At 43.1% G+C, this 47,766-nt stretch carries 44 protein-coding genes, 1 tRNA gene and 1 other RNA gene; 26 read left to right on the top strand and 20 right to left on the bottom strand.

Going from position 1 to position 47,766, the window contains the following annotated elements; all coding sequences use genetic code 11:
* Positions 1 to 189: 189 nt before the first annotated feature.
* Both CDG79_RS06095 and CDG79_RS06090 read right to left on the bottom strand, forming a co-directional pair.
* Complete coding sequence (locus tag CDG79_RS06095; protein WP_094341337.1) at positions 190 to 1,287, bottom strand: DUF6745 domain-containing protein; 1,098 nt, start codon at positions 1,285 to 1,287, stop codon at positions 190 to 192.
* The gene (locus CDG79_RS06090) at positions 1,274 to 1,567 is read right to left on the bottom strand and encodes a hypothetical protein (RefSeq protein WP_094341336.1); all 294 of its coding nucleotides are present in this window, start codon (positions 1,565 to 1,567) and stop codon (positions 1,274 to 1,276) included. Before CDG79_RS06090 ends, CDG79_RS06095 begins: the two co-directional genes overlap by 14 nt.
* 424 nt (positions 1,568 to 1,991) lie before the next feature.
* On the opposite strand from CDG79_RS06090, the gene topA reads away from it, so the two are divergent.
* The 5 genes from topA to CDG79_RS06070 all read left to right on the top strand — a co-directional run bounded on the left by topA (position 1,992) and on the right by CDG79_RS06070 (position 9,726).
* On the top strand, positions 1,992 to 4,640 hold the full coding sequence (gene topA, locus CDG79_RS06085; RefSeq protein WP_094341335.1) for a type I DNA topoisomerase: 2,649 nt from the start codon (positions 1,992 to 1,994) through the stop codon (positions 4,638 to 4,640).
* Positions 4,641 to 4,898: 258 nt separating this feature from the next.
* Positions 4,899 to 5,039 (top strand): hypothetical protein, encoded by a 141-nt coding sequence (locus CDG79_RS42125; RefSeq protein WP_012410890.1) that lies wholly within the window; start codon positions 4,899 to 4,901, stop codon positions 5,037 to 5,039.
* Between the two features lie 22 nt (positions 5,040 to 5,061).
* Entirely contained in the window at positions 5,062 to 5,511 is a 450-nt protein-coding gene (aroQ, locus tag CDG79_RS06080; RefSeq protein WP_094341334.1) for a type II 3-dehydroquinate dehydratase, read from the top strand.
* Between the two features lie 112 nt (positions 5,512 to 5,623).
* Positions 5,624 to 6,565, top strand: coding sequence for an ADP-ribosylglycohydrolase family protein (locus CDG79_RS06075; RefSeq protein WP_094341333.1), 942 nt, complete (start codon positions 5,624 to 5,626; stop codon positions 6,563 to 6,565).
* 437 nt (positions 6,566 to 7,002) lie between these two features.
* Positions 7,003 to 9,726, top strand: coding sequence for an HD family phosphohydrolase (locus tag CDG79_RS06070; protein WP_189524900.1), 2,724 nt, complete (start codon positions 7,003 to 7,005; stop codon positions 9,724 to 9,726).
* A gap of 31 nt (positions 9,727 to 9,757) precedes the next feature.
* Here the strand turns inward: CDG79_RS06070 and CDG79_RS06065 are convergent, their stop codons facing one another.
* The 7 genes from CDG79_RS06065 to pheS form a co-directional block, all read right to left on the bottom strand.
* Complete coding sequence (locus tag CDG79_RS06065) at positions 9,758 to 10,513, bottom strand: SDR family NAD(P)-dependent oxidoreductase (protein WP_094341332.1); 756 nt, start codon at positions 10,511 to 10,513, stop codon at positions 9,758 to 9,760.
* A gap of 63 nt (positions 10,514 to 10,576) precedes the next feature.
* Positions 10,577 to 10,729, bottom strand: coding sequence for a hypothetical protein (locus tag CDG79_RS42120; protein WP_189524898.1), 153 nt, complete (start codon positions 10,727 to 10,729; stop codon positions 10,577 to 10,579).
* Between the two features lie 17 nt (positions 10,730 to 10,746).
* Entirely contained in the window at positions 10,747 to 11,331 is a 585-nt protein-coding gene (locus CDG79_RS06055; protein ID WP_333782990.1) for an alpha/beta hydrolase, read from the bottom strand.
* The gene (locus CDG79_RS45400; RefSeq protein ID WP_442946174.1) at positions 11,328 to 11,537 is read right to left on the bottom strand and encodes a hypothetical protein; all 210 of its coding nucleotides are present in this window, start codon (positions 11,535 to 11,537) and stop codon (positions 11,328 to 11,330) included. The genes CDG79_RS06055 and CDG79_RS45400 overlap by 4 nt, the downstream gene beginning before the upstream one ends.
* A 56-nt stretch (positions 11,538 to 11,593) precedes the next feature.
* Positions 11,594 to 11,878 (bottom strand): type II toxin-antitoxin system RelE/ParE family toxin, encoded by a 285-nt coding sequence (locus CDG79_RS06050; protein ID WP_094341330.1) that lies wholly within the window; start codon positions 11,876 to 11,878, stop codon positions 11,594 to 11,596.
* A gap of 58 nt (positions 11,879 to 11,936) precedes the next feature.
* Positions 11,937 to 12,089 carry a hypothetical protein gene (locus tag CDG79_RS06045; RefSeq protein WP_223278026.1) on the bottom strand — a complete coding sequence of 51 codons (153 nt, stop codon included), beginning with the start codon at positions 12,087 to 12,089 and terminating at the stop codon, positions 11,937 to 11,939.
* Positions 12,090 to 12,134: 45 nt separating this feature from the next.
* Complete coding sequence (gene pheS / locus CDG79_RS06040) at positions 12,135 to 13,127, bottom strand: phenylalanine--tRNA ligase subunit alpha (RefSeq protein WP_094328739.1); 993 nt, start codon at positions 13,125 to 13,127, stop codon at positions 12,135 to 12,137.
* A gap of 221 nt (positions 13,128 to 13,348) precedes the next feature.
* Here pheS and surE point away from each other — a divergent pair, with 221 nt between their 5' ends.
* From surE to CDG79_RS05990, 10 genes are all read left to right on the top strand, one after another.
* A complete protein-coding gene (gene surE / locus CDG79_RS06035) occupies positions 13,349 to 14,155 on the top strand; it encodes a 5'/3'-nucleotidase SurE (RefSeq protein ID WP_094341329.1) in 807 nt (268 codons plus the stop codon).
* A 276-nt stretch (positions 14,156 to 14,431) separates the two neighbouring features.
* Positions 14,432 to 15,328, top strand: coding sequence for an MBL fold metallo-hydrolase (locus CDG79_RS06030; RefSeq protein ID WP_094328755.1), 897 nt, complete (start codon positions 14,432 to 14,434; stop codon positions 15,326 to 15,328).
* A gap of 609 nt (positions 15,329 to 15,937) precedes the next feature.
* The gene (locus tag CDG79_RS06025; protein ID WP_094341328.1) at positions 15,938 to 17,017 is read left to right on the top strand and encodes a bifunctional riboflavin kinase/FAD synthetase; all 1,080 of its coding nucleotides are present in this window, start codon (positions 15,938 to 15,940) and stop codon (positions 17,015 to 17,017) included.
* Positions 17,018 to 17,143: 126 nt separating this feature from the next.
* Positions 17,144 to 18,052 carry an AAA family ATPase gene (locus tag CDG79_RS06020; protein WP_094341327.1) on the top strand — a complete coding sequence of 303 codons (909 nt, stop codon included), beginning with the start codon at positions 17,144 to 17,146 and terminating at the stop codon, positions 18,050 to 18,052.
* A gap of 568 nt (positions 18,053 to 18,620) precedes the next feature.
* Entirely contained in the window at positions 18,621 to 19,187 is a 567-nt protein-coding gene (locus tag CDG79_RS06015; RefSeq protein ID WP_189524897.1) for a cytochrome C, read from the top strand.
* 320 nt (positions 19,188 to 19,507) lie between these two features.
* Positions 19,508 to 22,300 carry a preprotein translocase subunit SecA gene (secA, locus tag CDG79_RS06010; RefSeq protein ID WP_094341326.1) on the top strand — a complete coding sequence of 931 codons (2,793 nt, stop codon included), beginning with the start codon at positions 19,508 to 19,510 and terminating at the stop codon, positions 22,298 to 22,300.
* Positions 22,301 to 22,405: 105 nt separating this feature from the next.
* Positions 22,406 to 22,864 carry an aspartyl protease family protein gene (locus CDG79_RS06005; RefSeq protein WP_094341325.1) on the top strand — a complete coding sequence of 153 codons (459 nt, stop codon included), beginning with the start codon at positions 22,406 to 22,408 and terminating at the stop codon, positions 22,862 to 22,864.
* Positions 22,865 to 23,205: 341 nt separating this feature from the next.
* Complete coding sequence (locus tag CDG79_RS06000; RefSeq protein WP_094341324.1) at positions 23,206 to 23,583, top strand: hypothetical protein; 378 nt, start codon at positions 23,206 to 23,208, stop codon at positions 23,581 to 23,583.
* Positions 23,584 to 23,717: 134 nt separating this feature from the next.
* Positions 23,718 to 24,050, top strand: a complete 333-nt coding sequence (locus CDG79_RS05995; protein ID WP_094341323.1) for a low molecular weight protein tyrosine phosphatase family protein — start codon at positions 23,718 to 23,720, stop codon at positions 24,048 to 24,050.
* Entirely contained in the window at positions 24,047 to 24,730 is a 684-nt protein-coding gene (locus CDG79_RS05990; protein WP_094341322.1) for a class I SAM-dependent methyltransferase, read from the top strand. Before CDG79_RS05995 ends, CDG79_RS05990 begins: the two co-directional genes overlap by 4 nt.
* A 37-nt stretch (positions 24,731 to 24,767) precedes the next feature.
* Here CDG79_RS05990 and CDG79_RS05985 read toward each other — a convergent pair whose 3' ends face one another.
* From CDG79_RS05985 to CDG79_RS05965, 5 genes are all read right to left on the bottom strand, one after another.
* The gene (locus tag CDG79_RS05985) at positions 24,768 to 25,211 is read right to left on the bottom strand and encodes a hypothetical protein (RefSeq protein WP_094341321.1); all 444 of its coding nucleotides are present in this window, start codon (positions 25,209 to 25,211) and stop codon (positions 24,768 to 24,770) included.
* A 192-nt stretch (positions 25,212 to 25,403) separates the two neighbouring features.
* Positions 25,404 to 27,938, bottom strand: a complete 2,535-nt coding sequence (locus tag CDG79_RS05980; protein WP_094341340.1) for a penicillin acylase family protein — start codon at positions 27,936 to 27,938, stop codon at positions 25,404 to 25,406.
* A 99-nt stretch (positions 27,939 to 28,037) separates the two neighbouring features.
* Positions 28,038 to 28,784 carry an ABC transporter permease gene (locus CDG79_RS05975; protein ID WP_223278025.1) on the bottom strand — a complete coding sequence of 249 codons (747 nt, stop codon included), beginning with the start codon at positions 28,782 to 28,784 and terminating at the stop codon, positions 28,038 to 28,040.
* 130 nt (positions 28,785 to 28,914) lie between these two features.
* Positions 28,915 to 29,733: an ABC transporter permease gene (locus CDG79_RS05970; protein WP_094341319.1), complete on the bottom strand. Its 819-nt coding sequence runs from the start codon at positions 29,731 to 29,733 to the stop codon at positions 28,915 to 28,917.
* Positions 29,730 to 30,722, bottom strand: coding sequence for an ABC transporter ATP-binding protein (locus CDG79_RS05965; protein ID WP_094341318.1), 993 nt, complete (start codon positions 30,720 to 30,722; stop codon positions 29,730 to 29,732). The genes CDG79_RS05970 and CDG79_RS05965 overlap by 4 nt, the downstream gene beginning before the upstream one ends.
* A gap of 167 nt (positions 30,723 to 30,889) precedes the next feature.
* Between CDG79_RS05965 and CDG79_RS05960 the strand changes: the two genes are divergently transcribed.
* Both CDG79_RS05960 and CDG79_RS05955 read left to right on the top strand, forming a co-directional pair.
* A complete protein-coding gene (locus CDG79_RS05960) occupies positions 30,890 to 31,630 on the top strand; it encodes an RNA methyltransferase (protein WP_094341317.1) in 741 nt (246 codons plus the stop codon).
* 174 nt (positions 31,631 to 31,804) lie between these two features.
* Positions 31,805 to 33,367: a serine hydrolase gene (locus CDG79_RS05955; RefSeq protein WP_189524896.1), complete on the top strand. Its 1,563-nt coding sequence runs from the start codon at positions 31,805 to 31,807 to the stop codon at positions 33,365 to 33,367.
* Positions 33,368 to 33,480: 113 nt separating this feature from the next.
* On the opposite strand, the gene dprA is transcribed toward CDG79_RS05955, so the two are convergent.
* On the bottom strand, positions 33,481 to 34,599 hold the full coding sequence (gene dprA / locus CDG79_RS05950) for a DNA-processing protein DprA (RefSeq protein WP_094341339.1): 1,119 nt from the start codon (positions 34,597 to 34,599) through the stop codon (positions 33,481 to 33,483).
* Between the two features lie 171 nt (positions 34,600 to 34,770).
* Between dprA and CDG79_RS05945 the strand changes: the two genes are divergently transcribed.
* Positions 34,771 to 35,880 (top strand): alpha/beta hydrolase, encoded by a 1,110-nt coding sequence (locus CDG79_RS05945; RefSeq protein ID WP_223278024.1) that lies wholly within the window; start codon positions 34,771 to 34,773, stop codon positions 35,878 to 35,880.
* 235 nt (positions 35,881 to 36,115) lie between these two features.
* Here CDG79_RS05945 and CDG79_RS05940 read toward each other — a convergent pair whose 3' ends face one another.
* The 4 genes from CDG79_RS05940 to CDG79_RS05925 form a co-directional block, all read right to left on the bottom strand.
* Positions 36,116 to 36,673, bottom strand: a complete 558-nt coding sequence (locus tag CDG79_RS05940) for a metallophosphoesterase family protein (RefSeq protein WP_094341314.1) — start codon at positions 36,671 to 36,673, stop codon at positions 36,116 to 36,118.
* Between the two features lie 286 nt (positions 36,674 to 36,959).
* Positions 36,960 to 37,649 carry an ElyC/SanA/YdcF family protein gene (locus CDG79_RS05935; protein WP_094341313.1) on the bottom strand — a complete coding sequence of 230 codons (690 nt, stop codon included), beginning with the start codon at positions 37,647 to 37,649 and terminating at the stop codon, positions 36,960 to 36,962.
* Positions 37,649 to 38,302 (bottom strand): DUF2301 domain-containing membrane protein, encoded by a 654-nt coding sequence (locus CDG79_RS05930; protein ID WP_094341312.1) that lies wholly within the window; start codon positions 38,300 to 38,302, stop codon positions 37,649 to 37,651. Before CDG79_RS05930 ends, CDG79_RS05935 begins: the two co-directional genes overlap by 1 nt.
* Before the next feature lie 1,015 nt (positions 38,303 to 39,317).
* On the bottom strand, positions 39,318 to 39,887 hold the full coding sequence (locus CDG79_RS05925; protein ID WP_094341311.1) for a Rieske 2Fe-2S domain-containing protein: 570 nt from the start codon (positions 39,885 to 39,887) through the stop codon (positions 39,318 to 39,320).
* Positions 39,888 to 40,140: 253 nt separating this feature from the next.
* On the opposite strand from CDG79_RS05925, the gene CDG79_RS05920 reads away from it, so the two are divergent.
* The 3 genes from CDG79_RS05920 (at position 40,141) to ssrA (ending at position 42,104) form a co-directional block, all read left to right on the top strand.
* On the top strand, positions 40,141 to 40,458 hold the full coding sequence (locus CDG79_RS05920) for a hypothetical protein (RefSeq protein ID WP_094341310.1): 318 nt from the start codon (positions 40,141 to 40,143) through the stop codon (positions 40,456 to 40,458).
* Between the two features lie 297 nt (positions 40,459 to 40,755).
* Positions 40,756 to 41,421 carry a prolyl oligopeptidase family serine peptidase gene (locus tag CDG79_RS05915; protein ID WP_094341309.1) on the top strand — a complete coding sequence of 222 codons (666 nt, stop codon included), beginning with the start codon at positions 40,756 to 40,758 and terminating at the stop codon, positions 41,419 to 41,421.
* Positions 41,422 to 42,020: 599 nt separating this feature from the next.
* Positions 42,021 to 42,104: a transfer-messenger RNA gene (gene ssrA, locus CDG79_RS41975) on the top strand.
* A gap of 98 nt (positions 42,105 to 42,202) precedes the next feature.
* Here ssrA and CDG79_RS44720 read toward each other — a convergent pair.
* On the bottom strand, positions 42,203 to 42,328 hold the full coding sequence (locus CDG79_RS44720) for a hypothetical protein (protein WP_258169459.1): 126 nt from the start codon (positions 42,326 to 42,328) through the stop codon (positions 42,203 to 42,205).
* A gap of 108 nt (positions 42,329 to 42,436) precedes the next feature.
* On the opposite strand from CDG79_RS44720, the gene CDG79_RS05910 reads away from it, so the two are divergent.
* From CDG79_RS05910 to CDG79_RS05885, 5 genes are all read left to right on the top strand, one after another.
* Positions 42,437 to 42,637: a hypothetical protein gene (locus CDG79_RS05910; protein WP_094341308.1), complete on the top strand. Its 201-nt coding sequence runs from the start codon at positions 42,437 to 42,439 to the stop codon at positions 42,635 to 42,637.
* A gap of 853 nt (positions 42,638 to 43,490) precedes the next feature.
* Positions 43,491 to 44,213 carry a hypothetical protein gene (locus CDG79_RS05905; RefSeq protein WP_094341307.1) on the top strand — a complete coding sequence of 241 codons (723 nt, stop codon included), beginning with the start codon at positions 43,491 to 43,493 and terminating at the stop codon, positions 44,211 to 44,213.
* A gap of 32 nt (positions 44,214 to 44,245) precedes the next feature.
* Positions 44,246 to 44,314 (top strand) — tRNA-Phe (locus tag CDG79_RS05900).
* Between the two features lie 546 nt (positions 44,315 to 44,860).
* A complete protein-coding gene (locus CDG79_RS05890) occupies positions 44,861 to 46,294 on the top strand; it encodes a vWA domain-containing protein (RefSeq protein ID WP_094341305.1) in 1,434 nt (477 codons plus the stop codon).
* A gap of 197 nt (positions 46,295 to 46,491) precedes the next feature.
* Positions 46,492 to 47,481 (top strand): hypothetical protein, encoded by a 990-nt coding sequence (locus CDG79_RS05885; protein ID WP_094341304.1) that lies wholly within the window; start codon positions 46,492 to 46,494, stop codon positions 47,479 to 47,481.
* Positions 47,482 to 47,766: the final 285 nt, after the last annotated feature.

Here is a 47,766-nt window from a genome sequence, read left to right as displayed (position 1 = left end):
CTACGGTGTACACACATCTCTGTACGAAACCCAAAATCGTTGAAGATCCCCCTAAATCCCCCTTAAAAAGGGGGACTTTGATTCCAGTTCCCCCCTTTTTAAGGGGGGTTAGGGGGGATCAACAAGTACCTAAAATCACAGCTAAATACTTTTCAAACAACCTCTAAATAGGGAAAGTCGCTGAAGCACCTATGTTTGCACGCCAAATGCCTCTGGATCTACACCCCAATTTACCCAGCAGATTGCCTCACGCGCTGATTTCATATTCGGTGGAACTCGCAAGGCATGAATAAAGCTTGTGCTAGGGCAAGTCATTTTTAATAAATAAATTGGTTCTTCATCAACATCAGCATCAATTTTTAATAGCGTGTATTCTTGCCAAGTATCTAATTCAATAGCTTGTAATTCTTGGCAAATTCTGGCGTAACCGATACCCTCAATTAATACTCGCCGTAGTTCGGCATTTTCCTCTGATAAAAGCCATTGAGATTGCCATTGCTGTGGGTGGATTTTACCGTATTTTTCAGGCAAGGTTATACCGTGGTATGAGTACAAACTATATCCATCGGTAAATTCAATCGCGGGTTCACCCTCAGCGTGGAGGCGGTTTTCATTGTCGAAGCGCAGGTGAAGGGGGCGATCGCAGACAATACAAATATTTTTACCTGCGAAAATCCAGCCGCACTCTTTGACTACTGACTCAAAGGAATTCCATTTCACTGGATCGTATACACAATCCAAAACCGAAATACAAAAATCATTTAAACTTGCACCGCAAGCTAATATTTCATAGTGAATGCAGTCATCCTTGGCATTTTCCACTTCAAGTTGTAGTTGACTTTCCAATTGTCTGTCTAATTCGCTCCACAATTCCCAGCAATGGTTACAATTATTTATACTAATCTCTAGTTTTGTTTTTAATTCAAACCTCAGTAGAGAATGAAGTTCGCCATCAATTTGTTTATATAATTCATCCTCTAGGTCGTTACATACGTTTGCAGGCGGTAGTTCATAAATACATAATTCCCCCCACAGATCCAAACCATCCCAATCGCTACCAAGTTCTTGTGATAATTTGCTTAAAGTAGTTATCAAAGCAGCATTCGGGCTATCATAAAAAACTATCTCAGGTTCTTCCATACCAATCAAAACATAAGTAGCTTTGACCGCTTCTGCCGCCTTCTCTCTATCAATCCGCTCAGTTGAAAGCGCGATCGCTCTCCACTTCTCTCGATAAACTGGAATCAAAGCCTCTTGCTCAGGCGTTAAATTTTCAATCAGCGACATATCGCCACCCTTCCGGCTCGTATTCCCTCTGAATTTTCACCATCCAGTCACCTTGGGGAATAGAAATAGCTTTATGCTCCTCATGAGCTAGCAATGCCGACTCTGAAAACACACGCAGATAAAGTGTGCTATCTTTCTCGTATAATTCTGCCTTCCCCTCAGTAATGCGATGCTTATGCCCCGTAACTTCGCCTTCTGCCAAAATTAAGTGAGGTATTTTTTGTCCTTCAATTTGCTGCACAGGCAGTAAGATTACATCACCTTGACGAATCGGTCTCATGGTTTTGCTCTCCTGACATGGGTACAAACCCTACTTCGCTTTTGCTCTCAAGTTTGGTTTAATTTTGGCACAAGCTATATGAAAGTGGGAATTGAGAATTGGGAATTAGTTATTCTCTTTGTCGTCCTTTTGCCCATTCCCCATGCCCCGTTGCCCATTTCCCAAGAAAGATATTTTGAAAACTGTAGTCGCCAATTATGCGTTAGATAAGTTAAAGATTGAAATAGCTGGAAATTCACACCCAGCGTAGCTTCATCTATCCTCTGGGACAGACTAGGGCATAAGTTCAGGGGATTATCTCCCAAGCAGACAGTTTATGTGAGGATTAAATCACCGCCCTAAGCGCGACTTATCTTGACAATTTGCAAAAATTACCTCAATTTGACTGTTTAGCTTAGTAGCTATTCTTTTTATTAAAATTTCCATGTCAACTCTCGTCATCGTCGAATCTCCAACCAAAGCTCGTACCATTCGCAACTACTTGCCAGCAGGCTATCGGGTGGAAGCGTCTATGGGTCATGTGCGTGACTTACCCCAGTCGGCTAGTGAAATTCCTGCTGCCGTCAAAGGGGAAACATGGGCGCAGCTAGGGGTAAACGTGGACGCCGACTTTGAACCGGTATATGTTGTCCCGAAAGACAAAAAGAAAATTGTCACCCAGCTTAAAGAAGCCCTTAAAGATGTAGATGAACTGATTCTGGCAACGGACGAAGATCGGGAAGGTGAAAGCATTAGTTGGCATTTATACCAATTGCTGAAGCCGAAGGTTCCGACTAAGCGGATGGTGTTTCACGAAATTACCCAAGAGGCGATCAAAAAAGCTCTGAAAAACTGCCGCCAAATCGATGAGCAGTTGGTTCGCGCCCAAGAAACGCGGCGAATTTTAGATCGACTTGTGGGTTATACTCTGTCTCCCCTGCTATGGAAAAAAATCGCCTGGGGATTATCGGCTGGGCGGGTGCAATCTGTAGCCGTGCGGCTTTTAGTCACTAGGGAACGCCAACGCCGCGCTTTCCATGAGGGTACATACTGGGATTTGAAAGCCAGTTTGTCAAAGGAAAAAACCCCCTTTGCTGCCCAGTTGGTAACATTGGCAGGAACCAAAATTGCTAACGGTAGCGATTTTGACGCAACGACCGGACAAATTACCGCAGGTCGTAATGTCTTGTTGCTCAATGAAGACCAAGCGATCGCCCTCAAGGAACGCCTAACTGGGAAAACCTGGAATGTTACCGAGATGGAAGAACGCCCAGTGACGCGCAAGCCGTCGCCACCGTTTACTACCTCGACGTTGCAACAAGAATCTAACCGGAAATTGCGCCTGTCAGCCCGCGATACGATGCGCGTTGCCCAGAATTTGTACGAACAAGGGTATATTACCTATATGCGGACAGATTCGGTGCATTTGTCAGATCAAGCGATCGCAGCTGCTCGGAGTTCTGTAGAAAAGCTTTACGGGCAACAATATCTCAGTCCCCAACCCCGGCAATACACCACCAAATCCAAAGGCGCACAAGAGGCGCACGAAGCAATTCGTCCAGCCGGTAGCACCTTCCGCACCCCCCAAGAAACTGGTTTGGGCGGTCGAGAACTTGCCGTTTACGATTTGATTTGGAAGCGGACTGTCGCCTGTCAAATGGCTGATTCCCGCCAAACTCAAATTACCGTGCAATTGCAAGTCGAGGATGCGGGATTCCGTTCTTCTGGCAAACGGATTGAATTTCCTGGATACTTACGCGCCTACGTCGAAGGCTCAGATGACCCAGAAGCAGCACTGGAAGACCAGGAAGTAATTTTGCCCAATCTGAAAGTAGGCGATCGTCCAAATTGTACAGAACTGGAAGCAGTTGGACACGAAACCCAACCGCCAGCTAGATACACCGAAGCAACTTTAGTGAAAACCTTAGAAAGCGAAGGTATCGGTCGTCCCAGTACTTACGCCAGCATTATTGGCACCATCATCGACAAAGGTTATGCCCATTTGGTGAGTAATGCTCTTATTCCTACCTTCACCGCTTTCGCCGTCACCGACTTACTGGAAAAACATTTCCCCGACATCGTTGACCCCAGTTTCACCTCGAAGATGGAGCAAACCCTTGATGACATTGCCACAGGTGAAGCGAAATGGCTACCCTACTTGCAGAAATTCTATCTAGGAGAACAAGGGCTGGAAACCCTAGTAAAAGAACGGGAAAGTCAAATTGATGCCAGCAAAGCTAGGACTGTGGAACTGGAAAATCTAGATGCCAAAGTCCGCATTGGTAAATATGGCCCCTACATTGAAGTCGAAAATGGGGAGGGGGTAATCACCGCTTCAATTCCCAAAGACCTGACACCAGCCGACCTCGACCCCAAACAGGTAGAAGTGTTGCTGCGGCAAAAAATCACAGGACCCGATCAGGTAGGACGGCATCCCGAAACTGGCGAACCGATTTATGTGAAAATTGGCGCTTACGGGCCTTATGTCCAGTTAGGTGATAAAACCGACGAAAATCCCAAACCGAAACAAGCCTCACTACTAAAAGGTGTTACCCCAGAAACCGTTACCCTGGAAATGGCTGTTGGTCTATTGGCACTACCCCGGACATTGGGAGTTCATCCAGTCACTGGTAGCAAAGTCCAAGCAAGTTTGGGGCGCTTTGGCCCTTATGTCGTTCATGACCAGGGTAAGGAGGGGAAAGACTACCGCTCCCTGAAAACTGCTGATAATGTATTGACAATTAGCCTAGAACGTGCATTGGAATTATTGTCCGAACCAAAAAAGGGACGCAGTTCCACCAACAGCAAGTCCAAGGCAGCCTTACGGGAATTGGGTACACATCCAGAGGACGGAGAAACAATTAACATCTACGATGGCCCTTATGGCCCTTACATCAAGCATGGCAAAACTAATGTGAGTATCCCAGAAGGTCAAACGGTAGAAGATATAACCTTGTCCGAGGCGCTGAACTTGTTGGCAGCTAAGACATCGACGGCGAAATCGACTCGGAAAACGACTAAATCAACGAGTTCTAAATCTAAGTCAACTGCTAAGTCAACGACGGCTACGAAGAAAAAGGCAACAGAAGGTTAATTGCAAGTCAAGAGTCCAAAGTCTAATCTTTAACTCTTGACCCTTGATATCCATCCTTGATAGGATGCAGTTCGGTAGGTTGCAAGTGTGATACTCTAAAAAGTAAGGGAGAACACAACGCCAAATTTTAGAAGTGGCTTATGTCCCAAATACGGGATTGTGTTTCAGCCCGATTGGAAGCCAGAAGTGCGACAATATGCCATTTTCTGCGTACCTGTTAATCAAAAATTGAGGTAGTATCTCAGGAGCGTTCAGTTCATGGACTATATAGAAAAGGTGCTGGAAAAGCTTAAGGAATTAGCTCGCAGGCTAATTGAAAGTCTGTTAGGGCCGGAGGCTGAACCGGAACCGGAACTGATTCCGATTCCTGTGAACGATCGCTCGCGTCGTCGTCACTAGACTCAAAGTGCTGAACTCGACGTTGCAACCCTTAAGCATTCTGGCACTGCATGGGCCAAACTTAAATTTGCTAGGACAACGAGAACCAGGAATTTATGGTTCGTTGACACTAGCCGAAATTAACCGCCTGTTAGACGAAGAAGCATTCAAGTTACAGGCGAAAGTTTTTCCTTTGCAGTCAAATCATGAAGGAATTTTGGTAGATAGCATTCATGGCGCATTAGGACTACATCAGGGAATTTTGATTAACGCAGGGGCATATACTCACACCAGTGTGGCATTGCGAGATGCGATCGCGGCTGTTAACTTGCCCACAGTCGAAGTACATCTGAGTAATATATACCGCCGGGAAGATTTTCGCCATCATTCGTACATCGCCGCAGTTGTGATCGGGCAAATAAGCGGCTTTGGCGTTCAAAGTTACTTGTTGGGCTTACAAGCATTAGTGAATTATTTGAGAGTTAAGAGTTAGGAGTATAGACGCGAAAAATCTTTGTCTGTACAGGAATTTGGAGTTGGTAGTAAAGTTAAGAATTAGCAATCTTTCATTAACTCCTCACTCCTCACTTTTAACAACATAATTTATGCTTTACTCTCCTATCAGTCGGTTTAGAGGTACTTTCCTTGGAGCATTTCTGGGAGTAAGTTTAGCATCTGGTGGTATGCAGTCTCAGAGTTACCTAGATTTGGGCAGAATGGCAATTCTAGGAACTGAGAGTTTGATTGCGTTGGGTAAATTAGATTTAGATGATTGGATAGCACGTCAGCAACAAGAATCTCTTCATTTAATAGCAACTGATGATATATCAATAAAAATAATTATTGCCACACTACCAGTAGCACTTTTTTTTCACGAAAATCCGATTAAGCTCCGGCAAAACTTGCTGCTTGTACTCAAAATCTGGGAGGATGACCCAGTAGTAAGGGATGGAACACTAGCAATAGCTTATGCAATATCTCTTGCTCTAACTGAAAAACTCAACCCTCTAACCTTAATCCCCCAAACAATTTCCTTTCTCGGTGAAACACCCACATCAATACCAAAAAAATTATTAGCAGTCCAGAATTTATTAGAGCAAGGGGCGGGATTGTCAAGGGCCCAAGCTGAGTTTGCTAAAAAAGAAAAACTTAGCAACACTATTGCTATGGCATTTTACTGCTTTTTGAGTACCTTAGAAGACTTTCGCCTTGCACTTTTGCAGGCTAATCGCAATAGCAATCCTAAAGTAAAAGAAGTTACGTCTCTAAGCTCACAGGCTACAAGTGCAATTACTGGTGCTTTATCAGGAGCATATAATGGTATAGGCGGAATTCCCGTAAATTGGCAAGTTTCGCTCTTGCAAAGGAATTCTCCAGTCTGGGGACTAACTAGTTTTTCCCAAATGTTACAATTAATCGATGCATTTGTGGCGGTGTGGTCAGGAGTGTATGATATTGCCTTAAATCCAAGGGAGTTAACAGAGGAGGAATGTGAGGTGGCTTTGCTTTCAGTTTACGCAGCTCCTCGTGTAATTCGATCGCGTTAATCCTTTTTCACCCAACAATGTTAAATTCTGAAGACTACCAATGTAGCCAGAAACTAAAAAACTTAGTAGTCTGTCAAGTTTAAATTCGATGGCTAAACAATTTCGTAGTAAGAACTTGAGTCCTTATTTTCTAAGCATTAAAGTGCTGACTAAAAACCTTCAAAACTAGCTTGACAAAGTATTAGCACATCTTGGCTCAAATACACTTACTATCTCAATTAATAAGACTTGGGGCTTTTGCCCCTTGTTATAGTGTACTAGTCTTATATATATACTAGAATTTCTCAGCAAACCCTCGGACAGATTCTGTAGGTAATTATTGTGGCAAATCAGCTTCAATTAGCCTCCGTCACCGTAGTTGCAATAGTAGCAGATCAAACTTCCCTGATGATTGTCTTTTTTTGAGCTATCAAAGTAGGCAATTGCAGGCAGAGATAATAAAAATGCAGCAATTTTTGCAGTTCTTAACCCAGCAATTGACTCACTGGCGGCGACAGTACAAAGGACTACGCCGTAAAGGAAAGTTAATGAGAAATCCCAAAAGCAAAAGCCATAGAAGGGAACTTCTAAGGACTATTCTGAAGAATATAATCTTATTTTTCTCAAAAACCAATGACAAAAGCTGTCGTCGAAAACAAGAAACAGCGCTCAAGTTAAAGGCAAAATTGGTAAAAACTAAGAGGAGTATTTATAAAGTTTGTTTAGATTGGGTACACGAACAGCGTTCCTTGGTAATTTTAGCGATCGCTATACTATCCCTCACAGGTATTCTTGGGCAAAAATTATATAACCAAACTCAACTCAAAGTAGGACATCCCGCGCCCCAAACGATTATAGCGCCTTACACAACTAGCATCGAAGATCGCAAAGAAACAGAAGCCGAGCGCAAAGCAGTCAGTAAAAGTTCTTTGCAAGTGTTGATGCTCGATTCGCGAATGAACGAACAAATCAACGAAAATTTGCAAAAATTTTTGGATGATAGCAACGAAATTCGCGTCGTTGCTGGAGCTTTTCCTTTTTTTGATCCTGTGGTTTTGTCTATCTCTACCCAGCGTTACCTCCGCTCTTGCCCTGATTCAGAATGGCAAGCACTGTTATTGGCTGTAGAAAATAGCAAAAATCAGCAGAAGAAAGGAACAGGACGAACCGCCATCTCATCCCGTCCATCATCTATAGCTGCACCCAATCAGGAACGCCAACCGCACACAACACCAACGCCAGAGAAGACACGAGTTGATTTTTCTCAAAACACTGATTTTACTCAAGCAGTAGCAGAACTAGAATCTTACCGCCTCACAACTTCTGAGAAAAACTTGTCTTTACTGATTGCCCAAATTTCCCGAACACGCAAAAGATACACCCAAGCGACTGCCAAACTTTTACAGTTAGAGACTGTTACGCCAGAAGCAGTATACGAGGAATCCTTACTTTTGGATTTGTCAGATGTGGAGTGGGAAAAAACACAAAGGGGAATCCATCAGAGTGCAGAGCGGATTCTCACTCAAGGCATCCCACAGGGACTGCCAAAAAATATCTTGCAGGATGCGGTGAGTTTACAATTGCAGTCCTTTGTACCAGAATCTGCCGAACCTTTAGCAAAGAACCTGTTGGTAGCTGTACTCAAGCCGAATCTGCAAGAAGATGAAGAACAAACGAGAGAAAACGCTAAAAAGGCTGCTGCTGGAGTGTCACCTGTGATGGTGAAGTTCCGGGATGGTGAGGTAATTGTTAAAAAAGGAGTGCAGATTACTGCATGGGACTTTGATGTGCTAGAGCATTATCACCTAGTTCACCGCGAGGTGAAATGGCAGGAGTTGGTGAAGTTAGGAGGCGTGATTGCGATCGCCATTAGTATTTTTGTCTGGGTAGAACGACATATTGATTACGAATTGCGACAACGCGATCGCTTATTGGTATTATTGCTGACTCTGAGTGTGCCAGGATTGGTACCGATGGGATTGCCTTATACCACCTGGAGTGCCCTTGGTTTATTGTTGGGAAGCTTCTATGGCCCCACTTTGGGGTTGACAGTTGTCGGCCTGCTGTTGCCGATATTACTGTTTTTGCCGATATTAGGTATTAGCTTGGATATGAGCAAGGCTGCACTTTTAGCTGGTGCCGGTGGGGCAATATTAGGTAGTTACGTCGCCCAACGATTGCGATCGCGTGAAGAATTGGCATTATTAGGGGTTGCGATCGCCTTAACTCAAGGCAGCATTTATCTGGTTGTTAAAATCTTAATTGGTCAAGCATTTGCTTCAACCTGGTATATCGTTCTCCGAGAAGCCGGATTTTTTGCTTTATCCGGTTTAGGCTGGAGTGTTGTCGCTTTAGGGTTAAGTCCTTATCTCGAAAAAGTTTTCGATTTAGTCACTCCCATCCGCTTGGCAGAACTGGCAAACCCTAACCGCCCTTTATTAAAACGACTAGCTACAGAGACTCCTGGGACTTTCCAACACACGCTATTTGTAGCTACCCTTGCCGAAGCTGCTGCCAAAGAACTAGGATGCAATGTTGAGCTAGTCAGGGCTGGGACATTATACCACGATATTGGCAAAATGCACGACCCTCTTGGTTTTATTGAAAATCAAATGGGGGGGCCGAATAAACATGATACAGAAATTAAAGACCCTTGGAAGAGTGCAGAGATTATCAAAAAGCATGTAACTGAAGGGTTAGTAATGTCGCGTAAACACCTTCTACCGACAGCGATTCAAGCTTTTATTCCAGAGCATCAGGGAACGATGCTGATTGCCTATTTCCATCACCAAGCCCAGCAAATGGCTCAGGAAGATCCAAGTTTAACAGTGGACGACGCAGATTTTCGCTATGATGGTCCAATTCCCCAATCACGGGAAACCGGAATTGTCATGTTAGCAGATTCTTGTGAAGCAGCGCTGCGATCGCTGCAAGCATCGACTTCAGCAAAGCATCAGGGAGAGAAGCGATCGCTCAAAGATGTCTCGCCCGAACAAGCTTTAGCAATGCTGAACAATATTTTGCGTGCCAAATGGCAAGACAATCAACTCGTCGATTCAGGACTAAAACGGGAAGAGATGTCACAAATTGCCCAGATATTTGTGGATGTTTGGCAGCAATTTCACCACAAACGGATTGCTTATCCGAAGTTGAAGGCTAGTGGTACTGCGCGGAATTCGTAATCTGATATCTACGACGGACATAGCATTAAAGCTAGCGAAGTCCCCCCGATATGTATAGCGTTTCGCCAGTAATCCAGGCGGAATCGGAGGACGCGAGGAAGACAACGGCTGGGGCGATATCTTGCGGTTGTCCAATGCGACCAAGTGGGGTTTGGGCTTCAGTCTGTTTGCGGCCTTCGTTGTCGGCTGCGGCCAATCCTGCCGTCTGCGTCCCCTCCGTTTCCACCAAGCCAGGATTGATGGAATTGACGCGGATGTGGTGCGAACCCAATTCTTTAGCTAGGGACTTTGTTATAGCATCGACAGCAGCTTTAGTAGCGCTGTAGACAGAGGCATTTGCAGGCGTGAGGGTACTAACAATCGAACTGATGTTGATAATGCTGCCACCCTCTGAACTGAAGTGCTTGACAGCTTGTTGTGAGGTGAGAATTAATCCCAGCACATTGAGATCGAACTGCTTGTGAAAATGCTCTTCAGTGATGCTTTCGAGCGGAGAAAACTCGTAAATACCAGCATTATTGACCAAGATATCGAGCCTGCCAAATGTCTCCTGCGTTTTTGCAAACAGACGTTCGATTTCTACTTTTTGGCTAACATTTGCTTGCACTGCGATCGCCTTACCGCCATCACTGAGAATCTTGTCAACTAAGCGATCTGCTCCTTCTTTGCTAGAGGCGTAGTTGACAACAACTGCTGCACCTTCGGCTGCCAGATCCAAGGCGATGGCAGCACCAATTCCTTTGGAGGCTCCCGTGACAACTGCAACTTTTCCTTCTAGTTTTTTCATGGTTATGAGTTTCCTATGGTTGTTGAGTTTGAAAAACCCGTCTGCGCGAATTATGTCGAACGATCAAAGAGGTGCGATCGCGATCGCAACAACATCTTCAATCAAGGCAGAGGGGATGTTACCAAGATGCACGTGCCCAAAAATAAGGTGACAGAGGCTGTAAAGGCTCCCAATCTCGCCACGAAACCAAGTGAAAAGCAGCCGATATATGAACATATTATTGTTCTAAACGGCTAAATTGAGGATGGAACGAAACGCTGGACGAAGGCAAGGGATGTGTCAGCGACTTCTCGCCAGCCGCTATCGATTGTCAGCGCGTGTCCTCGGTTAGGGATCTCGACAATCTCGGTCACGCCGCTATTGTGTTGCTGTTGTTGGAACGATGCATTTGCAATCTCCCACGGAACCGTATTGTCCTTCTCGCCGGAGACAATCAGCAGTGGCCCACGCTCTGGGTTCTTGGTGTCTACCTTCGCCTCAGTCCACGGGTTGAGGTTGGCAGTCGCCGCCTGAAAGAGCGGCACACCCGATGCTGGGACTGAGAAGGTTTCGTAAAGCTCTTTAGCCTCCTCCTCGCTGACAGCATTGGCGAAGCTGAAGCGAAATTGCTCATAGGTGAGCGGGATTGCCCGGTTACGATTCGCTGGATTGCCAAGAACCGGCCACGCGGACTTCAGCGCTGAAAATGGCAGAGGCAGCACACCTCGAAACGGAGCCGGGTCGATCGCCACCGTTGCCGAGGATAGCCCGCGTCCGGCGAGGATCTGCACGAGCAGTCCGCCGAAGGAATGACCGATGATGGCAGGTTTTTTGTTCAGCCCACGGATAATCTCATCGAAGTGGTCTGCAACCTGCCCAACAGTCTTGTGCGCGAAGATTTCGGGGTTTGCATTTGCCTCGGCAACGGGCTTTCAGGTGACATGGCAACTAACTCACCTGCCACCAGTTCATACTGGCTATCGGTGCGATCGTCATACTTCAAATATTCCTCAAGCGTTAGACGTTTGCCAGTGATTGCAGTCATTGAATTATTCAATCCTAAATCCGTCAGTAGGAAAATACTAGAACAGCATCTAACACTCAATAAACTTCATCATGAGTGTCGATATCAATTAGCAAAATTTCTTCTTCCCCAGATTCTATATTTTGCACAAAGTTAAAGACAATGCGACAATCATAGTCCAGTGAACACGCCCAAGCTCCAGACAGTTTGCCTTTAAGCTTATGAGCCTGCAACAATGGATCAAATGGATCGGCGGTTAGTAGTGCTAACCGCTCTTCAATTCGCTCTTGTAATTCTGGCTGTCGTCGTACCAATCGCTTAAATGCTCGTTTAAACGATGATGCCAGAACTACAGTTCTCACTTGCGTAACTCATCCATTATTTGAGTAACAGTTCCACGGAAAACTTTACCCGCCTGGTTTATACCTGTGCTTGAGCAATATTAGCAGCAATTTCAGAACGCCGCCGTTCTGCCAACCGATGACTTCTCAGATCAATTAATGTTTCTTGTTCATCTACTGATAAGTTTTCGATACTTTCTAGAACTCGATCTAACCTGGAAATTGAGGTCATTATCTATTGTTACCTTGCTTGCAGCACATAACTATTACATAAGTCCTAAAATTGCTGCAAAAATCGCAAATCGCTAGCATACAAGCGACGAATATCATCAATTTGGTGTAACACCATTGCAAAGCGTTCTACCCCAAAACCGGCTGCAAACCCAGTATAAATTTCTGGGTCATAACCCACAGACTTAAGTACATTCGGATCGACCATCCCGCAGCCCATCACCTCCAGCCAGCGACCATTCCACTGCAAATCCACCTCCGCCGAGGGTTCGGTAAAGGGGAAATAACTGGCGCGGAAGCGAATCGGTAAATCGCCAAATACTGCTTGTAGAAATACTTTAATTGTGCCTTTGAGGTCTGTAAAAGTTAGTCCCTCATCAATAGCTAAAAGTTCGATTTGATGGAAAACTGCTGAATGAGTGGCATCGACATTATCTCGTCGATAAACTCGCCCTGGAGCCACAACCCGAATCGGTGGTTCTTCTCTTTCCATATAACGAATTTGCACTGACGAGGTATGAGTGCGGAGGAGATTGCCATCTGGCAGGTAGAAGGTATCCTGCATATCACGGGCGGGGTGGTCAGGCGGAGTATTGAGAGCCTCAAAATTATAATAATCTGTTTCCATCTCTGGCCCTTGAGCCACCGTGTAGCCCATACCAACAAAGATATCCAGCGCCCGGTCGATAATGCCGTTGAGGGGATGAATGCGACCTTGGGGGCTGTAAATTCCCGGCATAGTTACATCCAGAGTTTCCGCCTCTAGCTGTACCTGAATTTGCGCGGATTCTAGGGCGGCGCGTTGCTGGTCTAGACTAGTTTGCAGAGATTCTTTGACTGTATTGGCGATCGCTCCAATTTTCGGTCGTTCCTCTGCGCTCATTTGCCCCATACTTCGCAACAGTGCCCCCAGTTCCCCTTTCTTCCCCAGATAATTAACTCTGAGTTCTTCCAGACGTTCTAGGGTGTCTGCGGCTGCGATCGCTTTTTCTCCTGACTGCCGCAGTGCTAAAAGTTGAGCTTCTAAATTGCTAGTCATTAGTTATTCGTCATTGGTCATTAGTCATTAGTCTATAGTCAAAAGCCGTGAACTGCTCGATAAATCAACTTACAGATAAGGGGCAAACTGTCGCCACAGTGTACTAGTGAGTATAAATGTTTTTTGCCACTTGTGACCTACGACATTGACAAATGACTAATAACAAATAACAAATAACTAATGACCAATAACTAGTGACCAATGACTAATGACCAATGACTATGAAATTACTAATTAGCAACGACGACGGCGTTTCTGCCTTGGGGATTCGCACCCTAGCCAATTACTTGGCAGAGGCAGGTCATGATGTTAGTGTAGTTTGCCCAGATCGAGAGCGATCGGCAACTGGACATGGATTAACTCTCCACCAACCCATTCGCGCCGAAATTGTTGAGTCGATTTTTCATCCTGCTGTCAAAGCTTGGGCTTGCGATGGTACGCCTTCAGATTGCGTCAAATTGGCACTGTGGGCTTTGCTAGATACTCCCCCCGATTTGGTTCTCTCTGGCATTAATCAAGGTGCAAATTTGGGAACTGAAATCTTATATTCCGGCACTGTTTCGGCGGCAATGGAAGGTCTAATTGAAGGTATTCCCAGCGTAGCGCTGAGTCTTATTAGTCATACATCTAAAGACTTTCAACCTGCTGCTAAGTTTGCCAAAGTTCTCGTAGACCAGTTAGCCCAAAAACCTCTGCCAGATTTAATGTTGCTCAACGTTAATATTCCTGCTGTGAAGTGGGAAGAAATTGTCGGTGTTACTCTTACCCGTCAAGGAGTGCGGCGTTATATTGATGTGTTTGATAAACGAGTCGATCCTCGTGGAAAAACGTACTACTGGTTAACTGGAGAGGTAACTGAGGATGTAGAACCTCCAACTGGTTTAAATCTGCCAGAAAATGTACCGACAGACGTAAGTGTTGTCCGTAAAAACCACATCAGTATCACGCCGTTGCAGTACAATCTTACCTACGCAACTGGACTAGATAAATTGTCTGACTGGGAATTTAATTTTCCGGGAATCATTTGACTTATCAGGATAAAACTGGGGTTATTCAAATGCATTCGATAAGAATGTAGGCTATAACGTAGGGGCACTCTTGAAATAACTGATACACATTCACCCTAAAAGCTAAAAAATTTTCCCTGAGAGTATTTCATTCACATTTACACAATCGGTCAGAAACAGGGTATGCTGTTTTACCAAGAAATCCTCCCTCTACCAAAATCAGTAAGACAGCATAAACTTAAACCAAATAAAGCAGCAATCCAAAATATCGCCCGCTCAGTCCAGCAAGCAACACCTATGTCTAGGATAGAGAACCAATTTACCGTACAATTTTGGGGCGTTCGCGGCAGCATCCCCAGTCCAGGGCCACACACTGTTCGTTACGGCGGTAATACCCCTTGCATATCAATGCAAGCGGGCGATAAACGCTTAGTTTTCGATGCTGGCACGGGACTACATGTTTTGGGGCAATCTTTGTTGCGCCAGATGCCGTTAGAAGCTCATATATTTTTTACCCATTCTCACTGGGATCACATGCAGGGTTTTCCCTTCTTTAGCCCAGGTTTTGTCAAGGGAAATGACTTTCATATCTACGGCGCGATCGCACCTGATGGTTCTACTATAGAACAGCGCCTCAACGATCAAATGTTGCACCCGAACTTTCCCGTACCCTTGCAGATTATGCAAGCTAATTTAAATTTCTACGATATTCGACCAGGGCAACCAATCCACATCGATGACCTTACCATAGAAACAGCACCTTTAAACCATCCAGGTGAAGCCGTAGGATACCGCGTCAACTGGCGTGGTGGTGCTGCTACTTATATCACCGATACCGAACATTTTCCCGATCGACTCGATGACAATGTGCTGTGGTTAGCTCGGAATGCTGATATTCTAATTTACGATTCCACCTACACAGACGAAGAATATCATTCTCCAAAATCCCCCAAAATTGGCTGGGGACATTCTACTTGGCAAGAAGCTGTGAAAGTGGCACAAGCTGCTAATGTCAAAACTCTGGTGATTTACCACCATGACCCAGCACACGATGATGACTTTTTAGATGGTGTAGGGAAACAAGCAGCTGCGAAATTTCCTGGAGCGATCATGGCACGAGAAGGATTGGTACTTCAAATTGCCACCTCAGTAGCCTTATCAGAATCTTTTCCTGTTAGTAAGTTTTCTACTTAAAGATTGCGATCGGAGGAATTGGAGATTTTAGATTAGATTGGTGATCAGAAGCTTTCAGCGCGAGAGCGTACCTGTTGGCTGCACGGTGAGACAGCACTGCCCAGAGTTGTCACGCCAACCATAGGATAAGGGTGACAACACGAGGAAACACTTTATAGATTCACCAACACAGTCCAGATACCCACAGAAGCCCTCTCTTGCGGCTGAACTGAGCCTAAAACCTCGTTGCTAGTCTCAACAAGGAACTAGAGCCTTTTTAGCTTTGGTATTTGTGGTTATCTGGAATTAGCAATTAGCTGTCAACCAATTTTAGATTTTGGGTTTTGGATTGAAAAAGATCGCTGTCTTCTCTGCGAGATGCTACGCGAAGGCTCAGGGTTAAACTGAGGATTTTGGATTTGTTCAGCCGATGAGGGGCAGGGCATTAATCTAAAATCTAAAATCTAAAATCTAAAATTCGTACACCATCTGGGGCTACTTCCGTGGGTTAGGGTTTTGGCCGATCGCACAAGACCTCATGGGCAGTTGGTGAATGTCCTCCTCAAGGCGGTTTACCATAAGGTAGCTTCCTGCTGATAGCTAAAATAAACCTAAAATCTCAGAATCCACGTGCTAAATTTGTCTCAAAATGGGTGTTCTGTGTGGGTTGCTTCTTCAAGCGTTGGGCTGCTAACGCCGACTGCTGTTGCCCTTGGCAAGTTTGATGGTGTTCATCTTGGTCATCAAAGGGTAATTCAACCAGTCTTGCACGCTGGCGATCGCTTGTCAGTAGCCAGTACTCCGCAGTCAAAGGAAAATCAACAACTAACAAATCAAGAATATACTTACTCAACAGTTGTCACCTTTGACCCCCATCCACAGGAGTTTTTTACGGGGCAACCCCGGACTTTGTTAACGCCACTGGATGAAAAAGTCCAACAATTGCGATCGCTTGGGGTAGAACAACTGGTACTACTACCCTTTGACAAAGAATTATCTGCGTTGACCCCTGAAGAATTCGTCCAAAAAATTCTCGTGCAACAACTGCAATGCCAGCGAATTAGCATCGGGCAGGATTTTTGTTTTGGCGAAAAGCGCAGTGGTACTGCTAAAGATTTGCAACTAATCGCCGCCAAACACAATATCCCCGTTACCATCGTTCCCTTGCAAACTTATACAGGTGACTCGCCCACTCAAAGCAGTTGCGTCAGTACTACCCCGACTCAAGATGCCCGCATTAGCACTTCATTGATTCGTCAAACCCTTGAGCAGGGGGACATCGAAAACGCAAATCTACTACTAGGTCGTCCCTACACTCTCTTTGGTGTTGTCGTTCAAGGTCAACAATTGGGCAGAACCATTGGCTTTCCCACCGCCAATCTCCAACTACCAAAAGAAAAGTTTTTGCCCCGCCAAGGAGTTTACGCTGTCCGCGTTTTTACTCTCAGTGAAACATCAGACGCTCTTTCTAGCGAGAGCTTGGGTGTAATGAACATCGGCAACCGCCCAACTGTAAATGGTACTTATTCATCTGCGGAAGTACATTTATTCGATTGGTCTGGTGATTTGTATGGTAAAAAACTGGCTGTAGAACTAGTTAAATTTTTGCGCCCCGAACAAAAATTTCCTTCTCTAGAAGCCCTGAAAACACAAATTCAACTTGACTGCGTTGTTGCAAAAGAAGTTTTGAGTGCTGAGTGGGAACAATAGATAAGGCATCGGGAATGGATTGAAAAGGCACAGGGGAAGAGGGTGAGGGGAAGAAATTCCTAATCCCCATTCCCCCTAATCCCCAATCCCTTATTCCCAATTCCCAATCCCCAATCCCCGCGCTGCATGAGAGAAAAAATTGACGCTTTAACCCAAAATCTGGCTCTTACTATTGTTGGTAAAGCTGAGGCAATACGCTTAGTGCTAGTAGCCTTGCTAGGTGGTGGTCATGCCCTCCTAGAAGATGTCCCTGGTGTTGGTAAAACTCTGCTTGCTAAATCCTTGGCTCGTTCGCTGGATGGCAGGTTTCAACGACTACAATGTACCCCCGATTTACTACCAACTGATATTACTGGCACCAATATCTGGAACCCAAAAAGCGGCGAATTTACTTTTCTTGCCGGGCCAGTCTTTGCCAATATCCTCCTAACTGACGAAATTAACCGCGCTACACCCCGCACTCAGTCAGCTTTGCTCGAAGTGATGGAAGAACATCAGGTAACAGTCGATGGTGTCTCTCGTCCAGTTCCCCAGCCGTTTTTTGTCATTGCCACTCAAAACCCTATTGAGTATCAAGGTACTTTTCCTTTGCCGGAAGCGCAAATGGATCGGTTCATGTTGTCGCTGAGTTTGGGTTATCCTTCGGAGACAGAAGAACTCCTGATGCTGCAAAATCTCCAAAATGGTGTGAAGGTTGCTGATTTGCAGCCTTGTATTACCTTGGCAGAAGTACAGGAATTGCGTTACCTCTGCTCTCAAGTAAAAGTCGCAACTTCCTTGCAACAGTACATCCTCGAATTGGTGCGAGCAACACGCCAAGATGAGGAAATCGCCCTTGGTGTCAGTCCGCGTGGTACATTAGCATTACAACGGGCGGCCCAAGCGCTAGCTTTTCTATTAGGGCGTGATTATGCTATTCCCGATGATGTGAAGTTTCTCGTTCCTCATGTTCTTTGCCATCGCCTGATTCCTAGAGGAGGAAGGAATGCAAGAACTGTTGTTGAGCGATTATTGCGATCGGTTTCTATTCCTTAAGGTAATAAAAAAGGTAGATAACAGTTGCTTCTCAATTTTGGTCTAATTGCTTTCTCTTGAAATACTACTAACAGAATCTGAAATCCAATGCAACCCTGTACTAAAGTCAGGATAAACTTAAATTCCCCGATCTTGCTTGGATTTCAAATGTTAGGATCTCCTACAAAATAACTCCCGGTTCGCCCATTTTAAATTGAGTTAGAAAAAAGCTGAACGATTTAGTAGGGGTTCTAATTTACAATACAAACGTACTATAATGCCAACTTTGCGCGTAGTTTACCGCCGTAGGCATCGCATAAAAATAGAGTTTTTAGAACAGGGTGGTAGTTCAAGGTAAATTTAGGGGAATGGCTAAAACCATTACTAAACCTAGCTTTTCTGTTTTTCGGCAATTTCTCGAACTCCAAAAAAAATGAGCGAACCGGGAGTTATTAATCTTAGAGATATATAGACGCAAAGCGGCTTGCCATTAATAAAACTACTTACACAAAATCCGAAACACTACCAATACTGCGTAAGTCCTATGATTAGCACAAGCGCCACTTCTAAATATCTGGGAATGTGAGGAATGTCAATTTTTATTAAGCGCAAAACCCGCCAACGCCAAACGCCACAGCAAAGTGCCGAACGCCAATTCAAACGCCAATTTTTCGGTTTACTTTTGGTAATTGTTACGTGGAGCCTAGCTATGGGTTGGCTTCTAGCCTTAGCAACTAATGCCCAAAGTGCTACACCCCCCGCCGAAATTGGCACCGTTGACGTAGTACCTGCCCAGTATCAACTGGGGCAAGAACTGTATCTAGAAAACTGCTCTACCTGCCACATTGCCTTACCACCAGCCGTTTTACCCACCCAAACTTGGAAAAATCTCCTGCAAGACTCGCAGCATTACGGCGCACAATTAAAGCCTCTAGTCGATCCGCCGCGCATTTTGGTGTGGAAATATCTTTTGACTTTCTCTCGCGTTCAGCTAGACGATGAAGAAACACCCTATCGCGTCAATAACTCGCGTTATTTCAAAGCTTTGCATCCAGGAGTGAAGTTACCACGTCCTGTCCAGGTTGGTAGCTGTGTCAGTTGTCATCCTAGTGCTAGTGACTACAATTTCCGCCGCCTGTCAGCAGAATGGAAGTGAGGAATTAGGAGAGACGCGAAAAATCTTTGTCTGTACAGGAATTAGGGGTCGGAAAATTTATAACTAACTCATAACTCTCTTCCCCCAGTCCTTCTCTGCCCCCAGTTGGGGGCAAAATGATACTATGAAGAAAGACTAAATAGTAAGATAAGAGTTAAAACCAATCATTTAAGAAACTAACTGACTAGTTTTTCTCCTGTTTTTGAGGTAATTTTCATTTCACACCCATCCACGACCAAGACGGTTGGGTTGGGTTAAATGTTTATAATCAATGCCGACCCTTTAATCCCCATCCCCTTGATTCAGTTCTATAACCTGCCATGTTAAAACTTTTGTTGGGCGACCCCAACGCTCGTAAGCTTAAAAAATACCAGCCTTCTGTTACTGAAATTAACCTTTTAGAGGAAGAAATTAAGGTTCTTTCCGATGAGGAGTTAAAAGGTAAAACTGTCGAATTTAAACAACGACTCGCCAAAGGCGAAGCCCTGGATGACCTTTTACCAGAAGCTTATGCCGTTGTTCGGGAAGCAGGACGGCGAGTCTTAGGCTTGCGGCACTTTGATGTCCAACTGCTTGGCGGTATCATTTTGCACGTAGGGCAAATTGCCGAAATGAAAACTGGTGAGGGTAAAACACTTGTAGCAACCTTGCCGAGTTATTTAAATGCCCTAACTGGTAAAGGTGTACACGTCATCACTGTGAACGATTACCTGGCTCGTCGGGATGCTGAATGGATGGGGCAGGTGCATCGGTTTTTGGGGCTGAGTGTGGGGCTAATCCAGTCAAGCATGACTCCCAGCGAACGCCAGAAAAACTACGATTGCGATATCACTTATGTCACCAACAGCGAAGTCGGTTTCGACTACCTGCGGGATAACATGGCGACATCAATGGCAGATGTGGTGCAACGCCCATTCAATTATTGCGTGATTGACGAGGTTGACTCGATTTTAGTTGATGAGGCGCGGACACCTCTGATTATTTCTGGGCAGGTGGAAAGACCTACAGAAAAGTATCTGCAAGCTGCCGAAATCGCATTCACACTCAAAAAAGACGAGCATTATGATGTGGATGAAAAAGCTCGTAACGTGCTATTGACAGATGAAGGCTTTGCTGAATCGGAAAATCTTTTGGGAGTCACAGATTTATTTGACCCAGAAGATCCTTGGGCACACTTCGTTTTCAATGCGATTAAAGCCAAAGAACTTTTCCTCAAGGACGTAAATTACATCGTCCGCAATGGGGAAGTGGTAATTGTAGATGAATTTACCGGTCGGGTGCTACCCGGACGGCGTTGGAGTGATGGACTACACCAGGCTATTGAAGCCAAAGAACACGAAGAGATTCAGCCAGAAACTCAAACTCTAGCGACAATTACTTATCAAAATATGTTCTTGCTGTATCCAAAATTGGGTGGAATGACGGGAACGGCAAAAACGGAAGAACCAGAATTTGAAAAAATTTACAAACTAGAAGTTGCGGTAATTCCCACCAACCAAACCAGAAGACGTGAAGACTTATCTGATATGGTCTTTAAGACAGAAGCTGGCAAGTGGGGCGCGATCGCTAAAGAATGTGCCGAAATGCACCAACTCGGCAGACCTGTATTAGTGGGAACCACTAGCGTCGAAAAATCCGAACTTCTCAGCCGACTGCTGAAGCAACTGGAAATTCCCCACGAATTGCTCAACGCCCGACCGGAAAACGTCGAGCGGGAAGCGGAAATCGTCGCCCAAGCTGGACGCAAAGGTGCTGTTACCATTGCTACTAACATGGCTGGTAGAGGTACAGACATCATCTTGGGTGGGAACTCCGAATACATGGCACGTCTGAAGCTGCGGGAATACTTCATGCCCCGAATTGTCATGCCAGAGTCAGAAGATAGCTTTGGCGTTCAAAGACCAGCCGGATTGCCTACAGGACACGGTGGTGGTCAAGGCTTTGTCCCTGGCAAAAAAGTTAAAACTTGGCGGGCTTCACCAGAAATTTTCCCCACCCAATTGACAAAAGAGACAGAAAAACTACTCAAAGATGCAGTAGAAATTGCAGTGCGTGAGTATGGCGATCGCAGTTTACCGGAATTGGAAGCAGAAGACAAGGTAGCTATAGCCGCAGAAAAAGCTCCCATAGACGATGCAGTGATTCTTAAATTACGGGAAGCTTACAAGCGGATTAAGCAGGAATACGAACAATTTACTACCCGCGAACATGATGATGTAGTGGGAATCGGTGGTTTGCACGTAATTGGTACAGAACGCCACGAATCGCGGCGGATTGACAACCAGTTGCGGGGACGTGCAGGAAGACAAGGCGACCCTGGAACTACGAGATTCTTCCTCAGTTTAGAGGATAACCTACTGCGGATTTTTGGTGGCGAACGTGTTGCTGGGTTAATGCAAGCCTTCAACGTAGAAGAAGATATGCCCATCGAATCTGGGATGCTCACCCGAAGTTTGGAAGGCGCACAGAAAAAAGTTGAAACCTACTACTACGACATCCGTAAGCAGGTTTTTGAGTATGACGAGGTGATGAATAATCAACGTCGTGCTATTTATGCTGAACGTCGCCGGGTGTTAGAAGGTCAAGATTTGAAAGAACAGGTAATCAAGTATGCTGAAAAAACAATGGATGACATCGTTGACTACTACATCAACGTAGACTTGCCCTCGGAAGAGTGGGAGTTAGAAAAGTTGGTTGAGAAAGTCAAAGAATTTGTCTATCTGCTAGCAGACTTGCAGCCAAATCAATTAGAAGATATGTCAGTCAGCGAGATTAAAGCCTTCCTCCACGAACAGGTGCGAATTGCTTACGATCTCAAAGAAGCGCAGATTGACCAAGTTCAACCCGGACTGATGCGCCAAGCCGAACGCTTCTTTATTTTGCAACGCATTGATACCCTGTGGCGGGAACACCTGCAACAAATGGATGCCTTGCGCGAATCGGTGGGATTACGTGGTTACGGTCAAAAAGACCCGTTGATTGAATATAAGAGCGAGGGTTACGAACTCTTCTTGGATATGATGGTCAACATTCGCCGAGATGTGGTGTACTCGTTGTTTATGTTCCAGCCGCAGCCGCAGCAGATGATGCAGGCTTCGTCTGAGATGGTCTAAGTAGAGAATATCTCACGCAGAGACGCAGAGGTACAGAGAGTACTTTTGCGTCTTTGTATTTTAAGGCATCTCTCAAAAATATTTTGTTTTCAGGAGTTTGCTGAAATGGGTAAGCTAGTACTGCCAAATCTTCAGGGTAAGCAAATGGGACAAGTAATAGTTACCCTCACTGTCACGAATCGAATCGATCGAGTTTTGGCACAGCGAGGCTTTATTTCTCCAGAGGAAATTCGCTCTTATATTCTGGATAATGTTTTAGTTGATACGGGTGCAACTTTGCTGTGTTTACCTGCTAGCGTTATTAGTCAATTAGGTTTAGTCCAAGGTGGAGAAGCCCAGGTAGAGACTGCGGCTGGAGTGCAGCAGGGGCGGATTTTCCGAGATGTGGAACTTAGTATTGGAGAACGTCAAGGAACCTTTGATTGTCTGGAACTTACAGAAGTACCATATACCCTTTTGGGTGTAACACCAATGGAAGTTTTAGGGTTAGAACCAGACTTGAAAAATCGGAAGTTGCGGGTTTTGCCGATGAATTCTGAGCAAACTTATCTGAGTGTATTGTAAGCGATCGGATGTTTTATGGTGAAAGCAGGTAAGCTAATGTACTTTTAATTTGCATAACTAGGGCGGGCAAGATGCCCACCCCACAAGAAAGATTTTTAATTCCAGGTAATATGCAAGTTAAATGTCCAACAGCTTACTTATTTTTTCAGGTATCTATTATAACCGATAATTAAGTTATACCAAGTCCGCTTAATCACTTACGATATGTCATTGCGAGTGAAACGGAGTGGAACGAAGCAATCGCTGCGGACTCTGCGATTACTTCACTTCGCTATCGCTGCGTTCGTAATGACAAGTATTTATCCAGACATGATATTATGCCTCTGTTAAGAGTAGATTATATGGCAGAAAACGTTGATTATGAGCAAATCTATCAACTGACATTCCGTAAACAATGGGCTGAGTTATTGGAGCTTGTTTATAAGTATTCTAAATTTGCTTCTTCAGATGAATTAGTTAAGAGAGCAGTAAATACTTTTGAAAATGAGTTTTTTGGAGAATTAGATAAAGTAATTGCAAAGGATGATATTGAAACTGGATTAGAAAATCTATTTCTACTTCATAAAGGTAAAATTTATAGTTTAACAGAAGATAGAGCTATTACAGTCGTTATTGAGTTGGTCAATATATATAGAAATAAAGGCTTACTCCTTGAAGCATATAATTATGCTGTCTTTTATCCTAAACAGGAAATATGTGCTGAAGTGAGCAAAAACTAAGAGATAGTTATAAGGATAAGATTTTGGCATTGGCTGGACAAACACTTTATAGGATTAGAAAGACCTCAGATAATCAGGCGAGGACAGAATTCATGAAACTAATAAGAGAAATAGTAAATATTACATATTAATCAATGAAAAAGCTCTTATTTATCTGTAGCCAGAATAAATTGCGAAGCCCCACCGCCGAGGCTGTGTTTTCAGAATATGAAGGAATTGAAACAGAGTCGGCAGGTTTAGACCGCTATGCTCAAGTACCATTATCAACAGAAGCTATTCAATGGGCTGATACGATCTTTGTGATGGAAAAATCCCATAAAAGCAAGCTATCAAAAAATTTTCAGCCATTTCTTAAAGATAAAAAAATCATTTGTTTAGATATACCTGATGACTATGAGTATATGGAACCAGCTTTAATTGAGTTGTTAAAACAGAAAGTTCTACCAATATTAAAAATTAAACAATGAATATTCAAGAAGCTTTTAATTCTGCCGCCGGAGATTATGATAACTTACGTCGGATTCTAATTCCCTGTTTTGATGACTTTTATAAAACAGCCGTTGAAATCATCCCAGGCGATTGGACTGCACCGCTTAAAGTTCTAGATTTGGGTGCTGGTACTGGACTTTACTCAGGTATGGTTCAGTCAGTCTTCCCCAATGCAGAGTTTACCTTACTAGACTTAGCCCCTGAGATGCTAGAGAAAGCTAAGTTTAGATTTAGCAAAATGGGTAAATCTCCCCAAATCTTAATTGGTGACTACATTGAGACCGATTTGGGTGATTCCTACGACCTTATAATCTCTGCCTTATCGATTCACCATCTTTCTGATTTCGACAAAGAACTTCTTTATCAACGGATTTATGATGTCCTCAAACCTGGTGGAATATTTGTCAATGCCGACCAAATTCTCGGCAAAACTGCTGATTTAGAAGAACTTTATCGCCAACACTGGTTAGACTCTATCCGCGCTAACGGTATATTAGAAGAGGATCTCAAAGCTGCACAAAAACGCATGGAATACGATCGCATGGCAACTCTTGATATTCAACTTCGCTGGCTAGAAGCGGCTGGGTTTCAAAATGTGGATTGTTGGTATAAAAATTTTAGCTTTGCTGTTTTCGGTGGTTATCGACCAACTATTTAACCAGTATATTTTTGATCGAGATTCCATGCAGAATTGATTATTTACCAGAACAGTAGCTATTAATTTCGCTAACTATTGAACTTTCTTCGGTACTACTTTGTTTCAGAGATACCAAAAAGCCCTGTGCTGCTGGTATATTCTTTTTATCTATAGCGCCTGCTGCATTATTCAATTGCTTGCTAATGTTCTGATAGAGTGTGATAAAGCGTCCTTGAAAACCTTGCAACTTCTCATCCTTAATTTCGAGGGTTTTCATCTCTTGGGCAAGTGGATCTATCTTACCAGCAAGTTCAGTTAAAGCTTTAGAACCTTTGGCCGGATTGGGATTTTTACCGAATTCCTGACCTAGAGTAGATGCCTGATTCGCAACCTTGATAACTTTATTACATTGGGCAACCTTACTTTCTCCGCAACCTGCAAATAATAATGCGATCGCAGTAGTGACTGAAAGCATAAAACTTTGTTTAAATACACGTTGCATTTGTTCTATTATCTCCAACTATGTTTCGGGAAAGTTGGACAGCAGAAATAAATGGCCAGCGAAAATGCTTTTTTCTAACTAAAAAGAATCTTAATTTCTGTTGCCCTGTTACTTTATACTTCATTTTGACCACAATGTGTATGTAATTACACTTAAGTAGCAAAATTTAACATTCTATAGTCGGGTTGCGCTTTACACTCCCAATTTTGGAACTAACTTCAATGTCGCAGCAGTACTAGCAGTAACCTTCTTTTGCTCCCACAACATAGGGTGGTATTCAATCTTGCGCCAAGAGTCAACCATATCGTTGTAGTGGTTATGGAAAGCATGTCCTGATTGTCCAGGTGTATGAATCGCGACTGAGTTATCCAAATTTCCCAAATCTACAATCATCCGCAGAGAAGGAATATCTGTCACCTCAAAGGATTTATTTGCTCTCCATCGGTTAGCATTCACTGTTTCGCCGTTACCAGCCGTAGCAAATGCACCACGATTAAATAAAGCTTCAATCGGTGCAACCCCAGATTTACCCAATGTGGCATTCCGAAAAGTAACAGTATGTAGTTTGCCCCAATTCCAGTTTTTCGGATCTTTGCTTTGAACCCGTTCTAGTTCATCCACGGCTTCTGTAAAGGATTGCTGCAAAATTTCGTCGCGGTTCTCAACTTTTGGGGTGTTGCGATTATCCCACCAAGAACTATTAGGCTGTTTTACCAAATTTGCTACCACAGCATACCAGCGATCGCCCCCATTGGGAAAGTACTTCTCAGGCAACTGATCGTGAAAAGTATCTGCTAGCAAGCGTTTCCAGAATACTTCAAACAAGGCAGCAGCAGGTAATGTCATTCCCAATTGCAAATTCCAATCTCGGAGAAGTTTTTGGGCTGCTTGCAAGTGGGGAGTCTCAACAGCGATCGATTGCAGTAGCGGTACTAATATTTGGGCATTGAGATTGCGATCGTCACCTTGTATTTGCTGCACATCTTCCACAGAAATCGGTTCCGTTTGTTCTGAAATCATTTCAACGATGCGCTTCGCCCGATAGCCATAAACCCAGTCTGCGGTAATTAAGTAAGGATATTTACGCATAACTAAATTATTAGCAGTAGCAATATAACCTTGAGATGGATTGAAACTTTTGGGTAACTTCTCAAAGTCAATATAGCCTTGCCACTCATAAGCATCCGTCCAACCGGGAACGGGATAACGCCCCTTTCCCTTAGCTCGGATGGGGAATTTACCAGGCATTTGGTAGCCAATATTGCCATCAATATCGGCGTAGACCAAATTTTGAGCCGGGACATCATAATTTCTCGCAGCAGTGCGGAATTCTTGCCAGTTTTGGGCGCGATTTATTTGGGGAATGGCATCCGCTAGTTTAGAAGGTTCTAGGGCTGTCCAGCGCAGGGCTACGGCGTAGTTTTGGGGTATTTCTAACGGCTGACTTGGTTGGAACTCCTTCAGATTGGGCGAAACATCAGAGAGAATCGGCCCGTGTCGGGTATAGCGAACCGTTTGGACAATTGGTTGACTTCCGGCAACTTGAATCGTCTCTTGCAGGAGTTTCATGTCAACCCATTTGCCATTTACCTCATACTGATTGGGATTATTGGGATTGATTTTCTCAATGTATAAATCCATTACATCAGATAGTACATTAGTTACACCCCAAGCAATGCGATCGCTATGACCAATAATTACGCCAATCATTCCCGCAAAGGAAAAGCCAGTAACGTTGTAAGGACATTCTGCACTCTTAGATATACAATGCAAACCAACCTCATACCAGATAGAGGGTATTTGCACACCTAAGTGGGGATCGTTTGCTAAAATTGGCTTACCTGTATCTGTGCGATCGCCAGATATTACCCAGTTATTGGAACCAATACCTATTCCCGTTGGCCCGATGAGTTGTTCCAAAGCCATCATCGGCTTGGTAATTGACTCTATTCCCTCCTGAATATCAAAGGCAGTGAATGGCGTATCATCAGAATTTTCATCCTCTCCTGTTTTCCCTTTCTGGAACTCAGGTAAAATCGCTGGCAAATCTTGAGGATACGGTGGATAAAGTTCCTCAACTTGAGCGGGAGTAAGGGTTTTAAGCAGGATGGCACGTTCAACTTCACTCTGAAAATTTGTACCCAAATCGTAAGCCATTACCTTCCCCCAAGTTAGGGAGTGCAATATTTGCCAAGGTTCTGGCTTATACTTAGGATTGAGGAATTTTAACACAGCATATTCTAGACTCAGGGCGCTGCCTTGATGCTCTTTCAGATAGGCATTGACACCATCTGAGTATGCTTCCAGATATGCCTTCATCTCTGCATTAATTTCTTGAATTTCTTGCTGCGCCACCCTTGCCCAACCCATTGTTCGCAGATATCTGTCAGTGTCAACCTGAGAGGAACCAAACATTTCTGAGAGTCGCCCAGAACCGATGTGTCGCCAAAAATCCATTTGCCAAAAACGATCTTGGGCGTGGATATAACCTTGCGCCATAAATAAATCGTGGGAGTTGGCAGCATAAATGTGGGGAATTCCCCATTTATCGCGTTGGACAGTTACTTCCGCTTTGAGTTCAGGTAGTTGAATTGTGCCACTCTCTTGAGCAAAGGATTGACGCACAGTGTATGTGGCGAATCCCGCTAACAATAGCCCCAGCACTAACAGGAAAATCAGAGTAATTTTAAGTCTTTTACCTAACCAACCTTTCCTGGAGTTTTTCATTTGAGCTTCCCGTGGCATTGTTTAGTAAAATCAGGCAATATTACAAGGTATTTAATCAGAATCTTCAGAAAAGTGCGATCTGCCCATTTAAAATTTTGTTTAGCTGCCAGTAGAACAATAGTATCGCTCTCCTATGTTCCAAAGCTTCAGCGCAACCATCAAAAACAGAATGCCTGCGATTGGCGAAACATAGCAAAACCACAAAGGCACTAAAAAAACATTTTCTTTTTCAAGTACTGCAAGCAAAGGAAAATAACTGACGCAAGCAAGGGGTATCAAGAACGTAAAGAATCGCTGAAACCACTTGCTATAAATTGAAAGAGGGTACTGACCTGTTTCGACTCCTCCATAAGTAAGGATATTCATAATTTCGAGAGATTCAATAGTCCAGAATGTGAGGGTTGCTTGCATAATGACAATGCCAACAAAGAGTGCAACCCCACCAAGAAATGAAGTGCCCAAAAGCCATAAATTTTTAAAAGTTAAAGGGATGTGAAGAGATGAAATTGACCACCCCATAACAACTATTCCTTGAGAAAATCTTCCGATTCGTTTCAAAGTAAATTCTTTACCTAAAAGTTGAAGTGCTGTAGTGCGGGGACGAAGAAGTAAACGGTCGAAATCTCCACTTTTAATTATTGTTGTAAATGAGTCAAAACCTTTTCCAAGGGCATCCGCACAAGCGAAAGAAATATTGATTATTCCATAAAAGAGAGCAACTTCATTCAAAGTCCACGTACCAATACTATTAAAACGAGTAAAAAGTGCCCAGACTCCAAAAAATTCAACAGCAGTTCCTATAAGTTGCCCTATAATTTGCAGCCAGAAGGAAACTTTGTATTGCATTTGCGACTTGAAAGATACAGAAATATATCGAAGGTAAAGCAAAAAATCGTTCATAGTCGCTTTTTTATTTTGACTCGAAATCAATTAGCTAATCTAGCTTCCTGTTTGAAAAATATTCCGAATTATTTACTCATCCACCCTGAATTACAAGCTTTTTGATGCCATGTTTCACAATGACACGCCCAAGGATAATAATGATAATTATCCAAAAAGTTTGATGCAACAAAATATTAAACAGGGCATTTGGTTGAAGATTACCAGTAAAAAGACGAAAAGGTTTGTCGATTAGTCCTGAAAAAGGAAGTGCATTCAAAAAAGGTTTGCTCCACTCAGGAAAAAGTGGCAAAGGAACAATCATTCCAGACAAGACAATAATAAGGGTGGGTAGAACATTATTAATTCCCTCACCAGAAATTGTCCACATCATTGATACAGTAAGAAGCATTGTCAATGCAGACGAAAGGAAAATTGCGTCAATAAAAGAGAGAAAAAAGGCAAGAAAAGAAGCAAAGGTGGGTGGAACAGAAAGCGACCATTCATCAAGCCCAAAAATGGGAAAAATAAAACTTGTGACACAAAGAAGCGGAATAGCACGAAGTATTAGGGGCGCTATGCGAAGTGCCAAGGCGCGAGTAAACCAAAAATTATAAAGGTCTGTGGGTCGGAGAAGATCGTATCCTACGGCACCAGTTCGGATGAGTTCTTGAATATCTCTATCACCTCCCCAAGGGACAATCGCCATCAGAAATGCCTGTCCTAGCCATATATAGCCTACAGCTTGTTGAAAAGTGATAGGTTGAGCAGAGGTTGTATGAGTAAAGAATGCTTGTAAAACCATTACTTTCACTAACCCCCAAAAAAGCTGAGTTACAACGCCTGCTAAAGCAGCAGTACGGTATTGCAACAGTAGTGCAAATCTAGCAACAAACAGTGACCAATATGCTTTCATGCGAAAATTTCTGCTGAATTTGCATAAAGTTCAGCAACTATCTCTTCAATGGGTGGATTTTCTACAAAAAGATCCTCTACTTCGTGTTGCGAGGTAACTTGGCTAATCAAAGACGCAGCAGAAAGCTTTATAGGATCGAAAGCAAGAGTTACAGTGCGACCTTCTTTAGAGATAATACTGACTCCTTCTTGCTCAAAGAAGAAATCATCGTTTGCTAGGTCGATTCTTAAGTACCGACGTGAGGAAACTTGAGAACGCAGTGCTGCTAAAGTTCCATCACAAAGGATTTCACCTCCACCAATAATAATTATGCGATCGCACAATGCTTCGATATCATCCATATCATGGGTAGTCAGGATGGTGGTTACTTGATGAGTTTTATTCAGCGCTTTGATAAATTTTCTGACTGCAAGCTTGGAAACTGCATCAAGCCCGATGGTAGGTTCATCAAGAAAAAGAATTTCAGGTCTGTGAAGCATGGCTGCTGCAAAATCACATCGCATCCTTTGACCAAGGCTTAACTGTCTCACCGGAGTCGAGAGAAAGTTTCCAAGACCAAGCAAATCAATCATTTCTTCGCGTGTCTGGCGATACTCTGATTGGGGAACGCGATAAATATCCCGCAGCAAATCAAAAGACTCAATCACTGGCAAATCCCACCAGAGTTGTGTTCTTTGACCAAACACTACACCGATACGATTAACGTGCTTAATTCTATCTTTCCAAGGAGTTCGACCGCCAATTATGCATTTTCCACTAGAAGGTACGAGAATACCGCTGAGAATTTTAATAGTAGTCGATTTACCTGCTCCATTTGGGCCAATGTATCCTACAAGTTCTCCCCGTTCTACAGAAAACGAAACTCCTTTGAGAGCATAAACAACTCTTGTTTTTCGCTGCACAAGCCCTCGTATTGAACCGAAAAGCCCAGAAGAACGTTCAGATACAAAGAAAGTCTTCCTCAGATTTTCGACAATAATGTGAGACATATTTTCCTAGTCTGTTATCGCTTGCAGAAGTGTTTTTTTACTTAGAATACATCTACTAACCCAGACCTGACACAGCTAAAATAATTTAAAGGAAGCTCTTCAGCAGAACCACAACGCTGAAAATTAATCTAAAAATATCTTATTGGTACGATCGCAGGAGGCAAAAAATGGGCTTGGCTGGATTAAGAATTGTGTTGGTAGAACCAGCTGGGCCGATAAATATCGGCGCGATCGCCAGGGTAATGAAAAATTTCGGGCTATATAATTTAGTATTAGTGAACCCCCAATGCGATCCGCTATCGACGGAAGCTTTGATGATGGCTGTTCATGCTCAGGAAATTATCGAATCTGCGGAATTAGTGGCGACCTTACCAGAAGCATTGCATGGATGTGTACGGGCGATCGCTACTACCGGTCGCGTTCGGAGTCTAGAAACACCTTTAGAAAATCCCCGCACCGCACTACCCTGGTTACTTGAGGAACCAGAAAAACCCGCAGCCCTGATTTTTGGCAGGGAAGACCGGGGATTAAGCAATGAAGAATTAAATTATGCCCAGAGGTTTGTTGGTATTCCCACAAGTCAAGATTATGTAGCCCTAAATTTGGCTACCGCCGTAGCAATCTGTTGTTATGAATTGTCACAATGCGCCCAGCAAGCTGACATTCAGACCTTACCCCAAACTGAACTCGCACCCTTAGATGTTGTGGAAGGATACTACCAGCAATTAGAATCACTATTACTGAAAATTGGTTATGTGTATCCCCATACGGCAGCTAGTCGCATGGGAAAATTTCGCCAGCTATATAATCGCGCTCACCTGAAAAGTGGGGAAGTAGCCATGCTCCGAGGAATTTTACAGCAGGTAGAATGGGCCCTGAAAAACCAAAGGGATGGTGAAAACTTGTAATTATTCGTTTAATATATACGCAATCATCCCCCCAAAATATTTAATATGGCTTAAAGTAAACACAAAAATGCTACTTAGTGGCAAAGTGGAATTTGAGTATTAATATTGCTTAAAGATTAAGTTTTGGGTCAGGAGTCTGCAAGAAAACAGTCAAGTCGGTCACAAGGAGTAACTGTGTCAGAGTCAAGTGACGAACTAACAGCTTTCTCGCGGCGACAACCCTTAAATCGCCGCCAACGTCCACAAAAAGTTCAAAAAGTGGCACAAAAGAAAGTTAAAGCTAACAGCCAGCAACAAGCTACGAATGGACGAGAAGCAGCGCTAGCACGCCCAAAAAATCGCATCAGTCCTCCCCCAACGCCTGGTGCTACACGGAGGGTAAAATCGGGGTTAGTCATGCCAACAGCAGTCAAACCAATACCTACTGTGAAGGGGAAAATTCCTCCTTTCCGACCAGGTGCTGTGATGGTTAAAGCTGTGCGGATGGAAAAGCCAAAAACAGGTAGGCGCTCATCGCGGAAGACGCGGTTAAAGCCAATGGCGAAAACTATATTGTATATTGTGCGGTTATTGATTGTGGGTGTTGGGATGGGTGCAATTGTGGGCACTGTGTTATCAGTATTAGACCCAGCGAATCGCATCAGCACCACTTCTGCGCCCCAATCTAATAGTAATGTGCGATCGCAGCCGCAACCAGCCCAAACTCCCCCAGCCGCCGCTTCCAGCCTATACCTATCCCAGGAAATTACCTCTTTGAAAAATGCCGTGCAAAATTTGGCCACCACCAACCCAAATCTTACACCCGGCGTTTTCTTGGTAGATTTGGATACTGGTAATTATGTAGATGTCAATAGTTCTACCAGTTTTCCGGCAGCTAGCACGATTAAAGTGCCGATTCTGATTGCCTTTTTCCAGGATGTGGACGCGGGGAAAATTCGCCTGGATGAAATGCTGACCATGCAACAGGATTCAATAGCTGGCGGTTCGGGAAATCTGCAATACAAACCAGCCGGAACCCAGTACGCCGCTCTGGAAGTCGTCACTAAAATGATTACAATCAGCGACAACACGGCGACAAATATGCTGATTGCCAAACTGGGAGGGATAGAGGCGTTAAACCAGCGTTTCCGCAGTTGGGGATTGACAACCACAACAATTCGTAATCAACTCCCAGATTTGCAAGGGACAAACACCACCAGTCCCAAGGAACTAGGGAATTTGATGGCGATTGTGAGTCAGGGGAATTTAGTCAGTGTGCCATCACGCGATCTCATGCTCGATATCTTGCGTCGTACCGAGAAAAATACTCTCCTACCATCAGGTTTGGGAACAGGCGCAAGAGCATACCACAAAACGGGTGATATCGGCACAATGTTGGCAGACACAGGTTTAATTGTTGTTCCAACTGGCAAGCGTTATATAGCCTCTGTCATGGTACAACGCCCCGAAAACGATCCTCGCGCCGAAAAATTGATTAGCTCAATTTCTCGTGCTGCCTACGAAGAATTTAGCCAGAATGCTGCCGCATCCAATAGTCCGACAAGCATTATACCCACAAATGGTTATCAGCCCCAGGTTGCGAATCCTGCTTTACCCAACGGTACAACAGGCACAGTGCCCATGAACATTTATCAGCCTCCTGTTGTCAGTTCTCCACCCAACGGTATAGGAAGTACTGTACCTACAAACGGTTATCAATCTCCAGTTATGAATCCCCAGTATTATCCACCAAGATAATTCATAATTAAAAACGACAGTTTGATTTTAATTTGGCTTGAAATCCCTATGCCATAAATGCGATCGCTAGATTGCTAAAAACAAAGCTAAACAATGCTGTTGTCTTTTAACTCTTAACTTTTTTGATATCGCATTCCTGGCAGTTGCGAAACTAAACCCATAAGTTCCAACTGTAACAAAGCACTGGAAACTGAACCAGCAGCCATGCCGGTTTGTTGAACAATAAAATCGAAGGGTAAAGGATCGCTTGTGAGTGCCTCCATTACTCTTTGCAATTCTGGTGATAAAGTTGGTAAACTTAACTGTTCTGGCACTGTAGAAGCCTCAATTCCATCAATTTGTGGGATTGCTCCCAGCATTGTTAATAGTTCATCTAGTTCCTTAAGAATGAAAGAAGCTCCCTGGCTTAGTAACTTTAAGCACCCTTGGGATGGATAATCGTCCAGTCTCCCAGGTAATGCATATACATCTCTGCCAAATTCATTGGCGTAGGTAGCAGTAATTAAGGCACCAGATTTAATCGGTGCTTCCATTACCAGGATGGCGCGGCTTAAGCCTGCAATAATGCGGTTGCGACGGGGGAAGTGCGTGCGATTGGGTGGGGTTTTGGTGGGGTACTCACTTACGACTAACCCATCTGTCAAAATTTGCTTGTACAAATCCCGATTTTTATGTGGATAGATGACATCTACACCAGTTCCTAAAACTGCGATCGTCCGTCCACCTGCTTTCATGGCGGCGATGTGGCTTTCTGTGTCAATTCCCTCTGCCATCCCAGAAACAACCGTAAAGCCATTTTTAGCCAAAGCTGTACTAATTTGGCGAGTCCAACGAATACCATATTCTGAGGGTTGGCGAGTGCCGACAATTCCAACCATCGGTTTTTGTCCGAGATTTTCTTGGAGTTCGACTTCACCACGATAGTATAAAATCGGTGGAGGACTGGGAGTTTCCAGCAGTAAACGAGGATAATCTGCATCTGCTGGTGTCCAGAAATTGGGGTTTTCCTGCTGGTGCTTGGTGAAAAGTTGTTCTGGGTGCAAACGCGATCGCTGTTGTACTACTTTTTCTAGTGTCTGAAAACCCAAACCTTCTACCTCTCCTAACTGTAACTTGGTAGCGTTCCAAGCTGTTGCCAGCGTGCCAAAATGCTGTTGCATCCGTCGCAGCAATACCGGGCCAATTCCCGAAATTTGCGTCCAAGCTAGCCAATATGCGCCTTCTTCTACCACCATTCCATCCTCACTCCTACTGGATTGAGTATTCCCAATCCCCAATCCTTAATCCCTAATTCCCCTTGACTTTTGACTCTTGACTATTAACTATTGAGTATTATTTTTTGATCTTCTGTGATGAAATATTTCTATCGTCTTCTAATAAGCCTATCTGGGTGCTTAATATTTTTGCTGCTACATAGTTGTTTTGATTTGTTGCCTAGTTTAGCAGCCGAAAAAGTTACTGTCAGGTACGGATTGTTTGAGCAATCGATCCCAGTAGCAGATATACGCAACTATGGCGAGACACAAAAGGTTTCTGGCGATCTAAAATCTTTTTTAGGTTACTTCAGCGCTAAAGATAAACAGAAGTTTCAAGATGCTCTTCAGGTGAAAATGTCGCTTGATATTGCGGCTTTAGATAAGCTGATCGATACAGGAATGGGCAAGCAAATTTTATCTTTTGTTTCCCAAGCGACTGTCTTTCCGACACGTTCTGCGATCGCCCGTAGCGATCGAGGCAGTATCCAAGCGCTACGATCTGCTATTATCTTAGGAGCCAAATCACCAGAAGGTTTAGGAATAACCAGCTTTCTAGAAGCCTATCCTAGTAATCAACTCGTCTTTGACGTATCAAAAATTTCCCAGCTAGTCAGCATGGCCAATTTATCTTCTGGTTCTGCTAGCGCACCACCGAAAGACGACGTAAGTTCTTCACCGTTAGGGCAAATTGCACTGCAATATCAGATACTTGCTGCTCAAGATAAACAGTTCTCAGGTTGCTTATTTGGCGATTCTGTTTCGGCTGAACTTGGCAATACTCTTGGGAATGGCACTTTTAATTTTGGCTTAAATGGTCTGAGTACAATCTCTTTAGTGGAGCAACTTAAAAGTTTAATTCCTACCAAGGTGAAATGTGAAAAAGCCATTATTGCCATCGGTGGAAACGATGCTTGGTATGGAATTAGTGATGAGTTGTTTAGCAAAAACCTGCAAGCGGCGATCGCACTTGTAAGAACAATGGGAAATAAAGAGATTTTTCTGATTCCAGCTTTTTATTCAACAGTTGCAGCCAGCTTAGATCCAACTTTAGCAGCCCCACTTCCTAGAGTCGAACAAATTAATGTTCTGATTAATCAAGTTGCTGAGACAGAAAAAGTGCCGGTTGAAGCAGCAGGACTAGCACCCTTGTATGAAAATAATGTTCTTAAAGAAAATTTGACAAGTGATGGCGACCATCTGAATGCAGAGGGGCTAAAAATTTATCGACAAGCATTATTACAAATTCTGCAAAAGTAATATAGCTATCCTAAATAATTGCTAAAAATTTTAGAGATGATTGGGCGAATAGAATTAACTGTTGACGAATTAATCGGAGGTCTAATCCATTCGCCCCAATCCATCTTAATTTCTTTAAATGGTCGTGGCGTTAGCTAAAAACGTCCTTCTGGATAGTAGGAAAAAGTTGTTTAAAAATTGGTAATGGGTAAAAGCCTGCATTATAATTTTTCCATTTTGCACCCAATCCCTTTACCTAATCTCCCCTCAGTTGGGGAGGTGTCCAGTTTTTTGTCTTTAAAATACGTTTAACATCATTGTAATTTATGGGTGCATAATTATGGCAATCTACCCCCACATCAAAAGATAAAGACGTGGAATCGTCAGGTAATTGACCATGTGAGTGTCCGTAAAGATGACAAGTACCGTAGTGAGAAGCTTGCCAAACTCTCATAGCATAGTGCAACAGAACGATTAATTGTCTGCCTTGATATGCCTCCGAATCTGGCATTGTCAACTCGTAATAATCTTTGATCCACTCAAAACGGTCTTTACAAGCTTCGGCTGCTTTATCGTGATTGCCACGAATTAGATATATTTTACCGTTAAGCCGTTGAAGAATTTTCTGTAATTTCTGAGGAGAACACAGTCCAACATCTCCTACATGATACACTTCATCATCAGCAGAGACTTTGCTGTTCCAGTTCTCAATTAATGCTTCATCCATCTCCTCAACAGAAGAAAACGGTCTTTCTGTGTACTCTAAGATTTTTTTATGCCCGAAATGAGTATCAGCAGTAAACCAAATCATCATTGAACCTGTTTTGTTAGAGGTTGTTTGAAAAGTATTTCGCTGTAACTTTAGACACTTTTAGATCCCCCCTAACCCCCCTTAAAAAGGGGGGAATCGGAATCAAAGTCTCCCAATTTATCGGGAGATTTAGAGGGATCTAAGACTTTTGATACCAGCAAGAGGACTTTTCAAACATCCTCTTAGGGTATTTTTGAAAAATTGTAAAGTTAACTCCTGGGAGGATAGCTCAACTTTATCCATTTTTCGCTAATAACGCAGCCAAATTATGAACTATGAATTATTACTTTTAGGCTTTCCAATTCAAAAACCGCGCATAAATATAAGCGACGCCTTCATCAATAATTGTCCGCACGCCTTGGCTAGAATCCCACCATTTGCTTGGATCGTAATCTTGTGTTTCAGCAGCGATCGCACCAACTTTCACTTTAGGGCTGAGTAGTTTTCTGAACAGCAACCAACTTCTACGAGTGTGAACGTCCAAAGAAAAAAGATTAATTGATTGTAGCTTTAAATTTGAATTAGATAGCCAGCGATCGAACTCGGCAGCAGATGCATAACTACGATCCTTAATTACCATAGGTGTAGGAACAGCTACCACCTTCTCCGATTCTAAACCGAGTTTCTCAAAGGTGGCAGCTGATACTTCTGCAAAGTTTTTGTATTCGCTAAGATAATTTCCTTTTTCTATTGAGCCTCCCGTGGTAATTACTAGACGATAAGAACCGTTTTTAAATTCAGTCAAAGCTTGTTGGATGGCATAATCTGGTAGCCATCCTTCAACAACTAATATTTCTGCTGATTTGATCGGGGAAGTCACGGCGAGAAATGAGTGTACATGAGTGATAGTGAAAAATATTAAGTAAGCAATCAAAGCGATCGCAATCGCCCACCCCTGAGCCGTAAGTGTCCACATTTCTTGGCGTTTTATTAGTTTGATTTTTGGAAATTTTTGACACCGACGATTTTTTGCCTGCATTAAACCTTAGCTAAACGTTGTTCTTTTAAGTAAGTAAATACAGACTTATCTCCAATATCAGCAGGAATTGCTTGCACTGTCTTTCTCAAGGCAAATACCAAAAACAACGTTGCCCAAATTCCTAATAAAACACTTTCACCCTGAACTGGTAAAATTCCCACCAAATGTCCTAACAACAGTAGCGGTACTATTAGGGTTAATACTTTGGTTTCCAAACGATTGAAGCAAAAAGCCTCTTTAAAATAAATCCCTGTCAAAGCAACGAAAATAAAACCAACTCCAAATAAGGTGAGAGGCTGATTGTAAACAGTCAGAGCTAAAGGTTCAGTATTAGAGATTGCCAGAATCACTGACGCTATACTACCGATAGCCCAAAAAATTTGCAACATTCGATGCAGTGATGCCATGTAGATATGAATGGTAAATAAACTTACACCAAGAGCGAGACTAAAACAAGCATATAAAGGTGTAAGTGCAGTTACAATCGGGTTATTGTTGAACAAAACCAAACCGCTACCGATAGCAAAGCTCAGTGCTGCTACCATTAAGCCGGCACGGTAGATAATCACGCTAGTGCGATCGCTCTGAGTAATTGTAAATTCCCCAAACTGACCTTGATAAACTTCTGGTGAAGATAGTGTTTGCGTAGTCATAGTTAAAAATATTGTTACGATTTACTAATAGAGTACAACGGGAAATTCCTGAAAGCTTACTTTTATTATTATGGGCAAGGAAACTAACTTAAGTGTCACAATGCCAAAATTTTTAGGTCACTTTTGTAGTATCGGTTGACTTGATATACATGTTAGCGGACGAGTTATCTCTACCGTTTGACTGGATTTCCTTGGAGAGCGAAAGACATAGCAACTAGTCTCATCACGGCGGAAATCCTAGCTACCATCTCAATTAACCAGACTAACAAGGGGTAAAATCTTCTCGTTAAAGGTAGGCAAACCTCCGCTAGCATGTACTAGTAATTAACAACGGTTTGTATAGTCTCTAGTTTAGCTGAGGACTTGATTGTAAAATTTGACTTTAGTCGTAGACATTAGAAATTGACAAATTTTAAATTTAGTGCATAAAAAAATTGGCAATCAGATAACACCATAGTTAAAAGCCAGATGAGCGATCGCATTTGTCTAAAGAGTTGCAAAAGTGTAGACCCTTTTAGGTCTTATTTAGCAACAACTCTAATTTATCAAGATTCGCGGAAAACCCCATGCAATACGCTTGGGGATTATTGCGGTCTACGGAGCGAAGCGAAGTAGACAATTACCTTTGAATGTTAAAATAGAAAAGTGAGTATGAGCATCTGTCTACGTGTTGAAGCATTCACGTTTGCGGTGAGATTCCGGCACAGTAAGTCACTACTGCTTAAAAGCAGCAAGCCTAAACAACTGACAAGCAATATCAGAATGCCGAGCGTACCTATCTGGCTTAGTGATGGACTCTGAAAGCAAATCCAAACCACACAAAAGTAAGCCCAATTCTTACGCCAATCGATGGGGGTGTTAGTTTGAGGGTCTAGAGGGACACTTGAATGTCCCACTGTCATCACGAGATGTCAGGAATCCCCATCCGCATAAGCGGTGGGGTGGTTCAAAACTTGCTCATCCGTGCTGAAAAAGTATGGTGGCATTATCTAATCTAATTTGATAGTAGTATAGGTTAACGAGGATCTACAGCAGGTTTGCGATCGACTAGACTAACTTGGTTTTGCTTGACTACTACAGTGATAAGTGGTAAAGAACGTTTGGCTGGGCCATGAACGACTCGACCCTGAGAATCGTATTGAGATCCATGACAAGGACAAATAAAGTGATTCTTCTCAAGATTCCACTCAACTGTACATCCTAAATGGGTACAAGTTGGATTGATAGCATACTCAGCAATCTTTGGCCCGTCTTGAACGATCAGATAATCAACGCTCTTGTCTGGTAAGCCTTTTACAAGAATCGGAATTCCAGGCTTTGCGGTTGTCAATAATGCATTAGCCTGAATTTCTTTACCGTCTTTGTCTCGTGCTAGAGATCCGGGAAGATAATTTTGACAGCGCGAATTCTTTGGATACAGAGAGCAAAGGGTTTCTAGGCTGATCTCATGACCTTGGCTGACTTTGGGAAATAGATATCCGATCGCTAATGATGCTGCTGTACCACCTAGCGTATAAGTTAAAAAATCGCGGCGCGTTTTTATACTAGCTGGAATTTTGGCATTTGTAGAAAAATTTTCTTTCATGACCCGATTTACCAAGAAAGGTCTACTAACATATTACGGTGCAATCGCTTAGAATCATTTTTCGTTTTTAAGTTGTTGAGCGGTAAGAATACCGTATTTAGGACTAAATAGTAATGCCAACAAAAAATATCTAACTTAAGAAGTGTTCTTGTCAAATCTATTCTCAAAGTCTCTCTAGAGAAAGAACACCTTGTATCTGGGATTTTCTACAGTGTTATTGGTAAAGATACATTGTTTAATACCTGAAAAAGCTATGACAACTGAGAATAATCAACCAGTGAGTAAAGATTGGCATTCTAGCGAAGAACCCAATGTGAAGGAAAGAAACTTAACTGCAAATCCTGGAGATAAGATTGCTGATGAGTCTCAATCTGTTGAAGAAAAAGCTCAACAGAAAGCTGTTGATGATGTACCAGATATTACAGGCGATAGAATCACAGTCCCGACTTACTTCGTTGTGGATGAACCTAACGGAGAAAAGAAGGCACTCCACCACATTAAAGATGCTGAAGAAATTTCCGACGTAATTCGGCAAGCACGAGTTGACGAAAATGGAAATCGGATTTGGTAGTAGTCACTCATTGAAGAGACACGGGGACACGGGGACACGGAGAGTTATTTCTTTGCGTCCCCGTATCTGTCTTTTTGGATCGAGTTAGTCTATTCATGACACAATCAAAATATAAACGTAATGGTAGATGTCAGAAATACTAAGCTCGACTTTATCCATTTTTTTGCAAGGCTATCCTCCTGCGGAGTAGTTGCACGAACGCCTAAGCAGAAACTTATACCGAACAGTAAGCAACATAGCGACCAAGTTATAAAATAGCTGTTTATAGACGTTGAACTAACAAAGTTTTTTAATGTTATGCCGCCACTACAACGACACGTTACTTCTACTGACAGCTATAACTACCTGCTATTTTTACCAGATGGACTGCACCCAGATGGCGATCGCAACGAAATACAACAGGCACTTTTACCAACAATCTTATTTTTACACGGTGCGGGTCAGCGAGGTTCTGACTTAGATGATGTCAGAAAGCACGGTGTCGCCAAGGTTGTAGAACAACAGTCGGATTTTCCCTTCATTGTCATTTCTCCCCAATGTCCGCGCCGTGAATATTGGAATATAGAGCGATTGAGTACCCTTCTAGATGAGGTTATTGCATCCTGTGCTGTCGATCCAGATCGGGTTTACCTGACCGGCTTAAGCATGGGTGGCTATGGAACATGGCATTTAGCAGCAGCACAGCCAGAACGATTTGCTGCGATCGCGCCTATTTGTGGTGGTGGTAATCCACAAGCAGCAGGTAAGTTGAAAAATCTTCCTGTGTGGGCATTTCACGGAGCCAAAGATAATGTCGTTCCCTTAAGTGAGTCAGAAATTATGGTTTCTGCACTCAAAGTCCATGACGGGAATGTAAAATTTACAGTTTACCCAGAAGCCAATCACGACTCATGGACGCAGACATATAATAACCCAGAATTGTATGAGTGGTTTTTACAACATTGGCGGCAGACTGTGGGTTAGAGATAGTTTTCTCTGCATTGGAATACCCTTTAAATTAAATTAGAATCTTGAGTTGTATTAGGATTAATAGTGCGCTTTCTGAGCAGAGCGTTAAATATACATATTTTTACTTAAACTTTATAAAATTCTGTAAAAATATTAAAAATTTTTTGGTAAACTCACGTAGCTCTTAGTTAAAGTTCAACAAATACCTGGCACTGGTAAATATGAATTTGTGCCGATTAAACCTTAGTTTTGAAGAGGTTTCCGACTTCCCGATAGAAAAGCAAGCTACGCACAGCTTTTCTCTTTCTCCCAAAGGGAGAGGCTAGCGCCAAGGGAGAAGTGGCGTTTGAGGAACGAAACCCAACATTTTCAGGCATTTATTGGATTTTACTTCCCTCGGAATGCTGTGCGCGTTCGTTAAACCCAACAATTATTTTTAACTAGACTGTATTGGGATCTAATCTAATTGACACGCATTGAACTGCGAAATTTGTAGTACCCTCTTGACATAATGTCGGATATATACTACAAATGTAGCATGAAAAATAAAAGCCTCCTCAAAAGGCAAAACTAAAACCTCTCAGAAGCTTGACAATTGCATAGATGCCACTTTTGGGGCCGCGATTGGTGTTCGACTGCTCCGAAGCCAACAAACGGACGGTTGCAGGATTCGGGTTCGATTCCCGACGGCTCCACCAAACTTGACTGCGGTTGAAGTTGTGTAGACGCTTCCTTCGCAAGATTGAGAGCATCGCAATTATACAAACTTGGGTCTGTAGCTCTAACGGTAGAGTTCCTAGATGTCACTTGTGCCCTGACAGAAAAAGCTTACATACTTGCTCAATGGTAGAGCGATCGTCTCTAAAACGATAAGGTGCAGGTTCAATTCCTGCGGTGTTACCACAGCTTTTTCAACTTGCATGAGGTGTGAGTGTAACTCTCACAGGGAGGGTATCGGTTCAATCCCGATCAGATCCACTAATACGAATTTATAATTCGTAATTCGTAATTACAGCAAGAGGTGATTGCAATGGTTCATATTCGATTTGAAGGACGTTCTGTTGATGTGCCAAAAACCCAATTGGGAATTGCAGTAGGGATGAATGATGTGGCGGTGAAGGAGCGTGTTGCTCGACATTTAGATGTGAATAGCGATCGCCTTTCTGCTTACGTAATCGATCGCCGTCCTAGTGGCGATCTGATCGTCCGCCCTGAAGCTGTCTATGGTTGAAGTACCTAGTACACCACGGCGTAAATAAAGCTACCATTTAAAATCAACGAAAGGCTTACGCTGTATTCATTTTGAATTTTGAATTTTGAATTTTGAATTCCGCCTTGCGGTACTAGTTATCCGTGCCCCAACAGAAGAAGCATACATACACATTAAAAATGGCCCTAAGGTAGCGAAATTCGAGCGATCGAGCAAGTCAAGTATTGTAAGTCTCTTGCAGATTTAAGATACGTGCCCACTGCCAATATTTGGTAAGAGCGGCCATAAGCTGTAAAAAGCTTCTCAAACTTGCACGGATTAATTTATACAAGTCTGCAAAAAGAAAGATACAAATTGAAATCTGAAAACGCAGATTAAATCTGACTTTCTTCATTACGAATTGGTATTAATCCTTTATTCCGCGCCCTAACTTGTGAAGCTTACACACATCCGGCAACGGAATGCAGGTTCAACTCCTGTCGCTCCCTCTGATGGGAGCGTAGCCAAACTGGTATAGGCAACTGTGAAAACTGCTTTGCTAACTTGTGCGGAATTCCAATTATTTAAATTGGATTTATCTATAGGAATCCGGTTTGATTTCTGAAAATATCCGTAGGATGTGTTAGCACGGAGAGTACGGCATCAAACCCTTGATAATCGTGCGTTACGAACTCCGTTCTAACACAACGCCAGTTGCTACAACGGAGGGAACCTCCGCAACGCACTGGCTCCTCTACAATACCTAATTTCGTTCAAAAATCAAATAGTAATCCTATATAACCTTTACTCAATACGGAGGGGAGTTCAATGATGTTAGCTAACTCATGTTTAATAACAATTCAATTAGAACAACTGCATTTAAACAACGTGAGATATGAGCGAACATCGTTTGAGCGAGATTGTGATTGAGCGTCCTCGCGGTGGTAGGAGAATTAGCCTCAAAAAGGTGACTGGCTTTAAGAAGCAATTATACAAAATCACCGAGGATGCGATTCAGGATGGATTGTTGAATCCTTACCTGATTAAACCTATAAATAAATCCAAGTATCTTTCGGATCATCTCGGCCCGCTACGTCGGTTTTTGCGATCGCAAGTCGGACAGCCTTGGAATGAGGTTTACAGCCAACTGTGTCAACGATTAAATCCCAACACAATGGCAGGACAGCATGTTATCGATCATGTGTGGGACTACGTTGAACGGCATGTGGAAATAATTGATGGTGGTTTTTACAGCAAGCCTTACCAAGGGTATGGAATACAGCTAAATACAAACCACCGCGATCGCTTCTATATCCATCCTGAAACCGGAATTCTTTGTGCAGTCGAGAAAGTACCTCGAAAGCAGAAGCAAAAGCCGGAACAAACCGATATTCTCATCATTGATAATTATCATGAATACCAGAAGCTAAATGAGATTTGGTATTTAATTACCTTTGAAGATTTGCCATCGCCACCCACTCATTATGTGACGGATGCTGTCAAAGGTATAATTCATTGTTCTGTGGCATATACAGGTCGAATGATTTACGCTGTTAGTAAAAAGCAGTGTAACAAGAAAGAAATTCGGTTTATTTTAAATCAACTTTCTAAAAACTAAAATTTTCACTTCGTGCCCTAACTGAAAAAGCTTACATACTAGCCGAATGGTAAGGCACTTGACTGAAGATCAAGCAACTACGGGTTCAAATCCCGTGTGTGAATCAACAGCTTTTTCGACTTGCACGAAGCGATCTTATTTCATTTAAATATGGAGGTGAGAATGATGAAAAAGATTAATTCTTTCAACATCGAGCCTGAAGATTTCGACGATTTCTGCTTTTGAATCATTGAGCAAACGTCGTCGTGGCTTCCCATCTGAAAAAGCTGTTAAACGTGGCCATCGCCTTGTTCATGGCGACAAGGAACTACAAGAAAAGCTTGGTAACAATGACCTTTGTCTTTGTGGTTCTGGTCGCTGCTTTCAAGAAATGCTGTCGCAATAGTGGCAGATATGATGGTAGCTTACGCAGCTACTACTTTTAGGGAGTAGTACTAACGATTTCGATTTACATCAAAACTGGCAGTTGTTGCCGCGCCCCGATCGCAGAAGCTTACATAATTTTGCAAAAGTTATACTCAATGCTTCTACAACTTGCGCGGTGACTTTATCGCTCCGCGTGCAACATCTGCCTCCTTCAATTTCGGATTTTAGATTGCAATTCAAAATCTAAAATCCAAAATCCAAAATTCCTAAAGGAGGTTCCCATGAATACCGCAGAACGCGATTTGCGTCTGGAAATGCTCAATAGTTTGCTGACAACTCCTCACCGCAAACTTGAGCAAGTCGCAGAAATTCACCAGTTAATTGTTGAACTCGATCCCCTTTTCTACGGACATTTAGCAGTCTGGTATCAGCGTCATGGCGATGTCCGCGACCATAAAGAAGTATTCCTCGCTCATTTACTAACCAGCAATTTGATTGAACACCGAGATGCTGGATTTATGATGCTGCAAGAGTTTCCGCCCTATCAGGTGGCTCGTGTGGTGGACTTCATGAAGCAGCAGCAAAATAAGCTGCCTCGTTCCGCTCGGACTGCGGTACGGCGTTATTTGAAGGTACGGGAGAGCAATCCGGCTCTGTTCGATCGCGCCGCTTTGCGAGGTCGTAAGGCAATGAAGCACTTATATGCTTCACTGCACATTAAGCCAAATGAACGGGCAAATGCGATTCTGTTTGGCGATACTCCTCCAGAGGGTTCCTTGGCAGATGTGCTGAAGCAGCTTGCTAAGGCAGAAAATGCCGCAGAACAGGCGCGGCTGATTGTGGAGTTCAAAATTCCCTATACGATCGCAGTTGGTGCGATCGTGCAACTTACCCCAGTTGTGTTGGTGGCGTTAATCAACAGCATGACTCCTCAAGAAGCGATCAACAACCTCAAGTCTCTCCAGACTAGAGGTGCAATGGATCATCCAGAAGTCAAGAAGTTGATTGATTCCAAGCTGGAAGCAGCGTCTAAGAGTACCCGTGTCTCAGCATTTAAAGCACAAGTTGCCGCAGACGCAGGAGATTTTGACGCAGACACCGTTGCCCAACTGGAAAAGGTGACAAACGAACAGGTAAAGCGGCGTGGTGCGATCGCTCGTCCAACTGCTTTATTGGTGGATAAGTCTGGTTCAATGGAAAATGCGATCGCGACGGGTTTGCAACTCGCTGCCCTAATCTCTGGTATCACTAAGGCAGAACTGTTTGTCTACGCCTTTGACACCATTCCTTACGCTGTTACGGCAAAGGGCAAGGAGTTGACCGACTGGGAGCGTGCCTTCCAGCACATCAACGCTGGTGGTGGTACTAGCATCGGCTGTGCATTGGAAGCAATGCGGAAGAAGAAGCAGGTAGTTGACCAGATTATCTTAGTGACGGATGAGGGCGAAAATGCTGCTCCTTACTTCGGTGAAGTCTACAAGAACTACTGCCGGGAGTTGGCGATAATGCCCAATGTGGTGATTGTCCGCGTAGGTACTCATTACAACTGGGTGGAGAGTCAATTGAAGCAGCAGCAAGCACCTGTAGATACGTTCACTTTCGCCGGTGACTACTACAGTTTGCCGAACATCGTTCCACTCCTGACGCGCCCCTCTCGTCTGGATTTGCTGATGGAGATTTTGGATATGCCGTTGCCTGTAAGGATAGATAAGTAGAATAAATCAGGGTGCGTTATGGTTGTTTCTAACGCATCCTGATATAGCGAGGGCTTACGCACAGGTCATAGAAAAACTAACCACAGAGAACACAGAGTTATAAGAGTTTGAAAGGTTTTTTGCGTAAGTACAATTATGTCTCTTCACATCTGGGAATTGTCCAATTCTTTCATTAGTAATTAAAGATATAGTGACTTATGATAAAACCTAGAGTTGAGTTTATTGCTCCTTTTAGAGTGTATGTGTCTGAGGAATTCTTTGAAGTAAAACTAGAAAGCAAAATATTTATTGTCCAATCAGTTCCTGTTCCTCCAGCTATTTTGAGTGAAGGTATACAAGTACACGGAAAAAACATAGAAATCTCGCATGATATTTTTGGTTATGCAGGAAGAACCAAATTTTCAGTTGTAATTGACGAGGATATAGATATAAGTTGCACAAATTGGAAAAATGCATTTTGTGATAATGAAGCACTTTATATCCAAATGTCCTTATCATGTGTTAATAGGTTTTTGGAAGTATACAGAGATCAAGATAAGAATAGATTAGGGGATAAATCGTTTCATGTAATTCCGTTAGTAAAATCAGATTTATACAATTTTCGGCTTGTAGCTATTGATGAACAGTTTAACGAAGTAGGGGACTTTGCTATAATAAGACCTGCTTTTCATAGAACTGGTTTTGGAACAGCGGTTGAAAGGGAAGCTGAGATAATTAATAATATTCAAGTAATGCTCAGGAATGAAACTTCTATCCCCATATATAGGGATCTAATCAATTCTGCTCGAAATTATATTTGGCGAGGACAATACCGGCTTGCTCCTGTTGAAGCTAACACAGCTTTTGAAAGTTTTTTACCCGAAATCATCTCCCATTTAGACCAAAACTTTAATAGGTCTGAACGCTTAGATTTATATAATAAGCTTAAAAGACTACAGGGAATATTGTCTTCACAACTCATTAATTCTGGATATAGTAGTGTTGTTTGGTTTAATAATCCTCCAAATGGATGGCAAACCCTCCATCAGCAAGAACTCAAAACTTGGTATGATGACTGCTATCTTTTGCGAAACAAAGTAATACATGAAGGATATAATCGAGTAACAAGAGAAGAGGCTTTTAAGGCATATCAAGGAGCAGTAACTGCCATTGATTATATCGAAGCAGAAATAAAGAAGCTAATTTAAAGAATCTATTGAAATATGGTTGCTAAACAAGCTGAATAGTGAAGATAAAATAATTGTAGGTTGAGTTTCACTACCTTTGACCCAATAAAAGCGAGGTTTTTTAGCAATCGCTCAACCCAAGCAGGTGATACTGATGAGCGACATGAAGATGGCGTATGAAGTAATAGCGATCGCTCTACTCCAAAATCCCTCTTTTCATCTCTTCCAATTTTATGTAGTATATTGTATTATATTAATATCCTGCGTGCCCCAACTCTTGGAGCCTACATACTAGTACGAGAGGAA

It is taken from the genome of Nostoc sp. 'Peltigera membranacea cyanobiont' 232 (genome assembly GCF_002245985.1).
In the GTDB taxonomy this organism is placed as follows: domain Bacteria; phylum Cyanobacteriota; class Cyanobacteriia; order Cyanobacteriales; family Nostocaceae; genus Nostoc.
The sequence above is the reverse complement of the archived record's forward strand: the minus strand, read 5'-3'. Positions and strand labels throughout refer to the sequence as shown.

What these genes read in the sequence shown, in the direction of transcription:
- CDG79_RS06095 (WP_094341337.1), bottom strand. Translation starts at nt 1,287, where the DNA reads ATGTCGCTGATTGAAAATTTAACGCCTGAGCAAGAGGCTTTGATTCCA.
- CDG79_RS06090 (WP_094341336.1), bottom strand. Translation starts at nt 1,567, where the DNA reads ATGAGACCGATTCGTCAAGGTGATGTAATCTTACTGCCTGTGCAGCAA.
- topA (WP_094341335.1), top strand. Translation starts at nt 1,992, where the DNA reads ATGTCAACTCTCGTCATCGTCGAATCTCCAACCAAAGCTCGTACCATT.
- CDG79_RS42125 (WP_012410890.1), top strand. Translation starts at nt 4,899, where the DNA reads ATGGACTATATAGAAAAGGTGCTGGAAAAGCTTAAGGAATTAGCTCGC.
- CDG79_RS06075 (WP_094341333.1), top strand. Translation starts at nt 5,624, where the DNA reads ATGCTTTACTCTCCTATCAGTCGGTTTAGAGGTACTTTCCTTGGAGCA.
- CDG79_RS06065 (WP_094341332.1), bottom strand. Translation starts at nt 10,513, where the DNA reads ATGAAAAAACTAGAAGGAAAAGTTGCAGTTGTCACGGGAGCCTCCAAA.
- CDG79_RS42120 (WP_189524898.1), bottom strand. Translation starts at nt 10,729, where the DNA reads ATGTTCATATATCGGCTGCTTTTCACTTGGTTTCGTGGCGAGATTGGG.
- CDG79_RS45400 (WP_442946174.1), bottom strand. Translation starts at nt 11,537, where the DNA reads ATGACTGCAATCACTGGCAAACGTCTAACGCTTGAGGAATATTTGAAG.
- CDG79_RS06045 (WP_223278026.1), bottom strand. Translation starts at nt 12,089, where the DNA reads ATGACCTCAATTTCCAGGTTAGATCGAGTTCTAGAAAGTATCGAAAAC.
- pheS (WP_094328739.1), bottom strand. Translation starts at nt 13,127, where the DNA reads ATGACTAGCAATTTAGAAGCTCAACTTTTAGCACTGCGGCAGTCAGGA.
- surE (WP_094341329.1), top strand. Translation starts at nt 13,349, where the DNA reads ATGAAATTACTAATTAGCAACGACGACGGCGTTTCTGCCTTGGGGATT.
- CDG79_RS06030 (WP_094328755.1), top strand. Translation starts at nt 14,432, where the DNA reads ATGTCTAGGATAGAGAACCAATTTACCGTACAATTTTGGGGCGTTCGC.
- CDG79_RS06020 (WP_094341327.1), top strand. Translation starts at nt 17,144, where the DNA reads ATGAGAGAAAAAATTGACGCTTTAACCCAAAATCTGGCTCTTACTATT.
- CDG79_RS06015 (WP_189524897.1), top strand. Translation starts at nt 18,621, where the DNA reads ATGTCAATTTTTATTAAGCGCAAAACCCGCCAACGCCAAACGCCACAG.
- secA (WP_094341326.1), top strand. Translation starts at nt 19,508, where the DNA reads ATGTTAAAACTTTTGTTGGGCGACCCCAACGCTCGTAAGCTTAAAAAA.
- CDG79_RS06005 (WP_094341325.1), top strand. Translation starts at nt 22,406, where the DNA reads ATGGGTAAGCTAGTACTGCCAAATCTTCAGGGTAAGCAAATGGGACAA.
- CDG79_RS06000 (WP_094341324.1), top strand. Translation starts at nt 23,206, where the DNA reads ATGGCAGAAAACGTTGATTATGAGCAAATCTATCAACTGACATTCCGT.
- CDG79_RS05995 (WP_094341323.1), top strand. Translation starts at nt 23,718, where the DNA reads ATGAAAAAGCTCTTATTTATCTGTAGCCAGAATAAATTGCGAAGCCCC.
- CDG79_RS05990 (WP_094341322.1), top strand. Translation starts at nt 24,047, where the DNA reads ATGAATATTCAAGAAGCTTTTAATTCTGCCGCCGGAGATTATGATAAC.
- CDG79_RS05985 (WP_094341321.1), bottom strand. Translation starts at nt 25,211, where the DNA reads ATGCAACGTGTATTTAAACAAAGTTTTATGCTTTCAGTCACTACTGCG.
- CDG79_RS05980 (WP_094341340.1), bottom strand. Translation starts at nt 27,938, where the DNA reads ATGAAAAACTCCAGGAAAGGTTGGTTAGGTAAAAGACTTAAAATTACT.
- CDG79_RS05975 (WP_223278025.1), bottom strand. Translation starts at nt 28,784, where the DNA reads ATGCAATACAAAGTTTCCTTCTGGCTGCAAATTATAGGGCAACTTATA.
- CDG79_RS05970 (WP_094341319.1), bottom strand. Translation starts at nt 29,733, where the DNA reads ATGAAAGCATATTGGTCACTGTTTGTTGCTAGATTTGCACTACTGTTG.
- CDG79_RS05965 (WP_094341318.1), bottom strand. Translation starts at nt 30,722, where the DNA reads ATGTCTCACATTATTGTCGAAAATCTGAGGAAGACTTTCTTTGTATCT.
- CDG79_RS05960 (WP_094341317.1), top strand. Translation starts at nt 30,890, where the DNA reads ATGGGCTTGGCTGGATTAAGAATTGTGTTGGTAGAACCAGCTGGGCCG.
- CDG79_RS05940 (WP_094341314.1), bottom strand. Translation starts at nt 36,673, where the DNA reads ATGATGATTTGGTTTACTGCTGATACTCATTTCGGGCATAAAAAAATC.
- CDG79_RS05935 (WP_094341313.1), bottom strand. Translation starts at nt 37,649, where the DNA reads ATGCAGGCAAAAAATCGTCGGTGTCAAAAATTTCCAAAAATCAAACTA.
- CDG79_RS05930 (WP_094341312.1), bottom strand. Translation starts at nt 38,302, where the DNA reads ATGACTACGCAAACACTATCTTCACCAGAAGTTTATCAAGGTCAGTTT.
- CDG79_RS05925 (WP_094341311.1), bottom strand. Translation starts at nt 39,887, where the DNA reads ATGAAAGAAAATTTTTCTACAAATGCCAAAATTCCAGCTAGTATAAAA.
- CDG79_RS05920 (WP_094341310.1), top strand. Translation starts at nt 40,141, where the DNA reads ATGACAACTGAGAATAATCAACCAGTGAGTAAAGATTGGCATTCTAGC.
- CDG79_RS05915 (WP_094341309.1), top strand. Translation starts at nt 40,756, where the DNA reads ATGCCGCCACTACAACGACACGTTACTTCTACTGACAGCTATAACTAC.
- CDG79_RS44720 (WP_258169459.1), bottom strand. Translation starts at nt 42,328, where the DNA reads ATGCAAGTTGAAAAAGCTGTGGTAACACCGCAGGAATTGAACCTGCAC.
- CDG79_RS05910 (WP_094341308.1), top strand. Translation starts at nt 42,437, where the DNA reads ATGGTTCATATTCGATTTGAAGGACGTTCTGTTGATGTGCCAAAAACC.
- CDG79_RS05905 (WP_094341307.1), top strand. Translation starts at nt 43,491, where the DNA reads ATGAGCGAACATCGTTTGAGCGAGATTGTGATTGAGCGTCCTCGCGGT.
- CDG79_RS05890 (WP_094341305.1), top strand. Translation starts at nt 44,861, where the DNA reads ATGAATACCGCAGAACGCGATTTGCGTCTGGAAATGCTCAATAGTTTG.
- CDG79_RS05885 (WP_094341304.1), top strand. Translation starts at nt 46,492, where the DNA reads ATGATAAAACCTAGAGTTGAGTTTATTGCTCCTTTTAGAGTGTATGTG.